The 55,228-nt window shown below is 69.2% G+C and carries 58 protein-coding genes, 1 tRNA gene and 5 pseudogenes (1 of these 64 cut by a window edge); 30 read left to right on the top strand and 34 right to left on the bottom strand.

Annotated features, from left to right (window positions below; all coding sequences use genetic code 11):
• The 4 genes in view from FKR81_RS23390 to FKR81_RS23375 are tightly spaced (at most 54 nt apart) and all read right to left on the bottom strand, a layout consistent with a single transcriptional unit that may run on beyond the window.
• Positions 1-489, bottom strand: the 5' portion of a protein-coding gene (locus FKR81_RS23390) for an alpha/beta fold hydrolase (RefSeq protein WP_146354380.1). It extends 339 nt beyond the left edge of the window; only the first 489 of its 828 coding nucleotides appear in the window; it begins with the start codon at positions 487-489; the stop codon falls past the left edge of the window.
• A gap of 54 nt (positions 490-543) precedes the next feature.
• Positions 544-1,359, bottom strand: a complete 816-nt coding sequence (locus FKR81_RS23385; protein WP_146354378.1) for an alpha/beta hydrolase — start codon at positions 1,357-1,359, stop codon at positions 544-546.
• Between the two features lie 36 nt (positions 1,360-1,395).
• Positions 1,396-2,172, bottom strand: coding sequence for an SDR family oxidoreductase (locus tag FKR81_RS23380; RefSeq protein ID WP_146354376.1), 777 nt, complete (start codon positions 2,170-2,172; stop codon positions 1,396-1,398).
• Positions 2,173-2,181: 9 nt separating this feature from the next.
• Entirely contained in the window at positions 2,182-3,498 is a 1,317-nt protein-coding gene (locus FKR81_RS23375; RefSeq protein ID WP_146354654.1) for a M20/M25/M40 family metallo-hydrolase, read from the bottom strand.
• A 119-nt stretch (positions 3,499-3,617) separates the two neighbouring features.
• Between FKR81_RS23375 and FKR81_RS23370 the strand changes: the two genes are divergently transcribed.
• Positions 3,618-3,700: transfer RNA gene (locus FKR81_RS23370), tRNA-Leu, on the top strand.
• A 129-nt stretch (positions 3,701-3,829) separates the two neighbouring features.
• On the opposite strand, the gene FKR81_RS23365 is transcribed toward FKR81_RS23370, so the two are convergent.
• The 3 genes and pseudogenes from FKR81_RS23365 to FKR81_RS45115 form a co-directional block, all read right to left on the bottom strand.
• Positions 3,830-4,270 carry a hypothetical protein gene (locus tag FKR81_RS23365; RefSeq protein WP_222598375.1) on the bottom strand — a complete coding sequence of 147 codons (441 nt, stop codon included), beginning with the start codon at positions 4,268-4,270 and terminating at the stop codon, positions 3,830-3,832.
• A gap of 75 nt (positions 4,271-4,345) precedes the next feature.
• Positions 4,346-5,050, bottom strand: a complete 705-nt coding sequence (locus FKR81_RS45835; RefSeq protein WP_407936545.1) for a cold shock domain-containing protein — start codon at positions 5,048-5,050, stop codon at positions 4,346-4,348.
• Between the two features lie 30 nt (positions 5,051-5,080).
• Positions 5,081-5,284 (bottom strand): annotated as a pseudogene (locus FKR81_RS45115) (cold-shock protein); the annotation flags it as partial.
• Positions 5,285-5,320: 36 nt separating this feature from the next.
• Here FKR81_RS45115 and FKR81_RS23355 point away from each other — a divergent pair.
• Positions 5,321-5,551, top strand: coding sequence for a hypothetical protein (locus FKR81_RS23355; protein WP_146354370.1), 231 nt, complete (start codon positions 5,321-5,323; stop codon positions 5,549-5,551).
• On the opposite strand, the gene FKR81_RS44405 is transcribed toward FKR81_RS23355, so the two are convergent.
• From FKR81_RS44405 to FKR81_RS44395, 4 genes are all read right to left on the bottom strand, one after another.
• Positions 5,538-5,729, bottom strand: a complete 192-nt coding sequence (locus FKR81_RS44405) for a hypothetical protein (protein WP_235921717.1) — start codon at positions 5,727-5,729, stop codon at positions 5,538-5,540. The two genes, FKR81_RS23355 and FKR81_RS44405, sit on opposite strands and share 14 nt — an antisense overlap.
• Positions 5,730-5,751: 22 nt before the next feature.
• The gene (locus tag FKR81_RS44400; protein WP_222598373.1) at positions 5,752-6,051 is read right to left on the bottom strand and encodes a hypothetical protein; all 300 of its coding nucleotides are present in this window, start codon (positions 6,049-6,051) and stop codon (positions 5,752-5,754) included.
• A 431-nt stretch (positions 6,052-6,482) separates the two neighbouring features.
• On the bottom strand, positions 6,483-6,614 hold the full coding sequence (locus FKR81_RS45665) for a hypothetical protein (RefSeq protein WP_268891576.1): 132 nt from the start codon (positions 6,612-6,614) through the stop codon (positions 6,483-6,485).
• A gap of 412 nt (positions 6,615-7,026) precedes the next feature.
• Positions 7,027-7,221, bottom strand: a complete 195-nt coding sequence (locus tag FKR81_RS44395) for a TetR/AcrR family transcriptional regulator (protein WP_222598372.1) — start codon at positions 7,219-7,221, stop codon at positions 7,027-7,029.
• Positions 7,222-7,365: 144 nt separating this feature from the next.
• Here FKR81_RS44395 and FKR81_RS23340 point away from each other — a divergent pair, with 144 nt between their 5' ends.
• The gene (locus FKR81_RS23340) at positions 7,366-8,361 is read left to right on the top strand and encodes an NADP-dependent oxidoreductase (RefSeq protein WP_146354368.1); all 996 of its coding nucleotides are present in this window, start codon (positions 7,366-7,368) and stop codon (positions 8,359-8,361) included.
• A 65-nt stretch (positions 8,362-8,426) separates the two neighbouring features.
• On the top strand, positions 8,427-9,293 hold the full coding sequence (locus tag FKR81_RS23335) for an alpha/beta fold hydrolase (RefSeq protein ID WP_146354366.1): 867 nt from the start codon (positions 8,427-8,429) through the stop codon (positions 9,291-9,293).
• A gap of 40 nt (positions 9,294-9,333) precedes the next feature.
• Here FKR81_RS23335 and FKR81_RS43685 read toward each other — a convergent pair whose 3' ends face one another.
• The gene (locus tag FKR81_RS43685; RefSeq protein WP_186763130.1) at positions 9,334-9,561 is read right to left on the bottom strand and encodes a hypothetical protein; all 228 of its coding nucleotides are present in this window, start codon (positions 9,559-9,561) and stop codon (positions 9,334-9,336) included.
• Between the two features lie 444 nt (positions 9,562-10,005).
• Here FKR81_RS43685 and FKR81_RS23325 point away from each other — a divergent pair, with 444 nt between their 5' ends.
• The gene (locus tag FKR81_RS23325) at positions 10,006-10,248 is read left to right on the top strand and encodes a hypothetical protein (protein WP_146354362.1); all 243 of its coding nucleotides are present in this window, start codon (positions 10,006-10,008) and stop codon (positions 10,246-10,248) included.
• 136 nt (positions 10,249-10,384) lie between these two features.
• Positions 10,385-10,972, top strand: coding sequence for a TetR/AcrR family transcriptional regulator (locus FKR81_RS23320; RefSeq protein WP_146354360.1), 588 nt, complete (start codon positions 10,385-10,387; stop codon positions 10,970-10,972).
• 181 nt (positions 10,973-11,153) lie between these two features.
• Here FKR81_RS23320 and FKR81_RS43680 read toward each other — a convergent pair whose 3' ends face one another.
• The 4 genes from FKR81_RS43680 to FKR81_RS23305 all read right to left on the bottom strand — a co-directional run bounded on the left by FKR81_RS43680 (position 11,154) and on the right by FKR81_RS23305 (position 12,748).
• The gene (locus FKR81_RS43680) at positions 11,154-11,351 is read right to left on the bottom strand and encodes a hypothetical protein (RefSeq protein WP_186763129.1); all 198 of its coding nucleotides are present in this window, start codon (positions 11,349-11,351) and stop codon (positions 11,154-11,156) included.
• 131 nt (positions 11,352-11,482) lie between these two features.
• Positions 11,483-12,157: a recombinase zinc beta ribbon domain-containing protein gene (locus tag FKR81_RS23310; RefSeq protein WP_186763128.1), complete on the bottom strand. Its 675-nt coding sequence runs from the start codon at positions 12,155-12,157 to the stop codon at positions 11,483-11,485.
• Between the two features lie 4 nt (positions 12,158-12,161).
• Complete coding sequence (locus FKR81_RS43675; RefSeq protein WP_186763127.1) at positions 12,162-12,545, bottom strand: hypothetical protein; 384 nt, start codon at positions 12,543-12,545, stop codon at positions 12,162-12,164.
• Positions 12,527-12,748, bottom strand: coding sequence for a hypothetical protein (locus FKR81_RS23305; protein ID WP_146354356.1), 222 nt, complete (start codon positions 12,746-12,748; stop codon positions 12,527-12,529). The genes FKR81_RS43675 and FKR81_RS23305 overlap by 19 nt, the downstream gene beginning before the upstream one ends.
• Before the next feature lie 146 nt (positions 12,749-12,894).
• Between FKR81_RS23305 and FKR81_RS23300 the strand changes: the two genes are divergently transcribed.
• Complete coding sequence (locus FKR81_RS23300; RefSeq protein WP_146354354.1) at positions 12,895-13,248, top strand: hypothetical protein; 354 nt, start codon at positions 12,895-12,897, stop codon at positions 13,246-13,248.
• A gap of 80 nt (positions 13,249-13,328) precedes the next feature.
• Here FKR81_RS23300 and FKR81_RS23295 read toward each other — a convergent pair whose 3' ends face one another.
• Complete coding sequence (locus FKR81_RS23295; protein ID WP_146354352.1) at positions 13,329-15,932, bottom strand: LuxR C-terminal-related transcriptional regulator; 2,604 nt, start codon at positions 15,930-15,932, stop codon at positions 13,329-13,331.
• Positions 15,933-15,991: 59 nt separating this feature from the next.
• Between FKR81_RS23295 and FKR81_RS23290 the strand changes: the two genes are divergently transcribed.
• From FKR81_RS23290 to FKR81_RS23270, 5 genes are read left to right on the top strand one after another with little or no spacing between them, the layout of a single operon-like run.
• The gene (locus tag FKR81_RS23290; RefSeq protein ID WP_146354350.1) at positions 15,992-17,650 is read left to right on the top strand and encodes an alpha/beta fold hydrolase; all 1,659 of its coding nucleotides are present in this window, start codon (positions 15,992-15,994) and stop codon (positions 17,648-17,650) included.
• Between the two features lie 8 nt (positions 17,651-17,658).
• Positions 17,659-18,441, top strand: coding sequence for a poly(3-hydroxyalkanoate) depolymerase (phaZ, locus tag FKR81_RS23285; protein WP_235921716.1), 783 nt, complete (start codon positions 17,659-17,661; stop codon positions 18,439-18,441).
• Positions 18,442-18,453: 12 nt separating this feature from the next.
• Complete coding sequence (locus tag FKR81_RS23280; RefSeq protein ID WP_146354346.1) at positions 18,454-19,935, top strand: long-chain-fatty-acid--CoA ligase; 1,482 nt, start codon at positions 18,454-18,456, stop codon at positions 19,933-19,935.
• Complete coding sequence (locus tag FKR81_RS23275; RefSeq protein ID WP_186763126.1) at positions 19,932-21,122, top strand: ABC transporter substrate-binding protein; 1,191 nt, start codon at positions 19,932-19,934, stop codon at positions 21,120-21,122. Before FKR81_RS23280 ends, FKR81_RS23275 begins: the two co-directional genes overlap by 4 nt.
• A gap of 12 nt (positions 21,123-21,134) precedes the next feature.
• Positions 21,135-22,238 carry an FAD-dependent oxidoreductase gene (locus FKR81_RS23270; RefSeq protein ID WP_146354342.1) on the top strand — a complete coding sequence of 368 codons (1,104 nt, stop codon included), beginning with the start codon at positions 21,135-21,137 and terminating at the stop codon, positions 22,236-22,238.
• Between the two features lie 88 nt (positions 22,239-22,326).
• Here FKR81_RS23270 and FKR81_RS23265 read toward each other — a convergent pair whose 3' ends face one another.
• Positions 22,327-22,593 carry a hypothetical protein gene (locus FKR81_RS23265; RefSeq protein WP_146354340.1) on the bottom strand — a complete coding sequence of 89 codons (267 nt, stop codon included), beginning with the start codon at positions 22,591-22,593 and terminating at the stop codon, positions 22,327-22,329.
• Between the two features lie 32 nt (positions 22,594-22,625).
• On the opposite strand from FKR81_RS23265, the gene FKR81_RS23260 reads away from it, so the two are divergent.
• Positions 22,626-22,964: a type 1 periplasmic-binding domain-containing protein gene (locus FKR81_RS23260; protein WP_146354338.1), complete on the top strand. Its 339-nt coding sequence runs from the start codon at positions 22,626-22,628 to the stop codon at positions 22,962-22,964.
• A 176-nt stretch (positions 22,965-23,140) separates the two neighbouring features.
• Here the strand turns inward: FKR81_RS23260 and FKR81_RS23255 are convergent, their stop codons facing one another.
• Positions 23,141-25,201 (bottom strand): NACHT domain-containing protein, encoded by a 2,061-nt coding sequence (locus tag FKR81_RS23255; RefSeq protein WP_146354336.1) that lies wholly within the window; start codon positions 25,199-25,201, stop codon positions 23,141-23,143.
• Positions 25,202-25,368: 167 nt separating this feature from the next.
• Here FKR81_RS23255 and FKR81_RS44390 point away from each other — a divergent pair, with 167 nt between their 5' ends.
• Both FKR81_RS44390 and FKR81_RS23245 read left to right on the top strand, forming a co-directional pair.
• Positions 25,369-25,587 carry a hypothetical protein gene (locus tag FKR81_RS44390; protein WP_146354334.1) on the top strand — a complete coding sequence of 73 codons (219 nt, stop codon included), beginning with the start codon at positions 25,369-25,371 and terminating at the stop codon, positions 25,585-25,587.
• 124 nt (positions 25,588-25,711) lie between these two features.
• Positions 25,712-26,527 (top strand): hypothetical protein, encoded by an 816-nt coding sequence (locus FKR81_RS23245; RefSeq protein ID WP_146354332.1) that lies wholly within the window; start codon positions 25,712-25,714, stop codon positions 26,525-26,527.
• Positions 26,528-26,536: 9 nt separating this feature from the next.
• On the opposite strand, the gene FKR81_RS23240 is transcribed toward FKR81_RS23245, so the two are convergent.
• Both FKR81_RS23240 and FKR81_RS46030 read right to left on the bottom strand, forming a co-directional pair.
• Positions 26,537-26,893 carry a hypothetical protein gene (locus FKR81_RS23240; protein WP_146354330.1) on the bottom strand — a complete coding sequence of 119 codons (357 nt, stop codon included), beginning with the start codon at positions 26,891-26,893 and terminating at the stop codon, positions 26,537-26,539.
• Positions 26,894-26,971: 78 nt separating this feature from the next.
• Positions 26,972-27,061 (bottom strand): annotated as a pseudogene (locus FKR81_RS46030) (hypothetical protein); the annotation flags it as partial.
• Between the two features lie 78 nt (positions 27,062-27,139).
• On the opposite strand from FKR81_RS46030, the gene FKR81_RS23235 reads away from it, so the two are divergent.
• Complete coding sequence (locus FKR81_RS23235) at positions 27,140-27,301, top strand: hypothetical protein (protein ID WP_186763125.1); 162 nt, start codon at positions 27,140-27,142, stop codon at positions 27,299-27,301.
• A gap of 146 nt (positions 27,302-27,447) precedes the next feature.
• Here FKR81_RS23235 and FKR81_RS23230 read toward each other — a convergent pair whose 3' ends face one another.
• A complete protein-coding gene (locus FKR81_RS23230; protein WP_146354328.1) occupies positions 27,448-28,104 on the bottom strand; it encodes a TetR/AcrR family transcriptional regulator in 657 nt (218 codons plus the stop codon).
• Between the two features lie 133 nt (positions 28,105-28,237).
• Here FKR81_RS23230 and FKR81_RS23225 point away from each other — a divergent pair, with 133 nt between their 5' ends.
• From FKR81_RS23225 to FKR81_RS23190, 8 genes are read left to right on the top strand one after another with little or no spacing between them, the layout of a single operon-like run.
• Positions 28,238-29,371 (top strand): VOC family protein, encoded by a 1,134-nt coding sequence (locus FKR81_RS23225; RefSeq protein ID WP_146354326.1) that lies wholly within the window; start codon positions 28,238-28,240, stop codon positions 29,369-29,371.
• Positions 29,368-30,318, top strand: coding sequence for a fumarylacetoacetate hydrolase family protein (locus tag FKR81_RS23220; RefSeq protein WP_146354324.1), 951 nt, complete (start codon positions 29,368-29,370; stop codon positions 30,316-30,318). Before FKR81_RS23225 ends, FKR81_RS23220 begins: the two co-directional genes overlap by 4 nt.
• The gene (locus FKR81_RS23215; protein WP_146354322.1) at positions 30,315-32,159 is read left to right on the top strand and encodes an acyl-CoA synthetase; all 1,845 of its coding nucleotides are present in this window, start codon (positions 30,315-30,317) and stop codon (positions 32,157-32,159) included. Before FKR81_RS23220 ends, FKR81_RS23215 begins: the two co-directional genes overlap by 4 nt.
• The gene (locus FKR81_RS23210) at positions 32,156-32,509 is read left to right on the top strand and encodes a DoxX family protein (RefSeq protein WP_146354320.1); all 354 of its coding nucleotides are present in this window, start codon (positions 32,156-32,158) and stop codon (positions 32,507-32,509) included. Before FKR81_RS23215 ends, FKR81_RS23210 begins: the two co-directional genes overlap by 4 nt.
• Complete coding sequence (gene mhpA, locus FKR81_RS23205; RefSeq protein WP_146354318.1) at positions 32,506-34,038, top strand: bifunctional 3-(3-hydroxy-phenyl)propionate/3-hydroxycinnamic acid hydroxylase MhpA; 1,533 nt, start codon at positions 32,506-32,508, stop codon at positions 34,036-34,038. Before FKR81_RS23210 ends, mhpA begins: the two co-directional genes overlap by 4 nt.
• Positions 34,035-35,696, top strand: coding sequence for an alpha/beta fold hydrolase (locus FKR81_RS23200; protein WP_146354316.1), 1,662 nt, complete (start codon positions 34,035-34,037; stop codon positions 35,694-35,696). The genes mhpA and FKR81_RS23200 overlap by 4 nt, the downstream gene beginning before the upstream one ends.
• Positions 35,693-36,634 carry an alpha/beta fold hydrolase gene (locus tag FKR81_RS23195; RefSeq protein WP_146354314.1) on the top strand — a complete coding sequence of 314 codons (942 nt, stop codon included), beginning with the start codon at positions 35,693-35,695 and terminating at the stop codon, positions 36,632-36,634. The genes FKR81_RS23200 and FKR81_RS23195 overlap by 4 nt, the downstream gene beginning before the upstream one ends.
• The gene (locus FKR81_RS23190) at positions 36,631-37,239 is read left to right on the top strand and encodes a DUF1269 domain-containing protein (RefSeq protein WP_146354312.1); all 609 of its coding nucleotides are present in this window, start codon (positions 36,631-36,633) and stop codon (positions 37,237-37,239) included. Before FKR81_RS23195 ends, FKR81_RS23190 begins: the two co-directional genes overlap by 4 nt.
• A gap of 135 nt (positions 37,240-37,374) precedes the next feature.
• Here the strand turns inward: FKR81_RS23190 and FKR81_RS23185 are convergent.
• The 3 genes and pseudogenes from FKR81_RS23185 to FKR81_RS23170 all read right to left on the bottom strand — a co-directional run.
• A pseudogene (locus tag FKR81_RS23185) lies at positions 37,375-37,649 on the bottom strand (M24 family metallopeptidase); the annotation flags it as partial.
• Positions 37,650-38,126: 477 nt separating this feature from the next.
• Positions 38,127-38,957, bottom strand: coding sequence for a class II glutamine amidotransferase (locus tag FKR81_RS23175; RefSeq protein WP_146354310.1), 831 nt, complete (start codon positions 38,955-38,957; stop codon positions 38,127-38,129).
• A gap of 14 nt (positions 38,958-38,971) precedes the next feature.
• Positions 38,972-39,295: a hypothetical protein gene (locus tag FKR81_RS23170; protein WP_146354308.1), complete on the bottom strand. Its 324-nt coding sequence runs from the start codon at positions 39,293-39,295 to the stop codon at positions 38,972-38,974.
• 957 nt (positions 39,296-40,252) lie between these two features.
• On the opposite strand from FKR81_RS23170, the gene FKR81_RS23160 reads away from it, so the two are divergent.
• Positions 40,253-40,717: a DUF6069 family protein gene (locus tag FKR81_RS23160; RefSeq protein WP_146354306.1), complete on the top strand. Its 465-nt coding sequence runs from the start codon at positions 40,253-40,255 to the stop codon at positions 40,715-40,717.
• Here the strand turns inward: FKR81_RS23160 and FKR81_RS23155 are convergent.
• Both FKR81_RS23155 and FKR81_RS23150 read right to left on the bottom strand, forming a co-directional pair.
• Positions 40,635-42,011 carry a chloride channel protein gene (locus FKR81_RS23155; protein ID WP_235921735.1) on the bottom strand — a complete coding sequence of 459 codons (1,377 nt, stop codon included), beginning with the start codon at positions 42,009-42,011 and terminating at the stop codon, positions 40,635-40,637. The two genes, FKR81_RS23160 and FKR81_RS23155, sit on opposite strands and share 83 nt — an antisense overlap.
• A gap of 116 nt (positions 42,012-42,127) precedes the next feature.
• Complete coding sequence (locus FKR81_RS23150; RefSeq protein ID WP_235921715.1) at positions 42,128-43,471, bottom strand: hypothetical protein; 1,344 nt, start codon at positions 43,469-43,471, stop codon at positions 42,128-42,130.
• A 134-nt stretch (positions 43,472-43,605) separates the two neighbouring features.
• Here FKR81_RS23150 and FKR81_RS45110 point away from each other — a divergent pair.
• Positions 43,606-44,364, top strand: a pseudogene (locus FKR81_RS45110) (YhjD/YihY/BrkB family envelope integrity protein); the annotation flags it as partial.
• A gap of 45 nt (positions 44,365-44,409) precedes the next feature.
• Here the strand turns inward: FKR81_RS45110 and FKR81_RS23140 are convergent.
• The 3 genes from FKR81_RS23140 to FKR81_RS23130 form a co-directional block, all read right to left on the bottom strand.
• The gene (locus FKR81_RS23140) at positions 44,410-44,862 is read right to left on the bottom strand and encodes a DUF7144 family membrane protein (RefSeq protein WP_407936543.1); all 453 of its coding nucleotides are present in this window, start codon (positions 44,860-44,862) and stop codon (positions 44,410-44,412) included.
• Between the two features lie 95 nt (positions 44,863-44,957).
• Positions 44,958-46,388 (bottom strand): DUF2252 domain-containing protein, encoded by a 1,431-nt coding sequence (locus tag FKR81_RS23135; protein WP_146354299.1) that lies wholly within the window; start codon positions 46,386-46,388, stop codon positions 44,958-44,960.
• Between the two features lie 37 nt (positions 46,389-46,425).
• Positions 46,426-46,929, bottom strand: a complete 504-nt coding sequence (locus FKR81_RS23130) for an NUDIX domain-containing protein (RefSeq protein WP_146354297.1) — start codon at positions 46,927-46,929, stop codon at positions 46,426-46,428.
• Between the two features lie 217 nt (positions 46,930-47,146).
• On the opposite strand from FKR81_RS23130, the gene FKR81_RS23125 reads away from it, so the two are divergent.
• Genes FKR81_RS23125 through FKR81_RS45105 form a run of 3 tightly spaced genes read left to right on the top strand, consistent with a single transcriptional unit; the run spans position 47,147 to position 49,550 of the window.
• Complete coding sequence (locus FKR81_RS23125) at positions 47,147-48,517, top strand: diacylglycerol/lipid kinase family protein (RefSeq protein ID WP_235921714.1); 1,371 nt, start codon at positions 47,147-47,149, stop codon at positions 48,515-48,517.
• A complete protein-coding gene (locus FKR81_RS23120; RefSeq protein WP_146354293.1) occupies positions 48,514-48,936 on the top strand; it encodes a DUF7144 family membrane protein in 423 nt (140 codons plus the stop codon). The genes FKR81_RS23125 and FKR81_RS23120 overlap by 4 nt, the downstream gene beginning before the upstream one ends.
• A complete protein-coding gene (locus FKR81_RS45105) occupies positions 48,933-49,550 on the top strand; it encodes an MFS transporter (protein ID WP_235921713.1) in 618 nt (205 codons plus the stop codon). Before FKR81_RS23120 ends, FKR81_RS45105 begins: the two co-directional genes overlap by 4 nt.
• An 88-nt stretch (positions 49,551-49,638) precedes the next feature.
• On the opposite strand, the gene FKR81_RS45100 is transcribed toward FKR81_RS45105, so the two are convergent.
• The 3 genes from FKR81_RS45100 to FKR81_RS23105 form a co-directional block, all read right to left on the bottom strand.
• Complete coding sequence (locus FKR81_RS45100; protein WP_235921712.1) at positions 49,639-50,208, bottom strand: hypothetical protein; 570 nt, start codon at positions 50,206-50,208, stop codon at positions 49,639-49,641.
• Between the two features lie 44 nt (positions 50,209-50,252).
• On the bottom strand, positions 50,253-51,446 hold the full coding sequence (locus FKR81_RS23110; protein ID WP_146354291.1) for an AI-2E family transporter: 1,194 nt from the start codon (positions 51,444-51,446) through the stop codon (positions 50,253-50,255).
• Positions 51,447-51,519: 73 nt separating this feature from the next.
• Positions 51,520-53,352 carry a glycoside hydrolase family 15 protein gene (locus tag FKR81_RS23105; RefSeq protein WP_146354289.1) on the bottom strand — a complete coding sequence of 611 codons (1,833 nt, stop codon included), beginning with the start codon at positions 53,350-53,352 and terminating at the stop codon, positions 51,520-51,522.
• 167 nt (positions 53,353-53,519) lie between these two features.
• On the opposite strand from FKR81_RS23105, the pseudogene FKR81_RS23100 reads away from it, so the two are divergent.
• Positions 53,520-53,936: pseudogene (locus FKR81_RS23100) on the top strand (glucose-6-phosphate dehydrogenase); the annotation flags it as partial.
• 397 nt (positions 53,937-54,333) lie between these two features.
• On the opposite strand, the gene FKR81_RS23095 reads toward FKR81_RS23100, so the two are convergent.
• The gene (locus tag FKR81_RS23095) at positions 54,334-54,726 is read right to left on the bottom strand and encodes a pyridoxamine 5'-phosphate oxidase family protein (RefSeq protein ID WP_146354287.1); all 393 of its coding nucleotides are present in this window, start codon (positions 54,724-54,726) and stop codon (positions 54,334-54,336) included.
• Positions 54,727-55,228 lie beyond the last annotated feature (502 nt).

Below are 55,228 nucleotides of genomic sequence, written 5' to 3'. Positions count from 1 at the left end.
GATCCGCTCCCGGACAGCCCGCACGAGCGGCCCGAACGCCCGCTCCAGCTCGCGCACGAGCTTGCCGACGGACTTCGGCCAGGCGAGGGCCGTCTCGGACAGGCCGCTGGCCGCGGTGGACACGAAGACCATTCCCGCCACCCGCTGCCGGAAGAGCCGCGGCCGCCGTTCGGCCATCGTCATCGCGGCCATGCCGCCCATCGAGTGGCCGACGACGATGACCTGTCCACTCGGGACGGCCCGCTCGATCAGCTCGCCGAGGTCGTCGGCGAGCCGTTCGATGGTCGCGGTGTCCTTTGTGGCCGGACCGGACTTGCCGTGGCCCCGGTGGTCGTAGGCGATGACCTGGTACTGCTCGGGGAGTTCCGCGACCACCCGGTGCCAGCTGCGGTGATCCAATGCGTAACCGTGCGCGAGCACCACGGTCACGCCCGCGTCCGGATCCCCGCCGCGCACCACGTTGAGCTCGGTTCCGTCCTCGAGCAGCACCTCGTCGTCCTTTCGCCGTCGTCCGACTAGTCCAACGAGACGACGGCGGGCAGGTTATGCGCTGAGGACTTCGTCGAGCTTCTCCGCGAACGCGGCCGCGTGCGTCACGTAGCCGACGTGCCCACCGGGGAACACCGTCGGCTCGATCTCCAGCTTCTCCGCGAGCACCCGGTTGGGCCGCGTGGGGGGCGCGTCGCCGGAGTCCGCGCCGATGCCGAGCACCAGGGGCGCTTTCTCGAGCGCCTTGAGGTCCGGCTGGTAGGCGACGAACGGCATCAGCTCGTACTCGAAGAAGAACGGCATGTTGTTGTTCATCCGCATCATCATCGCCCGCACCGCGGGCGGCAGGGCGACGACCTGCTCGGGCGCGGGCTCGGGGTTCTCGAGCCCCATCGACTTGCCGAACATCTGCATGGCCGCCTCCGTGCCCGCCCGGTGGAACTCGTCGAGCGAGGCCTGGAGCTTCACGCGGAGCTCGGCGTAGTCCGGCAGCAGCGTGAACGCGGGCGGCTCGTGCGGCACCGCGAGACGCACCTTCTCCGGGTGCTTCGCGACGAGGTCGAGCGCGATGAGCGCCCCCGAGCTGCTGCCGAACACGTCGGCCGGCTCGTCGGTGAGGTGCTCCAGCAGCCGGCGCGCGTCGTCGGCGTGCTCCTCGACGGACTGCGGCCCGACGGCCTCGTGCAGCCTGCTGCGGGAGTTGCCGCGCCGGTCGTAGCGGACGACCGTGTACCGGTCCTCGAAGCGCCCTGCGACGCGGTCGAAGATCGCGGCGTCGCTGTTGCCACCGCCGATGAACAGCAGAACGGGTCCGGATCCCGACGTCTCGTAGTGGAGACCGGCGCCGGGCACCTTCAGTGTGTTCCCCATGCGTCCACGTTACGCAGGGATCCGGACCGTTCCGCGCTAGACGCGCCCGAGCTGGACGTCGGGCGGCACCTGGCCCGCGGCGCCGGGCACGCCGCGGAACTTGTACGGCCCCGCCTGCCCGCCGGGCTGGATGATCCACGCCTCACCGGGGTTGCCGTCGGTCAGCACGGACTGCAGCGCCTCCGCGATGTCCTCCGGCGTGAGCAGCGGGAAGGCGACCGCGTCGAACTCCTCCTTGGCCTGGCCGAGCAGCAGCGTGTCGACGAAGCCGGGGCAGAGCGCGGTGACCGTGATGTTGTCCTTGGCCAGCGCCGCCCCGGCCGCCCGCGCGTACCCGACCACCGCGTGCTTGGTGAGCGTGTACAGCGGGTCGTTCGGCATGGCCGCGAGCCCGGCGAGACTGGCCGTGATCACGATCTGGCCGCCACCGGCCCTGCGCAGCGCCGGCACGGCCGCGCACGTCCCGTAGACGACGTGGTCGACGTTGACCCCGACGAGCCTGCGGTACCGCGCGACGTCCAGCGCGTCGTCGAGCCCCTTCTGCCCACCACCGAGCCCGGCGTTGAGGTGCACGACGTCGAGCCGCCCGAGCTCCTCCTCGATCTGCTTCACGGCGGCGGGCATCGTCTCGGGATCAGTGACGTCCCCGGCGATGGCGAGCCCGTTCAGTTCCGCCGCTGTCCGCACCGCTCCCGCCTCGTCGAGGTCGACGATCACGACCTTCGCCCCGAGCTTCGCCAGCCGGCGCGCTGTGGCGGCACCGATTCCACCGGCACCACCAGTGACCAACGCGACCTTGCCAGTCAGATCCACAGTCTCTCCTCAGGAGTTGCGCAGAAAACGGTCGAGAACCCTGACCCCGAACTTCAACGCGTCCACGGGCACGCGCTCGTCGACGCCGTGGAAGAGCCCGCTGAAGTCGAGGTCCGCGGGAAGCTTGAGCGGGGCGAACCCGAAGTTGCGAATCCCCAGCAACTGGAACGACTTGGCGTCCGTACCGCCGGACAGCATGTACGGCAACACCTTGGCACCGGGATCCTCAGCGATGATCGACGCCGTCATCGCGTCCACCAGCGTCCCGTCGAACGTCGTCTCGACGGGCGGCAGCCCGATCCACTCGCGCTCGACGTCGGGCCCGAGCAACTCGGCCAGCTCCCGGTCGAACGCCTCCTCGCGGCCAGGCAGGATGCGGCAGTCCACAGTGGCCTCGGCGTGCGACGGGATGACGTTCGCCTTGTACCCCGCCTGCAACATCGTCGGGTTCGCCGTGTCCCTGATCGTGGCACCGATCATCCGGCTGAGGTTCCCGAGCTTGCCGATCGACCCTTCGATGTCGTCGTCGGGAAAGTCGAGCCCGGTGATCTCACTGATCCCGTCGAGGAACTCGCGGACGCTGGGCGACATGATCAGCGGCCACTTGTGCTGGTCCAACTTGGTGACCGCCGCAGCGAGCTTCGCGACCGCGTTGTCGTGATGGATCATGCTCCCGTGCCCCGCGGTCCCCTTGACCCGCAGCTTGAGCCACCGAATCCCCTTCTCGGCGGTCTCGACGAGGTACGCGCGCACGTCATCCTTCAGCGTGATCGAGAACCCCCCGACCTCACTGATCGCCTCGGTGACCCCTTCGAACAACTCGGGCCGGTTGTCGACGAGCCACTTGGCCCCGAACATCCCGCCAGCCTCTTCATCAGCGAGGAACGCGAACACGATGTCACGCGGCGGCGTGACGTTCGCCCGCTTGAAGTGCCGCGCGATCGCCAACGACATGGCGACCATGTCCTTCATGTCGACCGCGCCGCGCCCCCACACGTGCCCGTCCTGCACGGCCCCGGAGAACGGGTGCACACTCCACTCGCTGGCGTCCGCCGGCACCACGTCCAGGTGCCCGTGCACCAGCAACGCACCCCTGCTCCTGTCGGCTCCCTCGAGCCGAGCGATCACGTTCCCGCGCCCCTTGGCCCCGGACTCCACGTACGTCGTCTCGTACCCGACCTCACTGAGCTTCTCGGCCACCCACTCGGCTGCCTTCCGCTCCCCCACCAGCGTGTCCGGATCACCCGTGTTGGTGGTGTCGATCCGGATCAACTCGCTGGCCAGCGCGACGACCTCGTCCTCGGCCAGTCCCAGGCCCTCTCCCAAGATGCTCACGAAGCCTTCCTACCACTGCTCCTACCAGTTGGAACCTCGTCCCGGGGGGCCGATTTTGGCGGCTGGAGACGATCATGTAATCTATGCACACGTCACGGCGAGAGCCGCGAGTCCGGGTGGCGGAATGGCAGACGCGCTAGCTTGAGGTGCTAGTCCCCGAAAGGGGGTGGGGGTTCAAGTCCCCCCTCGGACATTTCTTACCCCACGGGATTCCCCAGAATCCCGTGGGGTAATTCATTTTCGGCCACTTTCATATCAGCACACCAATCCAACGCAAGCGCTGGCTGAACTGGGCGACGAGCTGGTTCCACGGTTTTCAGCGCTAATTGTGCGGGGCAGATTTCAAGGCACTGGTCGTCATAGTGAATCTGCAGACGCTGCTCGTGGACTTGATCGACCAACTCCTCCTCCGCGCCTTCCACCGGTCCAGTTCTGGACGGCCGGTGAACGCGAGTACATCGCGATGTCCACGGCGAAGCTGTTGGGCTGCTCCGTTCTGCGTGGACAGCCAGGTCGAGCCGACCAAGATCGCCTCGCAGCGCGAGATCAGCGTGGCGTTGCGCGGGTACGGCTCGTTGGAGACGGCGGCCAACTGGGTGCAGATGGTGTCGTTGGCCGTTGCGTTGCCTTCGTTGGTGCAGGTGGTGCGGCAGCTGAGTCGGTTGCCCGCGCCGGTAGCCGTGTCGATCAGCAGTGCCAAGACCGTGCTCGCGGACGCGGTGTCGGTGCAGTGGAACGCCGAGACCGCGCGGCGGCGGCTCACGTTCTCGTGGGCCCGTTCCTCTCCAGCGCCGCTACGTCGGCCCGCTTCGAGGCGTCGTAGGACCGTCCCGGACGGTCAGGCGTGCTCGACGGCATCGGCCTGCGGGCCCCGGTCGCTCTGCCGGATGCGGAAGCGCACCCGCTCGCCAGCCACCAGGGGCTCGCCGGAGACCACCGAGACGTGCACGAAGAGGTCGGGCCCGCCCGCGTCGGGGGTGATGAAACCGAAGCCGCGGTCGGCGTCATAGCGGGCCACCGAGCCGTCGCCGGCGCGGGCTGCGGGCCGGGTGACCGAACGGGCCTGACTGGGGGCCGCGGCGGCCTCCACCGGCTCGCCGGTGGCCACGAACCGCACCTCGCGCGCCTGACGACCCTGGTCCATGGTGACCGTGGTGAACGAGACCCGGTCGCCCTCGGCAGGCAGGTACAGGTCGTCGACCAGGGCGCGCACGTGCAGGAAGACGTCGCCCGCCCCGTCGTCGGCGGCCACGAAGCCGAACGACTTCTCCTCGTCGAACCACAGGACGGAGCCGTCGGCACCGTCGCCGGGCGCGACCAGAGGGGCTCTGCGGACCCCGGCGTCGAAGCTCAGCGGCACCAGGTGCTGGGCCTGCGGCCCCTTCTCCCCGGCGATGACGACGAAGGCCACCCGCTGCCCGGCCGCGAGGACGCCCCCGGTGACGATGGCGGAGGAGTGCACGAACACCTCCGCACCCCCGCCGTCCGGCGCGGCGAACCCGTAGCCCTTGGCCGGCTCGTACCAGGAGACGGTGGCGAGCACGCCCAGGGTCGCGTCAGGCGCGGCGTCCCCGGTGACGGCGACGCGCAGCGCCTGCGGACCGCGGGGTCCCTCACCGGGCTCGAACTCCACCGTCTGGCCCTCGCGCAGCGCCCGGGCCACGCCCTCGCCCTGCACCTGCGAGACGTGCACGAAGATGTCGTCGCTGCCGTCGTCGGGGGCGAGAAAGCCGAAGCCGCGCTCGAGGTCGTACCAGCGGACGGTTCCCTGCTGCACGGTGCACTCCTGGTCTCGCGGGTGGTCGGGGGGCCAGTGTCCCAGGCGCCGTATGTACATCCTGATCCCGACGCGCGGCAGCTCCGCCGTGAGTACATCGCCAAAGTCACCGAGTTCGCGCGCCGTCACCAGCCGTTGCCCGAGTATGCGGACGTCCTCATTGCGTTTCTCGCCGATCTGGTGCTCGAACGCGCGCTGTTGGCCGACGATCTTGTACCGCTCGAAAAGTCATCGCTGCAGCTCAAGCCGCATATCAGTACTCGTTGATCACCCCCACCGGGGATCCGCGTGCGGACAGGTCGACAGCCAGAGACGTCAAGATCGTGCACCGTTCCGGTGTGTTCTTGAACGTCTGGCGGTAGCTGGTCGCGGGCCTGGTGAGGCCGTGCTCGTTGTAGTGCGTCTGGTAGGCCGCGAGTACTTGACGCGCATGACTTTCTCCCATGATGAGAACGTGGTCGAGAATCTCACGGCGGATGCTGCCGATGATCGGTTCGCACTGCGCGTTCATCCGCGGAGCTCGGCGCAGTCGCAATCACACGCAGTTCCTCTGCCTCAAACACGGCGTCGAACGCGTCGCCATACTTTCCGTCGCGGTCACGCAGCAGGAAGCGGAGAGACTCCATGCGCGCTCCGAGCTCGCTGGCCAGGTTCCTCGCCTGCTTCACCGTCCAGTCCCGTGTCGGATGCGCGGTGACGCCGGTGATGTGCAGGAGCCTGGTGCCGTGTTCGAGAAACGCCAGCGCGTACCGACGTGTGCCGAGCATGGTGTCGATGTGGAAGAAGTCCGCCGCGACGATCCCCTCGGCCTGCGCGGTCAGAAACTCGCGCCAGGTCGGACCGCATCGACGCGGAGCCGGATTTATGCCCCGCGCGATTCACGATCTCCCAGACCGTCGAAGCACCCAGACGATGACCAAGCCCAACCAACTCGCCATGGATCCGCCGATGTCCCCACCGCGGATTCTCCCTAGCAAGTCGGAGTACAAGCGCCTTGATCGCTGCTGCGGTTGAGGCACGCCCGGTTCGCCGGCGCGCGGTGTGATCCCACTTTCGGGCGATGAACCTGCGGTGCCAGCCGAGCAACGTGCCAGGAGTGACTGGAAAGACCCCCTTGCCAGCGCGAGCGATGCACCAGTCTCGACAGCGCGGCGAACCAGACCCGGTCTGCGGGCTCGTAACGGACCAGCCCGGTCAACTACCGACGAAGCACAACGTTCTCGTGCCGCAGCACAAGAAGTTCCGCATCCTTGGCCGCCTCACTGCGAAGCAGCACCGCCCGAACAGACAGCAACTTGCACAACGCCTGGTACACCAGCGAACCGATCACGCAGGCATGCTCGCAGGTGGGAGAACCGCACCGCTCAGAGCAGCGATGACTTTCCGGGCGGCACAAGGTAGACGGTGGCGGTGGTGCTGATGTGGATGATCGCGGTGATCACCCGCGCCAGCGTTGCCGCGTCGGCGACACCGATGTACTTGTCGCGGGTGAGCAGGGCGGTGATGCCGTCCTCGAGGCGGCCGGCAAGGGGCTAGACCCGCTTGTCGGTAGGGCTCGGCCGGGTCGCCGAAGACGAGTTCGAGCAGGTAGGTGCGGCCGTTCTCGATGTGCTCCCTCAGGCACTCCACCACCGGACGGATGAGCGCGATGACCGGCTCCAGTACGCCCTGTCCGACGGCGGCGTTCGCGGCGGCGAGGCCGGCGGCGAGGGCGGCGGCGAACTTCTCGTTCTGCACCATGATCAGCAACTCGGCCTTCGTGGACGCGTACAGGTAGGAGTGCCGTTCGCGACGTCGGCCCGGCGGGCGACCTGCTGTGCCGTGACCCCGTTGACGCCGTGTTCGGCGAACAGTTCGCGGGCTGCGGTCATGATGCGCTCGCGCTTGGCCTGCTTGGCCCGCTCGCGGCGCCCGATCGGCATGTGACCGCTTCCCATGGACCTCCCTTGACAATAATTCTGAGTGAACTCATAATTGAGCGTACTTGGGTTGAGCGAGCGAGGCGAGGCCCCAGATGTCACGCCGAAGTGGCTGACCTGGCCTCATGCCTGGATAAATCGGATGAAGACAAGGAGTGCCCCATGCGAGCGTTCGTCGTCGCCAAGTACAAGGAGCCGCTGCAGGAGGCGGACGTCCCCGAGCCCACCGTGGGGGAGCACGACGTGCTTGTGCGAGTGGAGGCCGCCGGGCTGAACCCGCTGGATGAGAAGATCCGCGCCGGTGAGTTCAAGCAGATCCTGCCCTACAAGCTGCCGCTGATCCTGGGCAACGACGTCGCGGGCACCGTCATCGGCGTCGGGACGGCAGTTCGCGGCTTCAGGCCCGGAGACGAGGTCTACGGTCGGCCCGGCCAGGGGCGCATCGGCACGTTCGCCGAGCGCATCGCCGTCGCGGAGGGCGACCTGGCGCTCAAGCCCGCCTCGATCAGCATGGACGAGGCCGGCTCGCTGCCGCTGGCGGCGCTCACGGCGTGGCAGGCGCTGGTGGAGCGCGGGAAGGTGCGGCCTGGGCAGAAGGTTCTCATCCACGCCGGCGCCGGCGGGGTCGGTTCGATCGCGATCCAGCTCGCCGCGCACCTCGGCGCGAGCGTCGCCACGACCGCCAGCGGTTCCAACGCGGACTTCGTGCGCGCGCTCGGCGCGGACACGGTGATCGATTACCGCACCCAGGACTTCGCGCAGCTCCTGACCGGCTACGACCTGGTGCTGGACAGCCTCGGTGGGGAGACTCTCGAGAAGTCCCTGCGGGTGCTCAAGCCCGGCGGCAAAGCCATCGGGATCGCCGGTCCCCCGGACCCCGCGTTCGCCCGCGAGGCCGGCCTGAACCCGCTGCTGCGCCTGGCGGTCGCAGGCATGAGCGGCAAGATCCGCAGGCAGGCCAAGAAGCTCGGCGTGACGTATGAGTTCCTGTTCATGCGCGCCAGCGGCGACCACCTCCGCCAGATCACCACCCTCGTCGACGAGGGCGTGGTGCGTCCGGTCGTGGGAAAGGTGGTCGGCTTCGACCAGACGCCGCAGGCGCTGCAGTCCCTGTCCCAGGGTGGCATCCGCGGCAAGGCCGTCATCAGCAACAGCTGACCCGCCGCAACCGCGACGGGCGACACGAGACACACAGCGACACAGAACACGCAGGAGAATCCGTCATGAGCAGCACCAACACCCATGAGGAAGCCGTCATCACCTCCTACGCGAAGGCCCCGACCCGCACCGTCAGTGCCGGTGACGTCACCTATGCCTACCGCGAGCTGGGCCCGAAGGGCGGTGTCCCCGTCGTCTTCTTCGTCCACCTCGCCGCGACCCTGGACAACTGGGACCCCCGCATCATCGACCCCGTCGCGAAGGGCCGTCACGTCATCGCCTTCGACAACCGGGGTGTGGGGGCGTCCACCGGTCAGGTGCCGGACAGTGTCGAGGCGATGGCCGACGACGCCTACACCTTCATCAAGGCACTCGGGTACGACAAGGTCGACGTCTTCTCCTTCTCCCTCGGCGGCATGGTCGCCCAGGCCCTGGTGGTGAAGCACCCCGAGCTCGTCCGCAAGCTTGTCCTCACCGGCACCGGGCCCAAGGGCGGCAAGGACATGGACAAGGTCGCCGGAATCACCTACTGGGACATCCTGCGCGCCACCTTGACCCGTTCGGACCCCAAGGAGTTCCTGTTCTTCAACCGCAACGCCACCGGCAAGGCTGCCGGACGCACGTTCGTCAACCGGCTCAAGGAGCGCACTGTCGACCGCGACGCGGAGATCAAGACCAAGGCGTTCCAGACGCAGCTGAAGGCGATCAAGAAGTGGGGGCGCTCCGCCCCCGACGACCTGTCGTCGGTCACGCAGCCCACCCTGATCGCCAACGGCGACAACGACCGCATGGTGCCGTCGGTCCTGTCGGAGGACCTGCACCGGCGCATCGAGGACAGCGAGCTGATCATCTACCCCGACTCCGGGCACGGCGGCATCTTCCAGTACCACCAGGAATTCGCCCCCGTAGCGGTCGAGTTCCTGGCCCGATGACCACCACCTGACCAGGAAAAAGGGCAACACCATGAGCACGTCACAGGCCGCCGCGCCCCTGGAAGTCGGCGGTGTCGGCGTCGTAGTCGTCACTGGAGGGCCAGGAAGTCGGGGCGGATGGATTGCGGACCTGGTCGCCGCGTACGGCGAATTCACTCACTCTCTCACCCTCCCCGGTTTCCTCACCTGGGCCGCCGGCACGCAGGCTGTCGTCGAACAGGCCGGCATCGACTTCGAGTACCGTCTCGGGTTCCGACGTCTTCGGCACCGTGGTCGGATCGGGCTGCCGCCGGACCGACCGCCGATGTCATCCACCGCTCGACGGCCGCGACGGTGCACCCCTTCTCGACACCGGTCGGCCAACTGTTCGAACGCCATGGAGCACGGGGTCCCGACGTGAATTCTCCGGCCTCGACGGCGTCGTAGACCGTCGTCACCAGCTGCGTCGGCAGCATCTCTCGGGTCCGTCAGCGTGCGCGGCCATACCAGTGTCGACGTAGCCCGTGTGCACACCCGTGACGTGGACGCCCATGGGTGCGGAGTGCACGTCGATGAGGATTGACCCCTTCTTGGCGACGAGGACCGGTGCGAAGGCGCGGGCGAGGAAGACCGGCCCGAAGAAAGTTCGTCTCCATGTTCACCCGGATGTCCGCCTCGGTGACGTCAGCAGGCGCGCGCTCGGCGGGATGGCACCCGCGTTGTGACGAGCACGGTGACATCCGCCGCGGGCGGCGACGGCCGCGGCGATCAACGCGCGGTCGGTGACGTCAAGGATCAGGGGGACGATGCGTGCATCGTCCCAGGCGGGGGAACGGGCGGTGGCGTAGACCTTGGCGGCGCCGCGCGCCAGGGCGTCGTGGACGAAGTAGGTGCCGATACCGCTATTGGCGCCGGTGACGAGGACGACAGATCCGTCGAGAGGGCATCGGTGTTCCTTCTTTACGAGGGGATGTGACGTGCGTGGCTGCGCACGGAGGGAGCGACTCCTCGCCCCGCGATGGGAGAATGAGCGGAGCCACATTCGAGCTCACACGGTATTGAGCACAATCCAAACTGATTACAGTCAGAATCTACGCCTGGAGGACACCGTCATGCCTGTCGGACGGCGCGAGCGAAACAAGCAGGAGAAACTCGACCGCATTGTCGATGCCGCCAGTGAGCTGTTCGCCGAGCACGGCGTCGATGAGGTCACGACCCAGCAGATCGCCGACAAGGCCGACATCGGCACCGGGACCTTGTTCCTTTATGCCAAGACCAAGGGCGAACTCCTCCTGCTCGTGCAGAACGCCGAGTACGCCGAAGCGCTCGCGCAGGGCCGGGCGGACGCCGAGACCGTCCCGGGCGTGCTGGACGCGGTGATGGCGATCGTCCGGCCGATCGTCGAGTGCAACCGCACCCAGATCGACAACGGACGCACTTACCTACGAGAGATGGTCTTCGGCGACCCCGAGGAGCCCCAGCACAGCGCAGCACTCGCCATCGTCGTGCAGACAGAGGAGGCCATCGCCGCCATTCTGCGCCGAGACAAGCGGGTCACAGAGGGCGACGCCGCGACGCTGGCACACATCATGTCCGCCGTGATGTTCCTCAGCATGGCGGCGAGCGTGAACATCGCCTTGAGCGTCGAGGAGATCGCGCAGGACATCCGCAGGCAGGTCGACGTCCTGCTGCCTCGCTGAAGCGCGGCCCAGCCTCAGGCCCAGGCGACCATCCGGGTAATCCTCGGCTGCGGCATGGCCCGAATCCCTGAACGGCAGGTCATCCGGCTTGCTGCCCGTTCCGACATGGCTGGAGAGGTGGGGCGGGCGGCCGGAGGGCTACCGCCACCACGCGCTGCTGGGATCGGATTCCGGAGATTGCCTACCTATGTGGCGTCGGGTCCCACTCGCACAGTCCCTGTCCCCAGGAGTCCGGGGGCCCGTGTGGTGCGGTCAGGGCCTTGTGGGTCGATTCCAGGATCTTCTCCGACAGTTCTGTGCCCGCCGTGGCGCGGGCGAGCAGGATCGCGCCGACCAGGGTGGCCACCACGGGAAGGCCGTCGTCGGCGTCGGCGGACATCCACGCGGCGAATCGGTCTCACCGAGGGCCCTGACGGCCTTGTCTGCACCGCCCGCCTCATGCGTGCCGAAATCTACGTCCATGCAGGTCAACGCGCATGGCGATACTCGTAGATGGCGCCGCCGAGAAGATCATGTCGGCCTGTGGTGAAGCGTTCGATCTGACTGAGTTCGACAGGTTGTCCGCAAGGTTGCCGCGTTCTCCAGTTTGGCCTGCGCCGCAGCTCGCTGCGCCTGAGCTTCGTTGATCGCTTCCACCATCGCTGTGGGGTCGACTCCGGCTGCAATGGCGTCTTGGAACCGCCGAAGCTTGCCCTCGGCTTCCTGAAGGCGCTTCTTCGCCGCGTCCTTCGCGTCGGGTGTGCTGTTCTTCCTGCCCTCCTGGGAGGCCACAAGGGCGGAAACGGTGCGGTCGACGTTCTCGCGGGCAAAGAGGTCGTTCAGCCACGTGTTCAGGGCTTTCGTGGCTGCTTCTTCCGGCAGATACACGTTCGTCGGATGACCATTCAGCGCTGGCGCGCCCGGAACCATCGTGCGGACCGCACACCGGTAGTAGGTCCGCATGTTCCGCGGCGTGCCTTCCATCCGTCGTTCGCAATACCCGCACCGCACACGGCCGCGCAGCGGATAGACCCGCTTGGTGTTCTTCGGCCCGCGCTCCAGCTTCCGTCCTGCCGCGAACCCGCCCGCAGCCCGAGACCGGCGCAACAACTGTGCCTCGACGAACTCCTCCACTGTCACGATCGCCGGATGTGCGGGCTTGCGGGACCGCACCACGCGCTCCGGTGCTGCTTTCCGGAACCGCACGACGTCACCCGCGCCCCGTCGTCTGGGTCGAGCAGCATACGGCGGCGATATGAGCACCGAGGCCGGCGAAGAGCAGCATCCCGACCGACCACGCCAATACGTCGGAATGATCCACCGAGGCGCCAGTGGCGACGCCGACCAGCGGGATGGTCGCCCACGACAGGATCGGCAGGCATGCCCGTGGCCAGGCCAACCTGCGCGGGCCGTACAGGATCACGACGAACGCGGCACCGATGGCCGGACCGTACGTCCAGTTCTGCCACATCTCGCGGTCTGCGCCGAGCGTCAACGGCATCGCGGTCTGCAGCACGGTGATCAGGACGATGTCGAGCACCGCCAACCATGACGCGATCGCGCGCCCGCCGCCCTTCAAAGAGTGGACGAACATCCACGCCGACCAGCCGCCCCCACGAGGTACGCGCCGGCCACCAGCCGACCGTGCTCGTTCCAGCTGATCACGTTGTGGGCAGCGACGACCGGCAGCGGTGCCGCGTACTGCGCTACCCGCAACAGCGCCACGGACTTGAGGATCCAGCGCTCCACCCGATTCCGCGTCTGAGTGGCCGCCGTCGTGCACACCGCCATGGTCATCACCTTCTCCCGGACACCGCCCGATCGGCAGCCGGCACTTGCGACGACAGCACAACCGCCGACCGTCCCAAGTGACGACTGCCGAGTCTCACTCGCCGCCAGCACCCTTACACCTGTCACATCCACCAGTCGGAAAGGACACTCCGATGTTCACTCTCTTCAAGAAGCTGGCGGCCGCTCTGGCCATAGCCGGAGTGATCACGACGAGCCTCGCCGTGGCAATGCCCGCACCCGCAGACGCCGCTGTCGCATCGTGCGGTAGCGGCAGATGCACCATCTACCTCAACAAATCCGAGACCAGAGCATTCGCCAACGGCTACGTGCCCGCGCCACCCACCGCGACGCCGTGGCAGCTCAAGGGCGCCTACTACGCGCTGGCCTACGGACACCGCTGGATCGCCCAGCAGTACGCGAGCTGGGGGTGGTGCTCCGGCTTCCGGCTGAGCGTCTACCCGTGGGAGAGCCAGGGCTACTTCGGCTACGCCTGCAACTGGAACTGAACCACCCAGCCGGTGTGCAGCGGGTTCTCCCCCGCTGCACGCGGGCACAACCCGTCCGTTCGGACGCGGCGCCGCGACTCCTACAGCAGGTGCAGCTCGCGTGCCCTCGCCACCGCCTCGGTGCGGTTGCGCACCTGGAGACGCCCGAAGATCTGGTTCAGGTGCCACTTGGTGGTGCCGACGGTGATGAACAGCTTCTCGGCCACCTCCCGGTTGGACATCCCGGTCGCGATCAGCGTCAGGATCCGCTGCTGGGTGTCCGTCAGCGTCTCCACCACTCCGATTCCCTCGACGGTCAGCAGCTCGGATGCGCGTGGCCGTGGTGCCGCGGCCGCGCGATCGAGCAGGTCGGCCACGAATCCAGGCGCGGTGGCGCGCACGTCGCGCAGCAGCGGAACCAGCGGCGCGCCCTCGTCGAGGAACGTCCTGCGGTACCCGTCCGGTGCAGCCAGCTCGACCGCGCCAGCGAGCAGCTCACGTGCCTGCGCCGCGTCGCCCAGCTCGTCGTGGGCGAGCGCGAGAACGGTGAGCATGCCGATGCGGGAACCGTCCCGGCCCTGCTCGACGGCCCGAGCGCACACGCCGGTCAGCGTGTCGACAGCTGAGCGCGGACGGTTCCGCGCCACCAGCAGCCGGGCCCGGACGAGCTGCTCGTAGTCCGAAGTGGACGGTTGGTCGATCTCCAGCAGCACCTGTTCGGCCGCCGCGACGTTGCCGGTGCGCAGGTGCAGCTCCGCGATCGTCGCGATCACCAGTGCGGTGCGGCGGTGGTCCTCCGCCGCGTCGGCCTGCCTGCGTGCGGCGAGCAGAGCGCGCAGGCCGTCGTCCGTCTCCCCGTGCACGACGTGCAGCCGGGCGAGGGTGCGCAGCCCGAGCAGCGTGTAGGAGGTCGTGCCGAGCTGCTCGCACCGGGCGATGCCGTCGACGAGCAGCTTCTTCGCGTCGTCCAGTTCGTCGCGTTCGTAGCGCAGGGTGCCGAGCGGCACCTCGGCCAAGCCTGCCATCGGCAGGCGCCTGCCAGCGACGACCGCGTGCGCATCCAGGGCTTCCTCGCACAGCAGGACAGCCTCGCGCATCCGTCCCTGCGCGTAGAGCAGCGGCGCGAGGTAGCCGGTGGCCTCCAGTGTGCTCAACGGGTTGCCGCTGCGTTCGCCCAGCCGCACGGCCGCCCGCAGCACCTCGATCGCGCCCCTGCGGTCGCCGGTGAGCCTGCGCGCCTGGCCGAGCACCCCCATGGCCGCGGCACGGAAGAACGACGTGCTGTCGCCGAGCAGGTCGAGCACCTCGCCTGCCAGCGCGGCCGCCGTCGCGGGCTCGCCCTGGGACAGCGCGAGGTAGGCCTGGAACGACAGCAGCATCGCCCGGTCCGGTGAGTCCGCGGGCATGCCCGCGTCGGCGATCCGGGCGAACGTCTCGGCTTCGTCGGCCCGGCCCGCCAGGTACAGCAGCCACCCCTTGAACCCGGCGAGGTCCGCGTGGCTGCGGACGGTCTCGCCGGGCAGCCGGTTCAACCAGCTCAGCAGGGACGCGAGCTCACCGCGGCGCACCTGGTCCTCGACCACCGACCGCACCGTGCGCACGGCCAGCTCGACGTCCCCCGCGGCGACGGCGTGCTTGATCGTCTCGGCGGGGAATTCGCGGTCGGCGAACCACGCCGCCGCCCGCGCGTGACAGCGGGCCGCCTGCACGGGATCCAGCTCCGAACGCAGGTAGTCGGCGAACAGCCCGTGGTAGCGGTGCCACTCGCCTGCCTCGTCGAGCGGGCCCAGGAACAGGTTGGCCCGCTCCAGCTCGCGGATCACCTGGTCGCTGTCGCGCCTGCCGGTGACCGCGTCGCACAACGACGGCGTCAGCCGGTCGAGCACCGAGGTGTGCAGCAGGAACTCGCGGACGTCGCCGGACTGGCCGCGGACGACCTCCGACGCGAGGTAGTCGAGCACGTACCGATCACCTGATCGGTACCAGACCGACGGCGCTGACATCGACGGCCCCGCGGCGGACGTGCCGTCCCGCACGCCGATGCCGAGCATCTGCAGGCCGGCCGCCCACCCCTCGGCGCGCCGGTGCAGTTCGAGCACGGTGCTCTCCCCCACCTCCGCGCCGATCACCGAACGGAGCAGTGCGGCCGCCTCGTCGGCGGAGAACCGCAGCTGGGCCGCGCCGATCTCGGCGACCAGCCCGCGGCCGCGCCACCGCGCCAGCGGCAGGTCCGGCTCCGAGCGGCCGACCAGGACGAGGTGCAGGCGTTGCGGGCAGTGGTCGACCAGGAAGCCGACGGCGTCGAGGATCTCCGGCTCGCCGATGGCGTGGAAGTCGTCCAGCACGAGCACCACGTCGTCCGTCGCCGCGGCGAGGTCGTTGACCAGCGCGGCGACCACCGCGGGCACCGACGTGCTCGACTCGAGCAGGGTCTGCGCGGTCTCGTCGGCGCGCACGGCCGCGATCAGGTAGTCGAGGAACCGGCCCGGCACGTCGTCGTCCTCGTCGAGGGTCAGCCAGGCCGACCGCACCGGCAGCTGCCGCGACCACGCGCTGACCAGCGTCGTCTTGCCGAACCCCGCCGGTGCGGTGACGAGCGTCAGCGGCCGGGTGAGCGCCCCGTCCAACCTGTGGAACAACCTCGCACGCGAGACCTGCCCCTGCCGCTCGGGCGGGGTGAGCAGTTTGGTGGCGACCAGCCGCACGTCTGGAAACCTAACTTTAGGCAGGGGCCATGACCAGCGGCGGATTCTAGCTTTGCCGCATGACCGCAGCCCCGGACGCCACAACCGATGTGATCGGCGGCCCCAACCCGGTCGTCGGCTTGCGCCGCAAGGACATCTTCGACTCGCTCGGCTCGGTGCTCACCGAGGCGGTCCGCAACTCCCGGCACACCGCGGACAGTCTCGGCAACCTGGTGAGCGCGACCGTCGACATCGTCCGCGGGAGAGCCGCGTTCCAGCCGGGTGCGAAGGACCGCCGGTTCGCCGACTCGGCCTGGTCCGAGAACTTCCTGTACCGCAGGCTGCTGCAGCTCTACCTCGCGGCGGACGCGGAGCTGGACAGCTGGCTCGCGGGTACCAGACTGTCCGAAGTGGACCGGGAGCGCGCGAGGTTCGTGCTGTCGCTCGTACTCGACGCGGTCGCGCCGAGCAACCTGCCGGTGAGCCCGGTGGCGATCAAGCGGTTCGTCGAGACCGGCGGCCTGAGCGCGGTCAGCGGGGTGCGGCAGCTGATCGCCGACGTCCGGCACAACGGCGGGCTGCCCCGCCAGGTCGACACCGAGAGCTTCACCCTCGGCGAGAACATCGCCACCACCGAGGGCGCCGTCGTGTTCCGCAACGAGGTCCTCGAGCTGATCCAGTACACCCCGCGCACCGACGAGGTGCGCCGCAGACCGGTGGTGATCACACCACCGCAGATCAACAAGTACTACGTGTTCGACCTGTCACCGGAGAAGAGCCTGGTCCGCTACGCGCTGGACACCGGTCACCAGGTCTTCGCGGTCAGCTGGCGCAACCCCACCACGGAGCACCGGAACTGGGACCTCGGCACCTACCTGTCCGCACTGGAGGAGGCGCTGGACGCGGTCTGCGCCATCACCCGCCAGCGGGACGTGAACCTCGTGGGCGCGTGCTCGGGCGGCATCACGTCCGTCGCGCTCGCCGCCTACCTGGCCGCCCGCGGCAGGCACCTCGTCCACGCGCTCACCCTGTACGTCAGTGTGTTCGACACCGCCGAGGACCGCACGCTCCTCGGCGTCTTCGCCAGCGAGGAGACCCTCGCCGCCGCGAAACGCCGGTCGCACGCGAGCGGCGTGCTCGACGGGCGGGAGCTGGGCCGGGTCTTCAGCCTGTTGCGCCCCAACGACCTCATCTGGTTCTACTGGGTCAACAACTACCTGCTCGGCAACAAGCCGCCCGCGTTCGACGTGCTGTACTGGAACAACGACACCACCCGCCTGCCCGCTGCGCTGCACGGGCAGCTGATCGACATCTACCGGGACAACTCGCTCGCCACACCCGGCGCGGTCGTGGTGAACGGCACCCCGATCGACCTCGGCAGGATCGACTGCGACACGTTCGTGCTGGCGGGCACGACGGACCACATCACGCCGTGGGAGGCCTGTCGCCGCTCATCGTCACGGCTCGGCGGCGAGGTCGAGTTCGTGCTGAGCAACTCCGGCCACGTCCAGAGCATCCTCAACCCGCCGGGCAATCCCAGGGCGTCCTACTACGTCAACGACGATGGCTCCACAAAGGACTGGCGGGCCGGCGCCACGAAGACGACGGGCAGCTGGTGGCCGCATTGGACCGACTGGCTCGGCACGCGGTCGGGTACCTGGAAGAAGGCGCCCAGGTCGCTCGGCAACCAGGCGCACGCACCGCTCGTGCCCGCCCCCGGCACGTACGTCCACGGATGAGGATGCGCGTGCGCGCTCTCCCGATCATGGTCGACACCCGAGCGGGGGAAGGGCCTCCTTTGGTGCTGTGCAACGGCATCGGCGCGAACCTCGAGCTGCTCGAACCGTTCGTGGACGCGCTCGATGCGCAGCAGGGGCGCCGGGTCCCGACGATCCGGTTCGACGTCCCCGGCGCGGGTGGATCGCCTGCGACCGTGCTGCCTCGCCGGATGCGCTGGCTGGCCGGGCTGCTGCGCGACCTGGTCGGGCGGCTCGGCCACGAGCAGGTCGACGTGCTCGGCATCTCCTGGGGTGGTGCGCTGGCGCAGGAGTTCGCGCGCCGCAACCCGGCGCTGTGCCGCCGCATCGTGCTGTGCGCCACCAGCATGGGCATGGCCATGGTGCCTGCCAGGCCCGAGGTGCTGCTCACGCTGGCCAGTCCCCTGCGGTACTTCCGCCCGTCGCGGATGCGGCTCCTCGGCGCGCGGACATACGGCGGCGGGTTCGGGCAGGACCCCGAACTCGCCGCCCGCTTCGCCAACGCCACCAGAGCACCCGGCGTGCGCGGCTACTACTGGCAGATCGTCGCGGGCGCCGGCTGGACCAGTGCGCACTACCTGCACCGGTTGCGCCAGCCGGTGCTGGTCGTGGCCGGCGACGACGACCCGATCATCCCGCTCGTCAACGCGCGGCTGATGGCCGGACTGCTGCGGGAGGGCACGCTGCACGTCGTCCGCGGCGGAGGCCACCTCGCCCTGCTCACCCACGCCGACGAACTCGCCCCGCTCGTGCACCGCTTTCTCGCTGAGTGAAAGGAATCCGCCGTGCTCAACCTCGCTCTGCTCCTCGAAGACAGCGCACAACGCCTGCCGGACCGGGACGCCGTCGTGCTCGGCGACGCCAGGTTGTCCTACGCGGCGGTCGACGCGGCGGCCAACCAGGTCGCGAACCTGCTCGTCGCCTCCGGTGTGCTCCCCGGCGACCGCGTAGCGGTGTCCTGCGTCAACGTCCCGCACTTCCCCATCGTCTACTTCGGAATCCTCAAGGCCGGCGCGGTCGTGGTGCCGTTGAACGTGCTGCTGAAGAGCCGGGAGATCGCCTACCACCTGCGGGACTCGGGAGCGAAGGCGTACTTCTGCTTCGAGGGCACCGCCGAGCTGCCGCTCGGTGCCGAGGGGCGGGCCGGGTTCGCCGACGTCCCGTCCTGCGAACACCTCTTCGCGATCGACTCGCACACGTGGAGCGACCGGCCCACCGACTTCGAGACCGCCGCGACCGAGGCGACCGACACCGCGGTGATCCTCTACACCAGCGGCACCACCGGGCAACCGAAGGGCGCGGAGCTCTCGCACGCCAACATGGTGCTCAACGCGGTGACCTGTCACCGCCTGTTCGGCGTGGTCGAGCACGACGTGCACCTGATCACCCTGCCGCTGTTCCACTCCTTCGGGCAGACCGTGCAGATGAACGCGGGCTTCGGCGCCGGAGCGACGCTCGTGCTGCTGCCCCGGTTCGACCCGGCGGAGGCGCTGGCCACCATGCAACGGGAGCGGGTGACGTTCTTCGCGGGCGTGCCGACCATGTACTGGGGTCTGCTGAACGCCGAAGCGTCCTTCGACCCCACCGACCTGCGCATGGCCGTGTCGGGCGGCGCCGCTCTTCCCGTCGAGATCATCGAGCAGGTGCGCGAGAGCTTCGGCGTGGAGATCCGCGAGGGGTACGGCCTGTCGGAGACGAGCCCGGTGGCCACGTTCAACCACCCCGGCCGCGAAGCGAAGCCCGGCTCGATCGGCCAGCCCGTGTGGGGCATCGAGCTCAAGTTGGTCGACGGCGACTGGAACGAGGTGCCCGACGGCGAGGCGGGCGAGATCGCCATCCGCGGCCACAACGTCATGAAGGGCTACCTCGGCCGCCATGACGCCACGGCCGAGGCGATCAGGGACGGCTGGTTCCGCACCGGCGACGTCGGCCGCCGCGACGCCGACGGCTACTACTACATCGTCGACCGGGCCAAGGACATGATCGTGCGCGGCGGGTTCAACGTCTACCCGCGCGAGCTCGAAGAAGTGATCATGACGCACTCCGGCGTGAGCCTGGTCGCGGTCGTCGGTGTCCCGCACGACAGCCACGGCGAAGAGGTCAAGGCCTATGTGATCCGCAAGCCCGACGCCGCGTTGACCGAGGACGCGCTCGTCGCGTGGTGCAAGGAGAACATGGCCGGCTACAAGTACCCGCGCGTCGTCGAGTTCCGCGACGCCCTGCCGATGACCGCCACGGGCAAGATCCTCAAGCGGGAGCTGCGGTGAGGGCCGCCACCGTCCTCACCGGTCTCCTGCTGCTGACCGCCTGCGGGACCGCGCACCACCAACCCGGCCTCCGCACGGGCCAGGGGGTTTCCGACACCACGATCGAACTGGGTGTGCTGTCCGACCTGAGCGGACCCTTCAAAGCGCAGGCGTCGGCCCGGACCTCCGGGTACGAACTGTTCGTCGCCGACCTCAACGCGAAGGGCGGTGTCTGCGGGCGGAAGGTCGTGCTGCGGGTCTCCGACCACGGCTACGACGTCGAACGGGCCATGGCCGCCTACTTCGAGCTGGAGCCCCAGGTGCTCGGCTTCCTCGACATCACCGGCGCGCCGATGACCGCGGCGATCGGTCCGGACCTCATGCAGAGCAGGGCGCTCGCCGCACCCGCGTCCTGGTCGGCGGCGCTGCTCGGCAATCCGCACATGATGGTCGTCGGCACGACCTACGACCTCGACGTGATCAACGGCCTCGACCACCTCCGCCAGGAAGGCGCGTTGCGCGAGGGGGCCGTGATCGGACACCTGCACCTGCTCGGCGACTACGGCGAGAACGCGTTGGAGGGCACCACCTTCTTCGCGGCTCAGTCCGGGATGACAGTGGCGTCCCAGTCGATCACCGCGACCACGAACGACGTCACGGCGCAGGTCGCCGCACTCAGAGCGGCCAAGGCCCAGGCGGTGGTGGTCACGACGACGGCGAGCCAGACGCAGCTCGCGATCGCCGCGGCGCAGAACTGGAACGTGCCCTTCCTGGTGCACGTCGTCGGCTACGACCCGGCGATCACGGACAGCCGCGTCCTCGTGATGTCGTCCACCGCGCCGCTGTCGGCCGACGTGCCCGGCGCGCGGTCCGCCGCCGAGGCGTTCCGGGCGAAGTACCCGGACGTGCGGCCGGCGGGACCCGTCGTCGACGGGTACGCGGTCGGGCTCGCGTTCACCGCCGTGCTCGACAAGGCCTGTCACACGGGCGATCTCACCAGGGAGGGTGTGCTGCGCGCGTTCCACGACACGAACGACGTCGACACGCTCGGCATCACCGCGCCGCTGCACTTCTCGCACACGGGCAGGCCGTCGAGCACGCAGTCGTACCTCAGCAAACCGGACTCCGCAGCGTCCGGCGGCCTGACCGTCGTGCGGCCGCTGTTCGAGTCACCGCTCGTGAAGCTCAAAGCGACCAAAGCGAAGTGAAGGAGACCCTGCATGAAGCCGCGAATCCTGGTGATCGGCGCGGGTGTGGTCGGGCTGACGACAGCGCTCTGCGCCCGCAGGGCCGGGTACGAGGTGGTGATCGCCGCCGACCGGTTCGCGCCCGACATCACGTCGGTGGTCGCCGGCGCGTTGTGGGAGTGGCCGCCCGCCGTGTGCGGGCACCACCGCGACGAGGTGTCGGTGGATCGGTCGAAGGCGTGGTGCCTGACCTCGTACCAGCGGTTCCAGCGATTAGCCGAGGACGCGCACAGCGGCGTGCACGTGCGGCCCGCGATCTTCTACTTCCGCGGCCCGATCGAGGACAACCCGGTCGAGCACCGCAAGATGCTCGAGCTCGCCACGCACGTCAGCGGCTTCCGGCGGGACCCCTCGCTCGCGGACGAGAACGGCGTCAGCCCGTCCGCGAAGGTCGCCGACGCCTACACCCACCTCGCTCCGATGATCGACACCGACGTGTACCTGCGCTGGCTGTACGGGCACGTCACCAGCGCCGGATGCGTCGTCGTGCGCACCCGCATCGAGGGTGATCTCGTCGCACAGCAACAGGGCCTGCTCGCGGCGTTCGGAGTGGACTTCATCGTCAACTGCGCCGGGCTGGGCGCGATCGAGCTCACCGGCGAGGCCATGTACCCGCTGCGCGGCGCGCTCGTGCACGCGCACAACGACGGCCGCACGATGCCGCGCATCACCCGCGCCCACCTGATGGCGCACGACGCGACCCTCGGCGGTCAGAACATGGTCTTCATCGTGCCGCGCGGCCGCTACCGGCTCGTACTCGGCGGGCTCGTGGAGCCGGACCAGTGGAACACGGACCTCACGCTGGACAACCACGCGCCGGTGCGCGAGATGCTGGCCCGGTGCCAGGAGTTCCTCCCCGCGCTGCGCGACGTCAGCCTGTGCGATGAGGGGACGGTGCGCACCGGGCTGCGGCCGATGCGGCGCCAAGGCGTCCGGCTCGGCCACCAGGCAGGCACTCGGATCCTGCACAACGTCGGTCACGGCGGCTCCGGCGTGACACTGTCCTGGGGATGCGCCGAGGAGGTCGTCCAGCTGCTCGACCACGTGTCCGTGGCGACCACGGCCATTCGTCCGTGAGCACGCGACACAGCTGGCCAATCGAACTCCAGGTGGTCACCCACGGATCGGACGAGGAGTTCGTGGTCGCGGCGGGTGCCTTGCGCCGTCAGACCATTGTTCGGCGCAGCAACCGGTGCGTGCGCCGGACCGCCGCCAGCCGCTCGTCGACGTTGATCGCCAGAGCGCGGACCACCGGATCATCGGGCCTATGGCGCCTGCGGATCTCGGCCAGCCGGTCATCCCCCAGGTGCCCATCCGGACTCGTGGTCATGTCGCAGCACCACAACGCGTCCCGGAGCCGTCCGCGATCGTCGCCGAACTCGGCCAGCCCGCTCGCCTCGGCCACCGCCACGGCACCGAAGTGGTGCGCCACACTGAACCCAGGAGTCCCTCTGCTACATCGACGTGATCAACGGACTCGACCACCTGTGCGGGGAGGGCGTGCTCCAGGACGGTGGCGTGATCGGCCACCTCTACCTGCCGGGCGACTACGGTGAGAACGCCTTGGAGGGCAGCAGGTTCGTCGCGAACCAGCTCGGCATGAGCGTGTCAGCTCGACCGGTGGCGAAGAACGCCGCCGAGCAGATCACCGCGCTCAAGGCGGCCAAGGCCCAGGTGGTCGTGCTGACGGCGACCGAGGCACAGACGCGGCAGGCTGTCGCGGCGCGCGTTCGACTGGAACGTGCGGTTCCTGGTGCACGTGGTCGGCTACGACCCGACGATCGCGGACGACTGGACCCGTGACCACATGGTCGTGGTGTTCGAAGCGAACTGGGGGGAGCCTCCGCCTCCCCGGCGCCCCGCCGACCCGTCCCGTCGATGCCGTACCCACCGGGATCCTGCGTCATCAACTCAGATGGCGATGTCACCGAGTAGCGCAGGCCTGGAAAAGCGCCGCTGGCCCCGGTAGGACCGCGCGTTCACGGCGGCGGTTGGTTGGCCGTCGGTACACCGGCGAGCCGGTCCTGCAGGGTCGCGTGCCGGAACTGGTAGATCGGGCCCACCGTGCGCAGCAAGTGACGTGACCTTGCATCCTCCATGAACCGGAGCAGACGGAGCGGAGTTCTGTGTCTCATGGCGAGGTAGGCCTGGGCCACCGCAGCGGTCGCGCTTTCCATGACCAACAGAGCTAACGCGAGCCCGGTAGCGACGCCGACAGCTAGTGCCCCGCCGAGGTTACCGGTGTCCGGCCTCACGATGAACGCGAGCGCGGTCAGGACGAAGACTACGAATCCAGTGGTGATCGCGGTCCCGATACCGGCCAGCAGATCATCGCGCCAGACACTCACGGGGTTGGCGGATGCGGTCTTGTGGAGAGGTGCGGTGGTGAGGCCGACCTGGAGCCAGGTCAGAATGCCGAATCCGACCCCGAACGCTATCCCGAGTGCGGCCCCTAGTTGGAGATTGGTGCCAAAACCGAATCCGGTCACGAGCCCGATCGTCAGTCCTGCTGCAAGCCGAGTGGGCTTGAGCAGCGATCGCCTGGTCGCACGGTCGAACTGGATCTTGAGAGGACCGGGATTGGTCACCAGTCCGATCGCGAGTCCGAAGGAGATCCCGGCGGTGACCGCCATTCCGATCCCGGCGTCCCGCCCGGATGCCAGCCCGAATCCGATGCCGGCCACCAGCCCGATCAGGAGCCCTGAAGTCAGTGTCATCAGGAGTTTGCGCGGAACCCAGGTCGCCGTTGCCCACCAGGCGAAGTCGCGTGTGTTGCGGTTCGTCAGCTGGCGGGCGATGAACGTCAGGGTCCGCTGAGCGGTGTCGAGGCTGTAGCGGGGCGGGGGATGTCCCGGTCGTGGGGCGTACGCGGCGGTAACGGCCTGGTCGAGGAGGTGGTCGACTATGCAGCCGGGCGTGGGGAACCGGGTGGTGTCGAGTAGATCGTCGACTGGTGCAGACACGGGGTAGGCGTCGCGCAGCAGTCGGACAGTCAGCGGTGTGGTCAGCGCCTGGGCGGCCGGACTGGTTGGAGCTACGGTGAGGCTGGTGGTCAACTGCTGCCAGGCGGGCGGAGCCGGCTCGGTCAGCGGCCGGAGCAGGTAGGTGGCGACGTCGACCGGGCGCAGCGGGAGGAGCTCGAGTGCGACCGCGCCGACCAGCCCCTGGTCGACCGCGGCAGCGACCAACTCGTGGGTGCGAGTGAGCAGCACCAGCCGGAAGTTGGCTTGCTCGCTCAATACGCGCAGCGCCACCGGCCGGGTCTCTTCTCGGATCTCGTCAAGGCCATCGAGGAAGACCGCAATGCGCCTGGCATGGAGCAGGTGGCGTACGCGCTCGGCACCACGGCGTCCCCGGAGCAGCGGACTGTCCGCCAGTTTGGCGGTCAGCCAGTCCTGGACCGAGGTTGTGCCGGGATCCCAGTCGGAGAGGGTGAACAACACGGGAATCGGGACCCGGCTGCGCTGGGCTAGGTCGAGTTGGTCGCGATAGCGGAGAGCGTCCAGCATCAGCAACACCGCTACCGAGGACTTCCCGGTACCAGGGCCGCCGACGAGGACCAGCCGTCCGGAGCCCAACCCGCCGTACACGCGGTGCAGTGCGCGCCGCGTGCCGCTCCGCAGTGCGCTGGCGGTGACCCGGTCGAGGCCTGGAAGTGGGTCGAACTGAGCCTGTCCGTCGCGAGAGCCGGTCGCCGCCGACGCAGGGCCTGCCACCGCGGTGGTGCAGCGTCGCCACCGGATCGGCAACGGTGTTGGTTGCAGAAGTCCTCGATCGATGGCGGCCTGCTCCCACTGGTCGCGCATCGCCATCGCCAGCCCGTCGGCCAGTTCGTCTATGTCAGGAGCCGGCGCCGGGATGAACGCCCGGACGACCAAGTCCCCGACCATGATCGCCAATCCCACCGCGGCGAGTACGAACTGGCCGAATCCACTGGCTTCGCTGCGAGCGGACGACTCCAGCAACGTTACCCGCACCACGGCCCAACCCAGACCTGCTGCCACCAACAGCCACGCCAGAACCAACAGCCGACGTCTCACCCTGTCACCATCGTCCGCGCTCGCCGCTTCGTGACATCCTCCGTCAGGCACCAGCGCCAACCTCCCGGAGGCGATCGGCGCGTGAAGTGCCTGCAAGGTACCGATCTTTGCCCCACCGCCAGTAACGGATGGACCGATCGTCGGCGATTGCGAAACCGAGGACAGCAGTGGCTGCGCGCACCCCAGTGGTCGGCACCAGCACGCGGGTCATCAACGCTGCTTTCCTGATACTCGACCGGATGGCTATCAGCCTCACAGATCTCCTGCAGGCGGATGCGCCACGTGCGGCCGCGCCCACGTTCGCGGTCTACATGCCGAATGTCTCGGACGCGGTCACCGACGGGTCACGGCACCTGCTAGAACGGCATCTTCGAAGAGTGTTGTGACCGGCCCATCGACGAACCCGCCTATATCGAGATCGAACAGCTCGTCCCGGCATGGTCGTGGCAGAGGGTCGTCGCATTCATGCTCGCCCCTGTCCTCCGACCAGCATCCCGGGTTGCAGACCGGATGACCATCACTCATCGCACCACAGGATGTGCGCGCGACCTCGTTATGCTGCTCACTTCCCACAGGGAGCGGGCGATGACTGTCGACGAAGGGCCAGGTGAGCAGACATCCTCGCCGGTGACGCTGTGTGTCAACGAGTTCGCCGGCTCCGTGGACGGTCCGGTGCTTCAAGTGGGCACGCTCCACGGTGGCGTTCACTTCCGGCGCGAGCGGGAACCTCTGGTGCCGCGGCAACTCCCGCCCGCACCGAAGCCGTTCACCGGCAGGGATTCCGAGCTGGCGGGTATCACTACTGCGGTGGACGAGGCGGCGGAGGCCGACGCCACGATGGTGATCTCGGCGATCGGCGGGCTCGCGGGTGTCAGCAAGACCTGCTTGGCACTGCAGTGGGCGCACCGCAACGCCGATCGCTTTCCCGACGGGCAGTTGTTCGTGGACCTGCGAGGTTTCAGCCCGACTGAGAAACCCGTGCAGCCGGCCGAGGCGGTGCGAGGGTTCCTGGACGCGTTGGGGGTGACCCCCGACAAGATCCCGGTGGATCCAGAGGCCCGGACAGGGCGGTACCGCAGCCTTGTCGCGGACCGGCGAATGCTGATCGTGCTGGACAACGCCCGTGACACTGATCAGGTGACCCCGCTGTTGCCAGGGAGCCCGAACCGCACGGTACTCGTCACGAGTCGTCGGTACCTGTCGGGGTTGGTCGCCAGCCACGCCGCGAAGCCCGTCGTCCTCAACCCGCTCACGGACGCCGAGGCTCATCAGCTGCTGGGGCCCGCCTGGGTGCTGAACGGCTGCCTGCCGAACCCGACGCGGTAGCGGAGTTGATCAAATGCTGTGCGGGGCTGCCGTTGGCACGTCGCCGAGCGAATCGATCATCGCGTACACCTCGGCCGCACTCCGCCCGGTCCGCCTCGGCGTCCCGTTCAGCTCGGCTTGAGCGGCCGCGTGCTGCTCCTGTGCCTTGTTGATCGCATCGACCAGCGCTGTCGGGTCAACGCCCGCCGCTATGGCGTCTTGGAATCGGCGCAGCTTTCCTTCCGCGTCTGCAAGCCGCTTCTTGACGGCCGCACGATCTTTCGTCCCTGCGTTTTCGTCGTCCTGCGATGCCACGAGCGCAGACACTGTGCTGTCGAGGTTCGCGCGGTCGAACAGTCCATCAATCCACTTGTTGAACCGGTCCATTGCCGCAACCTCACGCAGGTACACGTTTGGTGGGTGCCCCTTCAGCGCGGACGAGCCAGGCACCATCGTTCGCGCGGCACAGCGGTAGTACGTCCGAGGACCGCGCGGCGTGCCCTCCATTCGCCGCGTGCAATACGAGCACTTCACCCGCCCACGTAGCGGGTACACCCGCTTGGTCCGCTTCAGGCCTCTTTCCAGCTTCTTCCCTGCGCTGAAGCCGCCCGCCCCTCGTGATCGCCGGAGCAATTGCGCCTGATCCCGCACCACGAGCGCAGGCTGGACGACGAGATCATCCAGCGCTACGGCCCCGGCCGCGAACTCTCCGAGGCATGGCGGCCGTTCCGCACCTGGGCCGCCGTCCACCTGCGCACCCTGCGCGAGGAACGCACCCACGAGATTGGTCCTTGATGCCGCCCTCACCCGAGGACTGATGCGGCGGCCGTCGGCGAGTCGAAGAAGTGCAGGCGGTCCAGCCGCACTGCAGCAGTGGTCCCTGCTCGCGCCGCGGTCGTGCAGCGGAAGCTCGCGGACGGCAGCGGCCCGCGGTAGCCGAGTCAGGCGACGCTGTCTCGCCGAGGCACGTCGTCCGGGTCGGGCAGCGGGCGTTGACAGATGTCGTGCGCCTCGTCGGCGGGAACGCCGAACATGCGGAGCAGGTCCTCGGTGATGAGGTCGGCCGCCTCCAGGTCGTCACGGTCTGGGTGGTCGTGCAGCAACTGGCCGAGGGTGAGAGTCGCGCCCGTGGCGACGGCGAGAGCAAGATCCAGGTCGCGGACGGCGGCGAACCTGCCCGCGTGCACGGCCGCTTCGATGTCGCGGCGCGCGCGGCGGGCCAGGCCCTGGTCGGAGCCGGCCAGCGCCAGGCCGTTGTGCAGCAGGACCTTGCTGAGCTCGGGTTGCCTGCGGTGCAGCCGCCCGACGAGCCGGAAGCTGCGCGCGAACGCCTCCGCAGGGTCGTCCAGGTCAGCGGTGAGGGCGTCGAGCGCGTCGCCGAACGTCTCGAGGGCATCTTCGACGGCGGCCTGGAAGAGCTGTTCCTTCGTCTCGAAGTAGTTGTAGAACGACCCCATTCCGACATCGGCGATCTGGGTGATCTCCAGGATCGGAACGGTCGTCCTGCCCTCCGCGATGCAGGCCTGAGCAGCGCGGACAAGGGCCGCACGGGTGCGCGCCTTGCGGCGGTCAACGCGGTTGCCCGCCTGCTCCGTCATGTCCGTCCACCCTCCCGTTGGCCACTGCGCCCTCCATCCTAACTCAACGTCAAGACTGACGAATTCATCAGAACGTCTTGACTGAGGATGTAGTCAGGGGTGATGATTTCGTCATCTTTGAAGGGAGCGCTCGATGAGCGACCACCACGACCCCCACACCGGCCTGCACAGCGAGCAGGGCGCCCTGGCGGGCGAGCATCCGGGGCGCGTGTCCGACCCGATCGTCAAGGTGCACGACCTCGCGTGGCTGGAGTTCGAGAAGCCCGACCTGACCAAGGCTGAGTTGTTCGCGCACGCCTTCGGGTTCACCACATCGGTGCGCACGGTGGACGAGCTGCACCTGCGCGGCACCGACCTGGGCGCGCCCTGTGTGCTGATCCGCCGCGGCCGGCGGTCGGCGTTCGTGGGGCCCGCCTTCCGTGCCGCCGACTCGACCGACGTGGTCAAGCTCGCCGACGCGACCGGGCGGAAGGCGGCGAAACTGCCGGAGAGCCTGGGCGGACTGGCCGTCGACCTGGTCGACCCGAGCGGACTGCGGGTGCGCGTCGTCTCCGACACCCACGAGCTCGCTGCGCAACCGGCGCAGGAGCCGCTCACGTTCAACTTCGGCCACGCCGCCGTCCGGGCCAATGCCGCGCAGCGGCCGGTGCGCGAGCCGGCGAGGGTGCAGCGGCTCGGGCACGTGGTGTGGCAGACGACCAAGTACCGGGAAACCCTCGACTGGTACCTGCGGCACCTCGGGCTGATCGTCAGCGACTTCCTCTACTACCCCGGCCAGCGCGAGCGGGGTCCGGTGATGAGCTTCATCCGCTGCGACCGCGGCGCCACTCCGACCGACCACCACACGCTGGCACTGGCTCTCGGCCCGGCGAACCGGTACGTGCACTCGGCTTACCAGGTCGCCGACCTGGACTCACTCGCGGCGGGCGGCGAATACCTGCGCGAGCACGGCTACCACCACTCGTGGGGCATCGGCAGACACATCCAGGGCAGCCAGATCTTCGACTACTGGCGCGACCCGGACGGGTTCATGGTCGAGCACTTCAGCGACGGCGACCTGTTCGACAACGCCCTCGACCCCGGCTGGGCGCCGATGAAGGCCTCCGGCCTGGCCCAGTGGGGTCCGCCTGCCACCAAGGACTTCCTCGGCATCAAGCCGGGCCCCCAGGCACTGCGGGAACTCCGCACCGTCGTCAACGCCCTGCGCCAGGACAACGAGTTCGACTTCGAGCGCCTGCGCGGCCTTCTGAAAGTAGCCACCTCATGACCACCTCAGTGCTCCGCACCGCCGGAAAAGACGCTGCCTGGTACGTGACCACCCCGCGCGGCGCCGCCAAGATCGACACCACGGCGCGGACCACCGCGAAGCTCCTTGCCGACCGGCGGGCGATCAGCGCCGCGGCGTCGAGCGACGACACCGTGCCGGTCGGTTCGCTCGACCTGGTCTCCCCGGTGACCGCGCCGTGCCGGGTGGTCGCGCAGATGACCAACTACGCCTCGCACGTCCGAGACGCCGGGATGAACCCCGAGACCGTGCCGCTGACCTTCTTCCGCAAGTCCTCCGGCTCGATCAGCGGGCCGTTCGACGACGTCGTCAAGCCCGCCCACGTGCGGCTGCTGGACTACGAGGTGGAGATCGGGCTGGTCATCGGCAGGGAGTTGCCGGTGGGCACCGAGATCACCGAGGACGACCTGGCCGACTGCGTCGCCGGGCTGGTGGTCACCAACGACATCTCCGCCCGTGACCTGCAACTGCCCAAGACGCAGTTCTACGAGTCGAAGTCCTATCCGACCTTCACCCCGGCCGGCCCCGCCCTGGTGCTGCTGGACGCCGACGAGCTCAAACGGTTCACCGACTTGCGGCTGCGACTGTCCGTCAACGGCGAGGTCCGGCAGGACATGGCCGTCGGCGCCGACATGATCTACCGGCCCGCGCAGGCGCTGACCGCGCTGGCTCGCTTCCAGCGCCTCGACGCCGGGGACCTGGTGCTCACCGGCACCCCGGCCGGCACCGCGCTGTCGGCCCCACCCAAGCCGATGGAGATCATCGGGTCGCTGCTGCCGCCGGCGACGAAGTGGAAGCTGTTCTTCAAACGCCAGGCGCGCAACGCGAAGTACCTGGCCGACGGCGACGTCATCGAAGCCGGCGTCGCCACCGGCGACGGCGCGATCGACCTCGGTGCCCAGCGCACGGTCGTGAGGTACTCGACATGAGCGCCGACCTGCTCTGGCCTCGGTACGACTCCCCCGCCGATCTGGCCGCGATCGAGGCCGTTCCACTGGCCGAGCGAGGCCTGCCGGAGTCGACCTACGCGTTGCTCACCCGTGCCGCGACGCTCTGGCCCGACCGCACCGCGATCTCCGTGCTGCCCGAGGCCGCCCGCTGGCAGAAGCCGGAATCACGCACGTTCGCCGAGCTGCTCGCCGACGTGCACCGCTACGCCAACCTGCTACGCCGCCTGGGGATTCGGCGTGCGGACGCGGTCGCGCTGATCGCGCCGAACTGCGCCGAGCTGATCACCGCGACCCTGGCCGCACAGCTGGCGGGCGTCGCGGCACCGGTGAACGGCGCGCTGTCCCGGTCGCACATCGCCGAGTTGCTCCACCGGTCCGGCGCCCGCGTGCTGATCACCGCCGGGCCGGAGCTCGCCCCCGAGGTCTGGTACGCCGCGCGGCACCTGGCAGACGGGCTGGACGCGATCCTGGTCCTGCGTCCCACCGGGGCCACCGGCGCCGCGGTGCCGCTGCCCGTGATGGACGGTGTGCGGGTTGGCTACCTCAGCGAGCTGGCCGTGGCCGAGGGTGCGGTCGCCTTCGCGGGCGAGCCGCCGCAATCCACCGACCTCGCCGCGTTCTTCCACACCGGCGGCACCACCGGTGCCCCGAAGCTGGCCGCGCACACGCACGGCAACGAGGTCGCCGACGCGTGGATGCTGGCCGCGAACTCGCTGTTCGACACCGACTCCGTCATCTTCGGCGCTCTGCCGCTCTTCCACGTCAACGCGCTCGTGGTCACCCTGCTCGCGCCACTGTTCAAGGGGCAGCAGGTGGTCTGGGCCGGGCCGCTGGGCTACCGCGATCCCTCTCTGTTCGCCGAGTTCTGGCGGATCGTCGAGCACTACCGGATCTCCTCCATGAGCGCGGTGCCCACGGTGTACGCCACGCTCGCCCTGGCACCGGTGGACGCCGACATCAGCAGCCTGCGCTTCGCCATGGTCGGCGCCTCCCCCCTGCCCGCCGCCGTGCGGGCGAATTTCGAGAGCCACACCGGCGTCCCGCTGCTCGAGGGCTACGGCCTCACCGAAGCCACCTGCGCCAGCGCGCGCAGCTTCCCCGACGCGCCCCGGCCGGGGTCCGTTGGCCAGCGGCTGCCGTATCAACGCATGAAGGTCGTTCACGGCGTGCTCATGATCAGCGGGCCGACGGTCTTCCCCGGCTACCTCGCCGGCCGCGACGTTGACGGGTACGTGCTGGACGGCATGGGCAAGCTGGTCGACGGCTGGCTCGACACAGGTGACCTCGCCGACGTCGACGACGAGGGCTTCGTCCACCTGTCCGGCAGGGCCAAGGACCTGATCATCCGCGGCGGCCACAACATCGACCCCGCGCTCATCGAGGACGCGCTGCTCGCGCACCCGCAGGTCACCGCCGCTGGGGCGGTTGGGCGGCCGGACATCCACGCGGGCGAGGTGCCGGTGGTCTACGTGACCGTCGTGCCCGGCGCCTCGGTCACCGAGGAGGACCTGCTCGCCTGGGCCGCCGCCCGTGTACCTGAGCGCGCCGCGGTGCCGAAGGCCGTCACGGTGCTCGACGCGCTGCCGGTCACCGCCGTGGGCAAGCCGTTCAAGCTCGGCCTGCGCGCCCACGCCACCCGTCGGGCCGTCACCGACGCCCTCGCCGCGATCCGGGGAGCCGAGGTCGACACGCGCATCGAGGACGGCTCCGTCGTCGCGACGGTGACCATCCCTGCGGCCTGCGACCAGACCGCCGTAACAGCCGCGCTCGGCGCCTACGCCGTGCGCTGGAACCTCCGACTCACCGAGGAAGTCTCATGAACCTGGTCATCGGCCTCGCCGCCGTCATCGTGTTGATCTTCGCCGTGCTCGGGCTGGCCAAGGTGGTCGCACTCGCACCAATGCGCGCACTGGCCACCGAGGCTGGGATGTCGGTCGAGGCTTACCGCGGCATCGGGACCCTCGAGCTCGCCGGCGCCATCGGGGTGGCGCTCGGCCCGGTCGTGCCGCTGCTGGGTGGCCTGGCCGGTGCGGGCCTGCTGGCCCTGCTCGCCGGGGCCGTGATCACCCACCTTCGCAAGGGCGACGGCCCGCGCAAGTTCGCGCCCGCACTGGTGTGCGCGGTGCTGGTCGCCGGCTACCTGGTGGCGCTGTTCCAGGCCGTGTCGTGACACCGCGGGTTCCGGTGGTCGTGGTCGGCGCGGGCCCGACCGGGATGACCGCCGCGACACTGCTCGCCCAGCACGGTGTCGAGTGCCTGGTTCTGGACCGATGGGAGTCGATCTACCCGCAGCCCCGCGCGGTGCACCTGGACGACGAGACCTACCGCATCCTCGCCCGGCTCGGACTTCGCGAGGAGTTCGCCGCCATCTCGTGGCCGTGCCACGGTCTTCGCCTCATCGACCCGAGCATGCGGGTACTCGCCGAGTTCCAGCGCGGCGCTGAAGCCGGGCGGCACGGTTACCCCGAGGCGAACATGTTCGACCAGCCCGAGCTGGAACGCCTGCTGCGCACCAACCTCAAGCGACACGCCACCGTCACGCTGCGGTGCAACACCGAGGTCACCACGGTCGCACAGGACGGCCCCGGACCCGTCCGGGTCGACTTCACCGACCGGGACAGCGGCACGCGCGGCTCGGTGCTCGCCGACTACGTCCTGGGCTGCGACGGAGCCAACAGCCTGGTCCGGGACGCGATCGGCGCCACCATGCACGATCTGCGGTTCGAGCAGCGGTGGCTGGTGGTCGACGTGGCCACCGAGGCCGACCTCCGCGAGTGGGAGGGTGTGCACCAGGTGTGCGACCCGAACCGGGCCGCGACCTACATGCGCGTCGGCCGCCACCGCTACCGCTGGGAGTTCCGCCTCCGCCAGGGTGAAACCGCCGACGACTACCGCGACATCGGCCACCTGCACCCGCTGCTCGCACCGTGGACCGGGGACATTCCGGTCGAGGCGCTGGAGATCGTCCGGATCGCCGAGTACACCTTCCGTGCGCGGCTCGCCGACCGGTGGCGCGACCGCCGACTGTTCCTGCTCGGCGACGCCGCCCACCTGACACCCCCCTTCATCGGACAGGGCCTGTGCGCCGGGCTCCGCGACGCCGCCAACCTCGCGTGGAAGCTCGCCGGAGTGCTCGACGGCAGCTTGCCGCAGCACGCGCTGGACAGCTACCAGGCCGAACGCAAGCCGCACGCACACGCCATGATCGGGCTGGCCAAGCTCATCGGGACGGCCATGACTCGAGGCGGCAAACCCGGCAACGTCCTGCGCCGGCTCGTCGTGCCTCTGCTGGCCCGGATGCCCCGCCTTCGCCGGATCGTCCTGGACAGCGAAACCCCGGCCCTGCACCGGTCCGGCCTCGTCGTCCGGCCACGCCTGCGCCGGACCCTCGCCGGCCGGCTGTGCCCCAACGCCGCCCTCGACGACGGGCGTCGCCTCGACGAGATCGTCGCAGGCCGGTTCGCCGTGATCACGGCCAGCCCGGCGTCCCCTGCCCAGCACGCCGAGGCGGAGAGACGCGGCGGACTGTGCATCGCCGCCCCCGCCGGCACGGACCTGCACCACTGGCTGCGCCGGGGGCACGCGCAGGCCGTCGTCGTCCGGCCGGACGGCACGGTCCTGCGAGCCGGGCGCGACCTGACCGAACTCTGCGCCACCCTCCCCCGCTTCGGCGCATTCGTCCGAGGAGATCGCCCGTGAGCAGCCCCGAGATCGCGGCCGACGCCGTCGGCGGCCCCAATCCCATCGTCGGGTTCCGGCGCAAGGACGTCGTCGACTCGCTGCGCTCGGTCGTCGTCGAGGCCGTGCGGCACCCGTCGCACACCGCGAGCAGCCTGCGCCACCTGGCCACGACCGCGGTCGACGTCGTCCGCGGACGCGGCGCGCTGACGCCCGGCGCCAAGGACCGCCGGTTCACCGATTCCGCATGGACGCAGAACTTCCTCTACCGCAGGCTTCTCGGCGTCTACCTGGCCACCGAGGCCGAGCTGGACGACTGGCTCGCGGGCACGGGCCTGTCCGCAGTGGACCGTGAACGAGCGAAATTCGTGCTGTCCCTGCTACTCGACGCCGTTGCGCCGAGCAACCTCCCGGTGAACCCGGCCGCGATCAAGACGTTCATCGACACCGGCGGCGAGAGCGCCGTGGAAGGCGTACGGCACTTCGTCGGCGACCTCCGGCACAACGGGGCGTTCCCCAGCCAGGTCGACACCGAGCAGTTCACCGTCGGCGGCAACCTCGCCACCACCGAGGGATCCGTGGTGTTCCGCAACGACGTGCTGGAGCTCATCCAGTACCGGCCGCGCACCAAGCTCGTGCAGGCGCGGCCGCTGCTCATCGCACCCCCGCAGATCAACAAGTTCTACGTCTTCGACCTCTCACCGGAGAAGAGCCTCGTCCGGTACGCGCTGGAGATGGGCTTCCAGGTCTTCATGATCAGCTGGCACAACCCGACCGCCGACCACCGCGACTGGGACCTCGCCACCTACCTCACCGCGACGGAAGAGGCGATCGACGCGGTCCGCGCGATCACCAAGAGCCCTGACGTCAACCTGACGGGCGCCTGCTCGGGCGGCATCACAGCGGTATCACTCGCCGCACACCTCACCGCACGAGGGAAGCCCGTGATCAACTCGCTGACTCTGTTGGTGAGCGTCTTCGACATGGCCGAGGACAAGACCCCGCTCGGCGCGTTCGCGAGCGAGGAGACCCTCGCCGCCGCCAAGCGCCACTCGCACGTGCGCGGCGTGCTCGACGGGCGCGACCTCGCCAAGGTGTTCAACCTGTTGCGCCCCAACGATCTCATCTGGACCTACTGGGTGAACAACTACCTGCTCGGCAACAGGCCGCCTGCCTTCGACATCCTGTACTGGAACAACGACACCACCCGGCTGCCCGCCGCGTTCCACGGCCAGCTCATCGACATCTACCGCGACAACTCCCTCGCCCGCCCGGACGAGGTCGTCGTCAACGGCACACCACTGAACCTCGGCAAGATCACCGCGGACGCGTTCGTCATGGCAGGCACGACCGACCACATCACGCCGTGGGACGCCTGCTACCGCTCGGCCCAGCGGCTCGGCGGGAACGTCGAGTTCGCGCTCAGCAACTCGGGGCACATCCAGAGCATCCTCAACCCTCCCAGCAACTCGAAGGCGAGCTACTACGTCAACCCCGACCGGCCGGAGTCGGTACAGGAGTGGCAGCACGGTTCGTCCAAAGTGGACGGGAGCTGGTGGCCTCGCTGGGTGGAGTGGCTCACTGAGCGGTCCGGCGAGCTCGTCGCGGCACCGGCGAAGCTCGGAAGTCGCCGGTACGCCCCGATCGAGGCTGCGCCCGGCAGCTACGTGCTGGGATGAACGCGTTCCACGGGCCGCGATGGGTGCACGGGACGTGCCTGAACGTCGACGTCCAGCCCGGCGAGGGCACACCGCTGTTGCTGTGCAACGGCATCGGGGCGAACCTCGAACTCCTGCAGCCGGTGGTCGACGACCTGCGCGCCCGGCCGGGCAGGCGGATACCGGTGATCCGGTTCGACATGCCGGGAGCCGGCGGCTCGCCGGCCACGCGGTTGCCCCGGCGGATGCCGCGGCTCGCCCGGATGCTGGCCGACCTGGTGACGGACCTCGGTTACGACGAGGTCGACGTGCTCGGCATCTCGTGGGGTGGCGCGCTGGCCCAGGAGTTCGCGTACCGCAACCCGTCGCTGTGCCGCCGGGTCGTGCTGTGTGCCACCAGCATGGGCATGGTGATGATCCCCGCGAGGCCCTCGGTGCTGCTGACCCTCGCGAGCCCGTTGCGCTACTTCGGCCCCCGGCACATGCACGAGACCGGGCGGCGAATCTACGGCGGCGGGTTCGGCTCAGACCCCGGCTTCGCGGCGCGGTTCGCCATGCACACCAGGGCACCCGACCCGGTCGGCTACTACTGGCAGATCGCCGCCAGCGTCGGCTGGACCAGCGTCCACTACCTGCCTCGGCTGCCGCAGCGGGTGCTGCTCGTAGCGAGCGACGACGACCCGATCATCCCGACCGTCAATGCCCACCTCATGGCCCGGTTGCTGCGGCACGGCCGCGTTCACATCGTGCGCGGCGGCGGACACCTCGCCCTGCTGACTCACGCGGACGAGGTCGTCCCCCTCATCCACGACTTCCTCACGGACGGAGAACGACGTGCTGAACCTCCACCTGTCCCCCCAGAGCCGCGCGACCCGCGCACAGGTCCGCCTGACGGCGACAACCCCGTCGTCCTGATGACGGACATCAGAATCCCCCACCGACAAGGAGACATCCTGTGACCATCACCGAATCCGTTGTCCTCATTCGCTTTCCGGAGTCCGGCCACGCATACCAGGCACTGAGCGCACTGCGGAGCCTGGACGAGAGCCTCACCAGCCTGCAGGTGCGCGGTGCTGCCGTGGCCGAACGCAGGCCCGATGGCACTCTGCACGTCCCGGAGCAGAGCGACGACACCATCAGCACCGGTACCGCCACGGGCGGGCTGATCGGCATGCTGTTCGGCGTGCTGGGCGGCCCGCTGGGCTTGCTGCTCGGCTTCAGCACCGGCGCCCTGGTCGGCGGCGTGTTCGACCTCGACCGGGCGACCAGTGTGGACGGCGCACTGGCGTTGCTGTCCGCGCAGATCACGCCCGGCAGCACCGTTGTGATCGTCGAGGCGGTCGAGACCACCCCCGAGCCGCTCGACCAGCTCGCCGCCCGGTTCGACGCGACCATCGAGCGTCAGCCCACCGCACAGGTCGCCGCAGAGGTCGAAGCCGCCGCATCCGCGGCAGAGGCGGCACAGAAGGAAGCCAACCGCGTGCTGCGCGAGCGCAAGCGCGCCGAGATCCGCGCCAAGATCGACGAGAAGGTCGAGACAGTCAAGGAGAAGCTGCACCGCTGATCCGCGACCGCGAGGAGGCATCACGTGGCCTCGAGGCGACGAATCCGGCCCGGACAGCGCGGGCCGGATTCTCGCGGCGGGCACCGCCTCCACCGCGCAACCCTCTGGACCAAGACGCGGACAACACCCGACCCGGTCCTCCGGTTCACGCCGGGTGAGCACCAAGTGACGTCCTCGGTGATGGCGACCGTGTGCTCGGAGTGGGCCGTGCGTGAGCCGTCGGCCGACCGGATGGTCCAGCCGTCGGCGTCGTAAACGATCCGATCGGTCGTACGCGCGAACCAGGGTTCGAGCGCGAGGGTCAGCCCCGGCCGGAGCTTCAGGCCACGGCCAGCCCGGCCCTTGTTGGAGACGTGAAGGTCCTCGTGCGTGGTGCGGCCAACGCCGTGGCCACCGAACTCGGTCCGGACGTGCCACCTCGATCGCCGCCTCCAACGCTTCCCGGTGTCTCGCCTGCTGCACAGTCCAGTCCCGCGTCGGACGCGCGGTCACGCCAGTGATGTGCAGGCGCCTGGTGCCCTGTTCGAGAAACACCAACGCGTACAGACGTTTGCCGAGCACGGTGTCGATGTGGATGAAGTCCGCCGCGATGATGCACTCAGCGAGGGCGGTAGATGCAGACGCTTGAGTACACGGAGGACGGTTGACGCGGCTGTCCGGTGGCCGAGCTCGAGCAGCTCACCTTGGATACGGCGGTAACCCCAGGTGGTGTTCTCCGGCGCCATACGCTCGATCAACGCCACGACGGTCTCGTCAACCCGCGGGCGGCCAGTCCGGGTAGAGGCAGACCGCGGTCAGCGCCGTCGTCAGGAGGACCGCTCCACCCTGGACAACCTGTACCGCCTGAGCTCGGGTGGCGGCCGCGTTGCCGTCCCTTGCCGACCTCGTCAGGAGACCACAGGTGCGAACGGGCGCAGTTCCTCGACGCCTTTGAGCACGACGACGCAGGAGGACTCGGGTACCTCCCGCCATGCGCCCTCCAGATCCCCCAACGGTTCGGACACCACGAGCCGCGTGTCGGCGGAAAGGTCGTGCAGCACGGCGTTGTCCGGATACTGACGGCGCAGTGTCGAGACGTCGGTGCTGTGGAACAGGGAGCGCGACCGGCCGATGCTGGAGTAGCGGAACGCCCAGGTGACCTCGCCGTCGGTCGTCGCGACGGTCATCTGGATCGGGTGCGCGACACCGTGGCGCCTGCCCGTTTCCTCGACGAATCCGACCGCCCGAGCCACCGCGGAGGGCGGATCCTCGGACAGGCCGAAGCTCAGCGCGAGGTAGAAGAGGATCTCGGAGTCCGTCGAACCCTCGATCCCGGGGAAGAGCACGGGGTCGATCGCGAGGGTGAGGTCGCGCCGCACGGCCGCGAAGTCCGCGATGACCCCGTTGTGCATCCACAGCCATCGGCCGTGCCGGAAGGGGTGGCAGTTCGTCTGCTGGACCGCGGAGCCGGTGGACGCGCGGATGTGGGCGAAGACCCGGCCGGCCGCGACCTGGGCGGAGAGTTCTCGCAGGTTGCGGTCGTTCCAGGCGGGCTCGGTGCTGAGGAACAACCCGGGGGTCTGTCCACCTCCGTACCACCCGACGCCGAACCCGTCACCGTTGGTGGTTTCCACGCCGAGGCGGGAGTGCTTGCTCTGGATGACCAGTGAGTTCGTGGGCTTGTAGAGAAGTTCCTCAAGGAGGACTGGCGAACCGGAGTATGCGAGCCAACGGCACATGGCTGCTCCTTGGATCAACGCACGGACAGGACGTGGAACTGCCACGGCTCGAGGGAGACGTACAGGCCGGGCAGGACCAGGTCGTCACCGTCGCGCTCGAACACGGTTCCCTCGAGGAGGTCGGTGAGGCGCCATGAGTGGCCGGACAGGTCGGGCCACCCGAACGGGATGCGTGCCTGGCCCGGTTCGGAGGAGAAGTTCACGACGACGACGTGGCGGGCTCCGTCGGCCGCGGACCACGACCAGGCGAGCAGGTTGCGACAGGTCTGGTTGTCGGGCCAGCCCTCGGGTTCGAGCAGCGACCACGTGCCGCTGCGCACACCGCGGTCGCCGGCCACCTCCAGCAGCCGGCGGTACCAGCTCGTACTCGGGGTCCTGCTTGCCCCGCTCGTGGTTCACGGCAACGAGGTCCGCGTACGGGAACTCGGCCTGCGGGTACTTGTAGAGCATCTTCAGGTACGACGACGTCGGGGTGGCGTCGAGGTAGAAGTAGCACTCCTTCACGTCCTCGCCGTGGTTGCCCTCCTGGTTCGTCAACCCGAACAACCGCTCCTTGAGGATCGGATCGACGCCGTTCCACAAGCCCAGCGCCAGACACAGCCGCTGCCGGTCGTCGCTGACACCGGCCAGCCCGTCCTCTCCCCACCGGTAGGCCCTGGAACGAGCGTGGCCGTGCGGGAAGGACGACCAGGCGTCCCCACCGCTGTAGTCCTCGCGGACCGTTCCCCACTGCCGTTCACTGAGGTAAGGACCGAACCGCCGCCATGGGACACCACCCGCGTCCGCCTCGTGCAGACGCTTCCGCTCAGCATCGACCACGATGTCGCACCTCCCGCTAGGAGCCCGTGCAGCGTGGCAGCGCGACGATCGTCACGAATCACCCGAACCGGATGAGCCCGAGAGGCCGCCGGCGATCACGTTCGATCGTGAGCTCGGGAATCAGCCCAGCGATGACCCCAGGCTCGCGGCGACTGTCGGCTCGAGGTCCTGCCTTGCTCGCACCATTGCCACACCACCCTCGTCGACCTGAGAGACCGCAGTCTGTTCGGTCCGAGTCGGATGGGACTCACCCAACAGGGATGACTCGGCCCCGGTGCGCCGGGTAGCCCATTGCCGCCAACGGCTCATCCCCGCCGGGTGATTCCCGGCGGCCGGCGATCGGGAAGCCTCACTCGAGGTCGACACGGCAGCACGATCGTCGATGACGCCAGGGCAGAAACCCGCGAGCAGGACAGGAGAAATCAGATCCCGACCTGCTCCCACCGGAAGTGAGCTACTCACGTCAGGAGACGGCTATGGCGGAGTACCAGCGAGCGCAGACGCCTTCCGCGCCTCGCGCAGTCGACGCAGGCAGGCTGTGGGCCGGGGGTGCGGCCACCGCCCTCGTCGCCGCGCTCATCGCCGTCGCCGGAATCCTGATCGCACGCGGTCTGTTCGACGTACCGATTCTCGCGCCCAAGGGTTCCGGCGCGTGGGGGGATGCCAGCACCGCGTGGTACGCCTTCGGCGCGGCAACCGCCGCTCTGGCGGCGACCGGACTCGTGCACGTACTGCTCATCTCCACGCCACGTCCGATGCGATTCTTCTCGTGGGCCATCGCACTGGCGACCATCATCGCCGTGCTGGCACCGTTCGCGAGCGGGGAGACCGTCGCGGCCAAGCTCGCCACCGCCTGCCTCAACCTGGTGCTCGGGGCGGCCATCGGCTCGTTGACGGCAGGTTCGGCGAAGAGCGCGACACGGCTCGCCCGCTCCCGCTAGCGGTCCGCCGGCCCGAGAGCATCTCGCCGACGACCAGTGCGGTCACCGCCGCCAGGATCACGACCGGGATCTGGCTCCTCGCGGCATCACCCAGCAGAAGCACCACGAGCACGATGCTCGTGACAGGCAGGCGGGTCACGGCGGCGCCGGCCGCCATGCCGATGGCCAGTCCGGGAACGGTCTCGATTCCCGGCAACCACGTGCTCGCGAGCAGACCGAAGGCCGCGCCGAGGAACACGGCCGGGAACACCGGGCCGCCGCGGAACGTCCCCAGGCACACGGCGTAGGCGAGGCCCTTGCACACCAGCAACGCCACGAGCGCTCCCGCCGACCACTGGCCAGGCTGAGTGGCGAGCGTCGGCAGCGTGGCCTGCCCGGACAGCGCGACGTCCGCGGGCGAGTGATCGGTGATCACGGCGTAGAGGGCCGCACTGCACCCGGCCAGCAGGCCGGCGGCGACCGTGATCACCATGGTTCGGGACGCCGCCAGGCGAGCGGTTCTCCGTCCCACCGCGAAGATGGCCCAGGTCGTCACGGCAACGACGGCCGCCACGGGGAACGCCCACGCCACGTCGGCGATCTCGAGACGGGCGGGCTCGAGGTCGGGGATGGACAACGCGTCGATCTCGAGGCCCGTCCACTTCCCGAGCCCGGTGAACACGAGCGCGCCGACCCCGCTGGACACCAGACATGGCAGGACGAGCTGCATCGTCTGACGCCGAGCCAGCCCGGCCACCTCGAGGAACATGATGACCGCGACGAGCGGGTTGCCGAAGACCGCGGAGACCGCCGCCGCCGAGCCCGATGCGGCGATCACGGTCGTCGAACGCGCGTCACCTCCCGCCTTCACCCACTTCGCCGCGAGCAGCGCCAGGCCGCTGCCCATCGCGAACAACGGTGCCTCTGGGCCGACCACGGCGCCGAGCACCCAGCCCGCGGTGGCGGCGAGCATGGTCCCGGGAACATGGCTGGTTGGCGTCGCGCTCGCATCCAGGCCCTCGGCGGGCACGTGGCCACCCCGACCGGGAAGGTGGGTGACCGCGAGCGCGACGAGCACCCCCGCCAGGCCGATGGTGGCGATCGGCCACCACGCCGGGAGCGGCTCGAGACCCAGGCTCGTCGGAAGGGTGTCCCACATGAGGTGCTCGAGCCAGTGCACCGCGGCCAGGAAGGCGAACACGAGGAAGGACAACGGGATTCCGATCAGCGCCGCGGTGAGCAGCAGGGCGAGGTAACCCTGACTGTGCAGCACCACGTCGATGTCGGGTTCGTCGTGCGACGGTTCGGCGTTCATGTTCGGCACGCTCCACACCTCACCCGGAACACGCGAGGACTCGGGCCACGAGGTCCGACAACCATGGCCGGGTGCCCCCTCGACGCGTCGGTGACGATCAGGTCGTAGTGCACGGGTCAGCCGGTGGGACCGGGAGTTGGAGCAGCGGTCGCCGGCTGATCGAGGAACTGGATCACCGCCAGGAAGACGGCGAGCAACACCGCGACCATCAGCACGGCGAGGCCGGTCGGCTGGTCGAGGAAGACGAGCACGAGCACGGCCAGGCCGAGTGCCGCACCGCGCAGTACGCCGCGGTAGGTGTGCACCCAGGTGCCGAGACGCCCGGCGCGCAGGCCGGACAGGCCGCGCAACCAGGCCAGTGCACCGGCCCCGGCGTGGCGGATCCGCACGGCGGTGGCCGAAGGTCCGGTGAGGAACGCGCCGAGCGCGGTGATCAGGCCGAGCACGAGCAGGGTGCGCAGCCCGTCGCGGAGGAACCGGACGATGATGTCGTACGACGCCGCGGTCGAGGCCGCGGAGCGGTTGGGCACGGCGTCGATCAGAACGACACGGGCGATCAGCAGACCCGTCCCGAGCACGAGCATGCTGCCCGCGAAGCCGAGCCCGGACACGAGCAGCGCACGCCTGCGGTTGCGGGCGAGGACGACACCGATGGCGATCAGCGCGATGGAGACCCACGGCAGCCAGGTCGCGAGCCGGTTGAGGGTTGTGTAGGCGGACTGGGCTTTCACCAGTGCCGACGCATCGGCGATCTCGATCGTGGGGTGCACGTCGGGCACGCGGTTCGCGGCGGTCAGGCCGGCGTCGACCAGTTGCTGCTTCGCCGCACCGATGAACGGGGCCAGGTCGAGCGTCACCTTCTCGCCCCGGATCGACACGGCGGAGGCGGAGCCGGACAGCACCGCGTCCGCCTGCTCGTGCGCGACCCTGATCGTCCGATCCCACGCCTGCGCGAACTGCTGGCTCGCGAACAGCTCCGCGACCTTGGTCCGCACGAAGTCGCGCACGCTGTTCGCGAGCGGGACGGTGAACTCGTGCAGGCGGTCGGTGACGCGTGGTGGCACGCCCTGGGCGCCGAGCGCGTCAACGGCCTCGTCGGCCAGTGCCCGCACGTCGACGTAGGTGAACACGGCGTCGACGACCCGGCTGGTCAGCGCCGCCTGCACCGCCGGGTCGCGGATCAGCGGGCTCACCGTGGCGACGAACCGATCCGTGTCAGCGACCTGACGGTTCGTCCACACGGTCGCGAGCGCCACCGGGGCCAGTGCGCATCCCAGCACGATCAGCAACGCCGACAGGATCGCCTTCCAGCTGATCGACCGCCGGGCACGGGGCCGGGCGGTGCGCAGCGCCTCGACTTCCCCGCGCAGCCGCTCCAGCTCGGCGCGTTCGTCCAGGCTCAACGCCCCGGACACAGCAGGCGCAGATGCAACGGGCTCGGAGACAGTGGGTTCGGACACCGGGGACCTCCCACGGGACTCGACGTCAACGGCCCACCTTCCGGCCGGGTGGCCTCGCCTGCCTCCCCCGTCGGGGATGAGCCAACGTGACCGGCCGAGCCGGTGAGCACGTCCGCCGCCTGCGTCACCGGGTGATGTCCGCGGCCGAAGGGAATCGAACGGTCGCCGTCGGAGTCGCGGTCGTGCGCCGGGACGTCGAGGCAGGCGGCACGCTGCTCGCCGGAGCACTCGCGTTCCGGTTGTTCATCTGGTTGCTGCCGTGCGGCCTGCTGCTGGCCGCGGTGCTCGGCTTCACCGCCACGACCGGCCACTCGGCCGACGAGCTCAGTCAGACCGCGGGCATGAGCCCGCTGACCGTGAACATCATCGGTCAGGTCGGCGCTCAGGCCGAACGCGGCCGCTACATCACCGCCGCGCTGGGTCTCGGGCTGATGGCGTGGGCGGGTCTCGCGCTCGGCCGCGTGCTGGACCGGATCCACGACCGGGTGTGGCGCAGCCGCAGCGACCGCGGGATCAAGCCGGCGCTGGCCCGCGCCGCTCGCTACAACCTGGTGCTGCTCGCGATCATCGTCGTCAACATCACCGGCCCGGTGGTGGTGGCCGCCACCGGGTTGCCCGCGGCCCTGATAGGACTTCCCGTGCTGGCGACGTACGTGGTGCTCGCCGCGATCATGCTGAGCGTCGAGTGGCCGCCGAGGTGGCGCCAGGCGCGTCCGGGCGGTCTCCTGGTCGCGCTGGGGGCCGAGGGCCTGCACCTGGTGGCCGTGCTCTACCTGCCGGGCAGGCTCGCCCGCGCCTCGCAGCTCTACGGCACCCTCGGTGTCGCGGCGGCCATTCTCGTGTGGCTCGCTCTCATCGCGCGGCTCGTGGTGATCGGCCAGGTGCTCAACGCAGTCCTGACCGACCACCACGGGCCGGGTGCGATCGGTGAGCTCGGGTCACTCCCGCCCGCCGTGCACGATCACGGCCCAGATCACGATCACGTCGAGGACGATGGCGATGATCGACCACGCCGGGTACGCCGACATGAAGGCCAGTTGGGTGAGGGCGTTGAGCGACACGAGTAGAACCACGGCGATCCGGGCCCACGCCGCCCCGCCCGGCAACGCGATGCCGGAGATCACGGCAGCCGCACCGACGATCAGGTGGATCCAGCCCCACGCGGTCAGGTCGAACACCAGCAGGCCCTGCGGGCCCACCGTGTAGTACTTGTCGTCGAAGAGCGCGACGAGGCCGTAGATGACGTTGAACATCCCGACCATGACCGTCATGACGGCGCCGAACACGATCCAGCCCGTCCACGCGGAGGTGGACCTGGTCATGCCCTTGGTGTACTCGGAGGTCCTCCCGCGGCCGGCGGGCGCAGTGGCACTCGCTGGTGTGTCTGTCATGTTCGACTCCTGTCAACTCCGATGAGCCCAGCAGCCGTCACCGTGTCCCACCGTCGCCGCCCGCTCATCGCCCGCAGATGATGAGATGCGCACGCCTACAGTCCGGGCGCCGCGCGCATCCGGCCGCGGTCGATCGCCTTGACCAGCGCGGCGTGGTCGCGCTCGTTCTGGTCGGCGCAGGTGTCGGCGAACTCGCGGACCGCCTGGTCGAACACGTCCCCGGCGCCGAGGTACGCGGCGATCGCGATCCGGTCACCGGTGCGGGCGTGTGCCCGCGCGAGGGTCCAGCCGCACAGCTCACCGTAGAGCTCCATCCCCGCCGACGGCATGGTCTCGATCGTCGCCGATCCCTTCCAGTCGCGCAGCTGCCGCACGTAGAAGTCGCGCATGCGGCCGTCGAGACCCTCCTTGACCCGTACCCAGCCGAGGAAGATGTCGCTGACCGCCTGCATGAGCCGTTGCCCCACAACGACCCGCTGGCCCGCGTTGTCGAACTCGCTCGGCTTCGTGAACTCCTCCAACGCCGACGGACCAGCCTCTTTCGCTTGCAGGAAAAGAGGATCGCGTGCGTCGTCGCCGAGCATGAGGATCATCCAGGAGCGGGTGCCCACGCTGCCGACACCGACGACCTTGCGGGCGAGATCGGTGAACCGGTACTGATCGAACAGCATCCGCCGCTCCGGTTCGAGGCTGCTGCGGTAGTTGCGGAGCAGGACGCTCATCTGCCTGGTGATCTCGGCGGCGTCCGTGCCCGGTTCCAGCAGCTCGGCTACGGGCACGACCAGCGGCGGTTGCGCGATGATCCTCGGTTCGCCGTCCACGAGCCCCGCGAACCGGCTGAGCGTGCCGAGGTGGTCCTTGGACTGCGCCTTCGCGGCGGCCCGGTCGAAGCCTTTGCGCTGAGTCTTGTGGAGCTTCGGGTCGAGACGCTCGCGGATGTCGGCCATGTCGAGGTGCGCGTACCAGACCGCGAGGGAGGACCGGTCGGCGAACTCGCGCATCGCGCGACGGTACGCGGCGACGGTCGCGAGCACGATCTTGCGCCGGGTCTTGGCGGTGAAGTCGTTGTTGCGGCCGGCGATCTCCATGCTGGTCGCGAGTCGCTTGATGTCCCACTCCCACGGACCCGGCAGCGTTTCGTCGAAGTCGTTGATGTCGAAGACGAGACGTCGTTCGGGTGAGCCGAAGAGGCCGAAGTTCGACAGGTGGGCGTCCCCGCAGCACTGGACGGTCAGGCCGCTGTTCGGTGTGTGCGCCAGATCGCTCGCCATCGGCAGGGCGGCACCGCGGTAGTACGCGAACGGCGAGGCGACCATCCTCCCGTAGCGGATCGGCACCAGCTCCTGCACGCGGCCCTTGTCCTCCATCTCCAACATGGACAGCGGATCAGGCCGGTCGGGACCGGGATCGAACTCGGCGTGGCTGGCGCGCGGCACCGCGGCGCGCGCGGCTTTCCCCTGTGCCACGCGGTCATGGCGCGTGAGTGGCACCTTCTCGGGCGCCTTGGCGCCTGTCGCTCGGGTCATCGCCGGCTCCTCCTCAGCTTCACGACACGGCAGGCGGTCATTCGAGATGGGGCTCGGCGGCCGCGGACAGGGCGTGGCGGATCCACCGCCGCACGCCGGGCTCCAGCGGCACGAGCACCACCTTCTCCGGCTCGAACCACGCTGCGTCGCACGTCTCGTCCAGGTCGGGGGCCGGACTCCCCGACACGACGCAGGCGTGGAAGCACACGACGAACTGCTGCCGGATCTCCTCCCCCGCGGCGGACTCGACGACGTGGCGGGGGTCGGTGAACAGTCCGATCAGACCGGTGATCCGCACCCGCAGTCCGGACTCCTCGGCGGTCTCGCGCACTGCGGCCTCGACGGCGGTCTCCCCCACGTCGACCCGTCCTCCCGGCAGTTCCCACGCGCCGCTGTCACAGCGCCGAACGAGCAGCAGCTGCCCGAGGTCGTTGCGGACCGCGACGAACACCGACGGCGTCACCACCGTCGCCACCGGGGCGGCGGGGTCGTGGAAGTGGACTCGGCGGACCGGCCTGGAGCCGACCTCGACGTCGCTCATGGCGCACCTCCGGGACCGGTCGTGGACGTATGAGGTTCGGTCGCGGACCGCTCCGTCCGCATCCTCCGCTCAGGGTGAGCCTCTCCAGGTCATCCAGACCGGGTGACGACAACCGCGCCGACGCCGCACCAGGGTGGTCCGTCGAGGGAGGAGGTGGTGCGCGATGGACGGCGAACGATCCCCATCGCCATCGACCGGCCGCAGAGCAGCGGCCGGGGTGGCACTGCTGACCTTCGCCGGCGCCGTCGTGGTCGTCGTCGTGGTGCTCTTGCGACACCCCGTCGAGCTGCCGATCGCGTTGATCCTGCTCTTCGCGACGGTCGCGGCGGCGTGGTCGGCACTGGTGAACCGCGGGCTCGCACGACTCCTCGCGGCGGCGGTCGCGATCGTGGCACTGGTAACGGTCGTCCTGCTACCCGAGATCAGGTCGTTCCTGGTGATCTCCGTCGTGGTCGGGCTGGTACTCGCCTCGACCGCGGCGGCACGGGTGGCGATCGGACGTGACCTGGCCCCGGTCACCGGCGGTCACATCGCGCTCCCAGCCCGGCACGGCGTCCTGCTGATGAATCCATGGTCCGGTGGCGGAAAAGTGGGCCGGTTCGACCTCGAGGACAAGGCGCGCAGCATCGGCGTCACCCCGGTCGTGCTCCAGCGGGGCGACGACCTCCGCGCGCTCGCCGAGCAGGCGGTGGCAGGCGGCGCCGACGTGCTCGGCATGGCGGGCGGCGACGGTTCCCAGGCGCTGGTCGCCGACGTGGCGAGCCAGCACGACGTCGCGTTCGTCTGCGTGCCCGCGGGGACGCGCAACCACTTCGCGCTCGACCTCGGCCTCGACCGCGAGAACGTCGCCGCCGCGCTGGACGCGTTCGGTCCGGCGGTCGAACGGCGCGTGGACCTGGCGCTGATCGGTGACCGCGTGTTCGTCAACAACGCCTCGCTCGGCGTGTACGCGACGGTTGTGCAGTCCGAGGAGTATCGCGACGCCAAGCTCGCGACCACCGCGCAGCGGCTCCCCGACCTGTTCGGCCCCGGCACCGACCGAACCGACTTCCGCTTCGCCAAACCCGACGGTTCCACGGCGCGGTCGGCCGACGTCGTGCTCGTGTCCAATGGCGCCTACCGCTTCACGAGCATGAACGGCTTCGGCACCCGTGCGCGGATGGACGAGGGCTTGCTCGGCGTCGTCACGGTGACCGTGGACAGCGCGCTCGACGTGCCGACGCTGATCGCCGCCGAGATGGCCGGCCAGATCAGCCGGTTCCGCGGCTACGAGGAGTGGACGGCGCCGCAACTGGAGATCGACTCCGGGCAGCCGCTGGTGGACGTCGGCGTCGACGGCGAAGCCCTCCGCCTCCCGCCACCACTGCGGTTCCGCTCACTGCCCGGTGCGCTGCGCGTCCGCACCCCGGTGGACGCACCAGGCGCCGCTCCCGCCGCGCTGGCACCCACCGGGGTGGTGAACGTGGTCAGAGTCTTGTTCCGGGTCCTGAGCGGCAGTTCCGCGCGTTCTCACCCGCAGAGGGTGAGCACGCGGGTTCCCGGTCAGCGCAACGTCGACGGTTTCACCGATCGAGGAGAAACGCCATGATCGACCACTCCGCGGCGTCGGGCCATCACGGCGAGGCCACCAAGTGGACCGAGTGGGTCGGCTTCGCCAGCGTGATGATGATGCTCCTCGGCGGGCTGCAGGTGCTCGAGGGGCTGGTGGCCATCTTCGACGACGAGTTCTACCTCGTCGACGCAGGCGGTCTCGTCGTCAACCTCGACTTCACCGTCTGGGGATGGGTGCACCTCGGCATCGGCGTCATCATCGTGGCCACCGGGATCGGGCTGCGGACCGGCAGCGTGGTCGCCCGTGTGCTCGCGGTCGTCTTCGCGGTGCTCAGCGCGCTGGCGAACCTCGCGTTCATCGCGGCCTTCCCGCTCTGGTGCTCGGTGGCCATCACCTTCGACGTCATCGTGATCTACGCGATCGTGGTGCACGGGAACGAGCTCAAGCGCCGATGAGCACCAGTACGCGCGCGGGGCCCGCCACGGCGGGCGTCTTGCTCACGCTCGTGATGGCCATGACGATGGTGTCCGGGGGCAAGATCGGTTCCATGATCGGCAGGCTGCGCGCCTTCACCATCGGCTGCGTGATCTACGGGCTCGGTTCGCTCACCACGGCTCTCGCGCCGAACCTGCCGGTGCTCGTGCTGGGCTGGTCGGTGCTCGAGGGAATCGGCGCCGCACTCATCCTGCCCGCCATCGTCGCGCTGGTCGCCAGCAACTACCCGGCAGCGGAACGACCCCGCGCCTACGGCCTCGTCATGGGCGCGGGCGCGATCGCGATCGCCGTCGGCCCGCTGATCGGAGGTCTCGCGACCACGTACGTCTCGTGGCGCTGGGTGTTCGCGGGCGAGGTCGTGCTCGTCGCCGGGATCCTGCTGCTCGCTCGCCGCATCGCCGACGCCCCGGCGGAGGCCCCGGTCCGGTTCGACCTCGTCGGCGCCCTGCTGGCCGGGGCCGGGCTGGGCCTGTCGGTGTTCAGCGTGCTTCGCTCCGCCGACTGGGGCTGGGTCGCGTCCAGGCCGGGCTGTTCTTCACCATCCCGCTGCACCTCTCGGTGTCGCTGGGCCTGACGGCGCTGGAGACCGGGGTGCGGATTCTGCCGCTGTCGATCACTCTGCTGCTCGCCGCGATCGGCATCCCCCGTTCTTCCCCGCCGCGTCACCACGTCTCGTGGTGCGGCTGGGCCTGATCTCCATGCTCGTCGGGATCGTCGTGCTGCTCGCCGCGATCGACGTCGAGGCCGACGCCCGGATCGTGACCGTTCCGCTGCTGCTCGCAGGACTCGGAATCGGAGCACTGGCCTCGCAGCTCGGTGCGGTGACAGTGCCCGCGGTGCCGGACGAGCAGAGCCCGGAGGTGGGCGGTCTGCAGAACACCGCCATCTACCTCGGCGCGGCGCTCGGCACCGCATTGGCGGGGTCGATCCTCATCACCGCGCTCACGACCTCGTTCCTCGACAACGTGGCCCAGAACCCGGCGATTCCCGAGCAGGTCAAAGCACAGGCCGGCACCGAGCTCGCCGGAGGCGTGCCCTTCCTGTCCGACGAGCAGCTGCGCGACGCGCTCGCCAAGGCAGACCTCGCCCCCGACGTGGTCGCCGACATCGCGGACGTGAACTCGCAGGCGCGCGTCGACGGGCTGCGAGCCGCCCTCACCGTGCTGACGCTCATCGGCGGGCAGGCGTGTTCTACGCACGCCGGATTCCCACCCTGTCCCAGAAGTCCACACCAGACTGAAGGTCCACATCGGACTGAGGAACCCGCCCGCCGGCGTCAGGTCGCGACCGGCTCGGCGGACTCGGCGGACTCGACCTGCTTGCGAAGACGCCAGCGGCGGCGCTGCGTCTTCCGCTGTTGCGCCAAGACTTCCAGCTCCGCTACGTCGCCTTCCTTGGGCGAGGAGCGGAGCAGTGCGTCGGCCCAGCGGGCACGCGGATCGATGTCCACCAGCAACGCCTTCAGCAGCAACGTGAGCGGGATCGCCAGGATCGCCCCCAGCGGGCCCAGCAGCCACGCCCAGAACGCGAACGCCAGGAAGGTCACGGTGACCGACAGGCCGACGGCGTCACCGATGAACCGTGGCTGGACCAGCGACTGCAGCACGAAGTTGAGCAGGCCGTAGACGACGATGACCGCCACCATCAGATCCGGCCCGCCGGACAGCAGCGCGAGCAACGCAGGCGGCAGCAGCCCGATGACGAACCCGACGTTCGGGATGTAGTTGGTGATGAACGCCAGCAGCCCCCAGATGACGGCCAGCGGCACGTTCATGATCGCGAGCGCGACGGAGTCGAGTACCGCGACGATCAACCCGAACACCGTGGTCACCAGCAGGTACTGGCGCGTGTTGCGAGCGAACCGCCCCAGCGCCGCGGTCACCCTCGGCCGGTCCGCGCCGATCGACGCCAGGCGGTCCCCCACCCCGGAGGACTCGACGCTGAGGAACAGCAGCAGCGCCAACAGGAACACGAAGCTCGACGCCAGCCCCGCGATGCTCCCCAGCAGCGACGCCAGCAGCCCACCCAGCTTGCCCAGGTCCAGCGAGTCCGCCGCCTGGCGCAGCTGGTCCGTCCCGACCCCGAACCCGGCGAGCCAGGACGTCACCTTCGCGGCCATGTCGTGAGCGGCGCCCGTGTACCGCGGCAGCTCGGTCGCCAGCGCGGCCACCGATACGACAATGCCCAGCGCGAGCACGAGCAGACCACCGAACACGCAGATGACCAGCACCAGTGTGGTCAACGAGCCCGGCCATCCCCGGCGCCGCAGCCAGGAGGCCACCGGCGCCATCGTGATCACCAGGATGAGCGCGAGGAAGGTCGGGGCCACCAGCCACGCCGCCGCCTGCAACCCGGCGAGCACCACCACGGCGGCAGCCGCGCTGAGCAGGATGACGAACGCCCGTGGGAGGTCGAACAACTGGCTTCCGGTGGACCGGACATCGGGAGTCTGACCAGCCGAATCTGTCATCAACGGAACCTGAGCCCGCACACGGGAGGCGTGCGTCACCCGCCAGGGGCGAGGCCGCGGGCCTCCCGCGCGATCATGAACCAGATGGTCGATCGAGCGCGTCGTCGAGTGTGATCGCCGCGTCGATGAGCGCCAGGTGGGTGAAGGCCTGCGGGAAGTTGCCGATCTGCTCACCGGTCAGCGCGATCTCCTCGGAGAACAGCCCGACGTGGTTGGCGTAGGTCAGCATCTTCTCGAACGCGAGCCGGGCGTCGTCGAGCCTGCCCATCCGCGCCAGCGCGTCGACGTACATGAAGCTGCACAGGGAGAACGTGCCCTCGCTGCCGCGCAGGCCGTCGGGCGAGGCTTCCGGGTCGTAGCGGTAGACGAGGCTGTCGGTGACCAGCTCCCGCTCCATCGCCTCCACAGTGGACACCCACAGCGGGTCCCGCGGTGCGATGAAACCGACACTCGCCATGCGCAGCAAGGACGAGTCGAGCACCTCGCTGCCGTAGTGCTGGACGAAGGCATGCCGCTGCGCACTCCAGCCGTTCTCCATGATCTGGTTGTAGATCCCGTCCCGCGCGGCGATCCAGCTCTCGACGGCGGCGGGACGCCCGTGCGCGGCCGCGAGGCGGATGCCGCGGTCGAAGGCGACCCAGCACATCAGCCGTCCGTACGTGAAGTTCTTGCGCCCGCCGCGCGTCTCCCAGATGCCCTCCTCCGGCATGTCCCAGTGCCCGGCGAGCCAGTCCAGCAAGCCGCACACCGCCTGCCACCCGCGGTGCCCGAGCCGGATTCCCCGCTGGTCGGCGAAGAAGATGCTGTCGAGAGCTTCACCGTAGATGTCGAGCTGCAACTGGTCGGACGCGCCGTTGCCGATTCGGACCGGCACCGAACCGCGGTAGCCGGACCAGTGCTCGATCGACTCCTCCTTGAGATCACTGGAACCATCAACCCGGTACATGATGTGCAACGGGCCGCCCTCTCCCCCGGCGTGTTCCGCGACCCGCTTGCCCAGCCACTCGGCGAACTGGCGTGCCTCGCCGGTGAAACCGAGGCGCAGCAACGAGTGCACCGAGAACGACGCGTCCCGGATCCACGTGTAGCGGTAGTCCCAGTTCCGTTCCCCGCCGATCTGCTCGGGCAGGCCGGCCGTCGGCGCGGCCACCAGGCCACCGGTGGGCGCGTAGGTCATCAACTTGAGCGTGATGGCCGAGCGCTGCAGCACCTCCCGCCACCGCCCGGTGTAGGTGGAGCGGGCGACCCAGGACCGCCACCACGCCACGGTGTCGTCGAACAGCCGCTCGAACTCGGCCACCCGGATCTCCCGCGGTGGCCCGGTCGCCGCCGACTCGAGCACCAAACCGCGCACGTCACCAGCCGTGAGGTCGATCGACAGCCGGACGTCGTCCCCGTCGAGGCGGACCCGAGCCAGCCGTTCGTCACCCGGCTCCCGCACGGAGTGCAGGACCAGTCGCAGCGCATCAGAGGTGAACAGGATGCCGTGGTCGGTCAGTTGAGTCTGGTGCGCGGCACGCCCGTAGTCGAACCGCGGGGCCACCTCGATCTCCAGGCTCACCTCGCCGCGGACGCAGCGCACCATCCGGACCAGCCGGTGGTTGTCGGTGGCCTCGGCCGGTGCGGGCGGCATGAAGTCGACCACCTCGCCCACGCCGGCTTCGGTGATGAACCGCGTGATGAGGACCGCGGTGCCCGGGATGTACATCTGCTTCGTCTCGTAGCCGCCGCGCGCGGGCGTGATCCGGAACCGGCCGCCGCGCTCGTCGTCCAGCAGAGCGCCGAAGACGCTCGGCGAGTCGAACCGCGGGCAACAGAACCAGTCGACCGCGCCGTCCGTGCTGACCAGCGCCGCGGTCTGCAGATCTCCGATCAGTCCGTGTTCAGCGATCGCTGCCTCGGCCATGGCCGACCTCCTCTACTCCCCGCTGGACGACTCGATCATCACCACGACCAGCCGCATCCGCCTCACCTGCCGAGGACGAGAAAGGCGGGTCACCCCGGCGAGGTGATGTGCGCTCATCACGCCGCGGAGAACCGTGCAGCCCGACATGGGTGACGGGAGAGCGGCTGATGGAAGCGGACGTGGTTGGCGCGATGGCCATCTTCGGTGCCACAGGTGACCTGGCCGGGCTGGAGACCTTTCCCGCGCTGGTCGGGCTGGTGGAACGGGGTATGCTCGACGTACCCGTGGTCTGGGTGGCGATGAGCGGCTGGGACCTCGCCCAGTTCCGGCAGTACGCGGCGGACTCGTTGCGCGACAACGGTTTCGACCTGCACTCTCCGGCTGTCGAGAAGTTGCTCGAGCTGCTCCGGTACGTCGACGGCGACCTCACGGCCGACACCACCTGCAAAGCCATGTCCGAGGAAATGGGCGGTGGGCGAGCACTGTTCTACCTCGAGGCGCCCCCATCCCTGTTCGGCCGCATCGCACTCGGCATCGCGGCGGCCGGGCGTGCGGACGGAGCTCGGATCGTGGTGGAGAAGCCGTTCGGCACCGATCTCCAGAGCGCACGAGAACTCAACAAGACGCTGAGCGAGGTCTTCCCCGTGGACACCCGGCACGCGGCTGAACATCCAGGAACACCTCGAAGCCGCGCTCCTGCTGCTCGACCGGATGGGCATCAGCCCCGCGGACCTGGTCCAGGCCGACGCACCTCGGCCGGCCGCCCTCACCTTCGCGGCACACGTGCAGATCGTCTCCGACGCGGTCAACGAAGGCACCCGACGGGTGCATGGCACCTACTGGAACCGCATCGTCGAACTGCACGCGCTCGCGGTCGTCGTTGCAGCCGCGCGCGAGCTCAGAGCCGGCGAAAAAGATCTTCACTCGGAACGTCCTCGTTCTGGACTGCGCGGACGCCTTCGACACCACACGAATGGCAGGTCAGGTGCGAAGATCGAGCTGGCTGCCGCAAAGTTGTGTTGGCGCAACACAAGCGTAGACAGCCTTCCCGTCGTGGCTGGGCAATCCGGCTGCTTCGGCAATGCTGCGACGTTGGTGAGAGACCACCTGCCCCCTGCCGTACACCGTCACTGAGCATCCGGTCTGCGCGCCGTCTACGAAGTCATCGGCCTGGAACGCGACGAACTCGAATCCGGCAGGCAACAGCCTGGTCGCGGTGCTTTGGTCAAGACTGACCATGATCACTTTGTTGCGCACGATGAACGGTACGGGCTGAGCCACCGGCAAACCGGCTGAGGTGTACAACAGACGCCCTAGGCTGACGCGGTCCAGCAGGTCCCAGCATTCGCTGTTGGTGAGCTCGTGTACCGCCATCACACCTGTTCCGGTTGCATCGACCGACGCGGCCTGTGAGGTCAGGCTTCCGGGACACAGTCAGAACCGGCTTCACCTCATGGTGGAGCGACGGCCTGCTGCTCACCCCGCAACCCTGGAGATACGTCCACTTAGGATGGTCGTGGCGCACGTTGCCGGCACTTGAGAGAGTCTCCGTCCGACACACCGGCCCCTCGCGCACTGATCAAGATCCACGACCTCAGTGAACCGTCGCTGTCCGTCCGGCACTATCCGCCTGACGACTCGTCCCCATCCGCTTCCACGGATGCGGTCACGCTGCGAACAAAGGTTTCGAGCCTGGCCTCCGGTGCGCCAGGTGCCGGCCGGCTCTGAGACGCCCTGCCGTCCATGCAGGGCGTGTGAGGTTCCGAGCTAGCCAAGTCTCGTCCGGCGACTCTGGGTGTCGCGGCGCACCTGCTCGGTCTGCTCGGTGATCGCGGCGATCTGGTCGGCCAGGGCGGGATGCGTTTCCCGGATTTGG

It is taken from the genome of Lentzea tibetensis (genome assembly GCF_007845675.1).
Lineage (GTDB): Bacteria > Actinomycetota > Actinomycetes > Mycobacteriales > Pseudonocardiaceae > Lentzea > Lentzea tibetensis.
Note: the sequence above shows the minus strand (reverse complement) of the source record. Positions and strands in the feature narration are given on the sequence as shown.

Bases quoted from the DNA above. Each gene is read 5' to 3' on its own strand.
- FKR81_RS23385 (WP_146354378.1), bottom strand. From the start codon at position 1,359: ATGGGGAACACACTGAAGGTGCCCGGCGCCGGTCTCCACTACGAGACG.
- FKR81_RS44405 (WP_235921717.1), bottom strand. From the start codon at position 5,729: ATGGGAGAAAGTCATGCGCGTCAAGTACTCGCGGCCTACCAGACGCAC.
- FKR81_RS44400 (WP_222598373.1), bottom strand. From the start codon at position 6,051: ATGCTCGGCACACGTCGGTACGCGCTGGCGTTTCTCGAACACGGCACC.
- FKR81_RS44395 (WP_222598372.1), bottom strand. From the start codon at position 7,221: ATGGGAAGCGGTCACATGCCGATCGGGCGCCGCGAGCGGGCCAAGCAG.
- FKR81_RS23340 (WP_146354368.1), top strand. From the start codon at position 7,366: ATGCGAGCGTTCGTCGTCGCCAAGTACAAGGAGCCGCTGCAGGAGGCG.
- FKR81_RS23335 (WP_146354366.1), top strand. From the start codon at position 8,427: ATGAGCAGCACCAACACCCATGAGGAAGCCGTCATCACCTCCTACGCG.
- FKR81_RS23320 (WP_146354360.1), top strand. From the start codon at position 10,385: ATGCCTGTCGGACGGCGCGAGCGAAACAAGCAGGAGAAACTCGACCGC.
- FKR81_RS43680 (WP_186763129.1), bottom strand. From the start codon at position 11,351: ATGTCCGCCGACGCCGACGACGGCCTTCCCGTGGTGGCCACCCTGGTC.
- FKR81_RS43675 (WP_186763127.1), bottom strand. From the start codon at position 12,545: ATGTTCGTCCACTCTTTGAAGGGCGGCGGGCGCGCGATCGCGTCATGG.
- FKR81_RS23305 (WP_146354356.1), bottom strand. From the start codon at position 12,748: ATGACCATGGCGGTGTGCACGACGGCGGCCACTCAGACGCGGAATCGG.
- FKR81_RS23300 (WP_146354354.1), top strand. From the start codon at position 12,895: ATGTTCACTCTCTTCAAGAAGCTGGCGGCCGCTCTGGCCATAGCCGGA.
- FKR81_RS23290 (WP_146354350.1), top strand. From the start codon at position 15,992: ATGACCGCAGCCCCGGACGCCACAACCGATGTGATCGGCGGCCCCAAC.
- FKR81_RS23270 (WP_146354342.1), top strand. From the start codon at position 21,135: ATGAAGCCGCGAATCCTGGTGATCGGCGCGGGTGTGGTCGGGCTGACG.
- FKR81_RS23245 (WP_146354332.1), top strand. From the start codon at position 25,712: ATGACCATCACTCATCGCACCACAGGATGTGCGCGCGACCTCGTTATG.
- FKR81_RS23240 (WP_146354330.1), bottom strand. From the start codon at position 26,893: ATGGACCGGTTCAACAAGTGGATTGATGGACTGTTCGACCGCGCGAAC.
- FKR81_RS23230 (WP_146354328.1), bottom strand. From the start codon at position 28,104: ATGACGGAGCAGGCGGGCAACCGCGTTGACCGCCGCAAGGCGCGCACC.
- FKR81_RS23225 (WP_146354326.1), top strand. From the start codon at position 28,238: ATGAGCGACCACCACGACCCCCACACCGGCCTGCACAGCGAGCAGGGC.
- FKR81_RS23220 (WP_146354324.1), top strand. From the start codon at position 29,368: ATGACCACCTCAGTGCTCCGCACCGCCGGAAAAGACGCTGCCTGGTAC.
- FKR81_RS23215 (WP_146354322.1), top strand. From the start codon at position 30,315: ATGAGCGCCGACCTGCTCTGGCCTCGGTACGACTCCCCCGCCGATCTG.
- FKR81_RS23210 (WP_146354320.1), top strand. From the start codon at position 32,156: ATGAACCTGGTCATCGGCCTCGCCGCCGTCATCGTGTTGATCTTCGCC.
- FKR81_RS23195 (WP_146354314.1), top strand. From the start codon at position 35,693: ATGAACGCGTTCCACGGGCCGCGATGGGTGCACGGGACGTGCCTGAAC.
- FKR81_RS23175 (WP_146354310.1), bottom strand. From the start codon at position 38,957: ATGTGCCGTTGGCTCGCATACTCCGGTTCGCCAGTCCTCCTTGAGGAA.
- FKR81_RS23160 (WP_146354306.1), top strand. From the start codon at position 40,253: ATGGCGGAGTACCAGCGAGCGCAGACGCCTTCCGCGCCTCGCGCAGTC.
- FKR81_RS23155 (WP_235921735.1), bottom strand. From the start codon at position 42,011: ATGAACGCCGAACCGTCGCACGACGAACCCGACATCGACGTGGTGCTG.
- FKR81_RS23140 (WP_407936543.1), bottom strand. From the start codon at position 44,862: ATGACAGACACACCAGCGAGTGCCACTGCGCCCGCCGGCCGCGGGAGG.
- FKR81_RS23135 (WP_146354299.1), bottom strand. From the start codon at position 46,388: ATGACCCGAGCGACAGGCGCCAAGGCGCCCGAGAAGGTGCCACTCACG.
- FKR81_RS23130 (WP_146354297.1), bottom strand. From the start codon at position 46,929: ATGAGCGACGTCGAGGTCGGCTCCAGGCCGGTCCGCCGAGTCCACTTC.
- FKR81_RS23120 (WP_146354293.1), top strand. From the start codon at position 48,514: ATGATCGACCACTCCGCGGCGTCGGGCCATCACGGCGAGGCCACCAAG.
- FKR81_RS45105 (WP_235921713.1), top strand. From the start codon at position 48,933: ATGAGCACCAGTACGCGCGCGGGGCCCGCCACGGCGGGCGTCTTGCTC.
- FKR81_RS23110 (WP_146354291.1), bottom strand. From the start codon at position 51,446: ATGACAGATTCGGCTGGTCAGACTCCCGATGTCCGGTCCACCGGAAGC.
- FKR81_RS23105 (WP_146354289.1), bottom strand. From the start codon at position 53,352: ATGGCCGAGGCAGCGATCGCTGAACACGGACTGATCGGAGATCTGCAG.
- FKR81_RS23095 (WP_146354287.1), bottom strand. From the start codon at position 54,726: ATGGCGGTACACGAGCTCACCAACAGCGAATGCTGGGACCTGCTGGAC.